This is a genomic window from Sphingopyxis sp. 113P3 (genome assembly GCF_001278035.1).
Taxonomy (GTDB): Bacteria; Pseudomonadota; Alphaproteobacteria; order Sphingomonadales; family Sphingomonadaceae; genus Sphingopyxis.
Map to the genome: position 1 here is coordinate 4,267,100 of NZ_CP009452.1, position 53,026 is coordinate 4,320,125.

At 64.5% G+C, this 53,026-nt stretch carries 68 protein-coding genes (2 of these 68 cut by a window edge); 54 read left to right on the top strand and 14 right to left on the bottom strand.

What is annotated here, in order from left to right; genetic code table 11:
• The 8 genes from dnaQ to LH20_RS20680 all read left to right on the top strand — a co-directional run.
• A protein-coding gene (gene dnaQ / locus LH20_RS20645) for a DNA polymerase III subunit epsilon (RefSeq protein ID WP_053555841.1) crosses the window boundary here: on the top strand, positions 1–491 show its 3' portion. The gene continues 211 nt to the left of window position 1, outside the view; the window shows 491 of its 702 coding nt (coding positions 212–702); the start codon falls outside the window, past its left edge; its stop codon occupies positions 489–491.
• Positions 492–538: 47 nt separating this feature from the next.
• Positions 539–1,111: a ribosome hibernation-promoting factor, HPF/YfiA family gene (hpf, locus tag LH20_RS20650; protein ID WP_053555842.1), complete on the top strand. Its 573-nt coding sequence runs from the start codon at positions 539–541 to the stop codon at positions 1,109–1,111.
• A gap of 152 nt (positions 1,112–1,263) precedes the next feature.
• The gene (locus LH20_RS20655; protein ID WP_053555843.1) at positions 1,264–1,728 is read left to right on the top strand and encodes a PTS sugar transporter subunit IIA; all 465 of its coding nucleotides are present in this window, start codon (positions 1,264–1,266) and stop codon (positions 1,726–1,728) included.
• A 21-nt stretch (positions 1,729–1,749) separates the two neighbouring features.
• Positions 1,750–2,088 carry a DUF1491 family protein gene (locus tag LH20_RS20660; RefSeq protein ID WP_053555844.1) on the top strand — a complete coding sequence of 113 codons (339 nt, stop codon included), beginning with the start codon at positions 1,750–1,752 and terminating at the stop codon, positions 2,086–2,088.
• 194 nt (positions 2,089–2,282) lie between these two features.
• Positions 2,283–2,957 (top strand): cell wall hydrolase, encoded by a 675-nt coding sequence (locus LH20_RS20665; protein WP_053555845.1) that lies wholly within the window; start codon positions 2,283–2,285, stop codon positions 2,955–2,957.
• 120 nt (positions 2,958–3,077) lie between these two features.
• On the top strand, positions 3,078–3,710 hold the full coding sequence (locus LH20_RS20670; protein WP_053556421.1) for a DUF4136 domain-containing protein: 633 nt from the start codon (positions 3,078–3,080) through the stop codon (positions 3,708–3,710).
• Entirely contained in the window at positions 3,707–4,816 is a 1,110-nt protein-coding gene (locus LH20_RS20675) for a M14 family metallopeptidase (protein WP_053555846.1), read from the top strand. Before LH20_RS20670 ends, LH20_RS20675 begins: the two co-directional genes overlap by 4 nt.
• Positions 4,813–5,280, top strand: a complete 468-nt coding sequence (locus tag LH20_RS20680) for a GNAT family N-acetyltransferase (protein WP_200905407.1) — start codon at positions 4,813–4,815, stop codon at positions 5,278–5,280. The genes LH20_RS20675 and LH20_RS20680 overlap by 4 nt, the downstream gene beginning before the upstream one ends.
• A 67-nt stretch (positions 5,281–5,347) precedes the next feature.
• On the opposite strand, the gene LH20_RS20685 is transcribed toward LH20_RS20680, so the two are convergent.
• Positions 5,348–5,803, bottom strand: a complete 456-nt coding sequence (locus LH20_RS20685) for an Hsp20 family protein (protein ID WP_053555847.1) — start codon at positions 5,801–5,803, stop codon at positions 5,348–5,350.
• A gap of 189 nt (positions 5,804–5,992) precedes the next feature.
• On the opposite strand from LH20_RS20685, the gene gpmA reads away from it, so the two are divergent.
• Both gpmA and LH20_RS20695 read left to right on the top strand, forming a co-directional pair.
• Entirely contained in the window at positions 5,993–6,679 is a 687-nt protein-coding gene (gene gpmA / locus LH20_RS20690) for a 2,3-diphosphoglycerate-dependent phosphoglycerate mutase (RefSeq protein WP_053555848.1), read from the top strand.
• Between the two features lie 220 nt (positions 6,680–6,899).
• Positions 6,900–8,804 (top strand): DUF3857 domain-containing protein, encoded by a 1,905-nt coding sequence (locus tag LH20_RS20695; RefSeq protein ID WP_235527051.1) that lies wholly within the window; start codon positions 6,900–6,902, stop codon positions 8,802–8,804.
• Here the strand turns inward: LH20_RS20695 and dapD are convergent.
• From dapD to LH20_RS20710, 3 genes are read right to left on the bottom strand one after another with little or no spacing between them, the layout of a single operon-like run.
• A complete protein-coding gene (gene dapD, locus LH20_RS20700; protein ID WP_053555849.1) occupies positions 8,782–9,624 on the bottom strand; it encodes a 2,3,4,5-tetrahydropyridine-2,6-dicarboxylate N-succinyltransferase in 843 nt (280 codons plus the stop codon). The genes LH20_RS20695 and dapD overlap by 23 nt on opposite strands.
• The gene (locus LH20_RS20705) at positions 9,621–10,298 is read right to left on the bottom strand and encodes a pyrimidine 5'-nucleotidase (protein WP_053555850.1); all 678 of its coding nucleotides are present in this window, start codon (positions 10,296–10,298) and stop codon (positions 9,621–9,623) included. The genes dapD and LH20_RS20705 overlap by 4 nt, the downstream gene beginning before the upstream one ends.
• A 39-nt stretch (positions 10,299–10,337) precedes the next feature.
• Positions 10,338–10,841, bottom strand: a complete 504-nt coding sequence (locus LH20_RS20710) for a DNA-deoxyinosine glycosylase (RefSeq protein ID WP_053555851.1) — start codon at positions 10,839–10,841, stop codon at positions 10,338–10,340.
• Between the two features lie 303 nt (positions 10,842–11,144).
• Here LH20_RS20710 and rpsL point away from each other — a divergent pair, with 303 nt between their 5' ends.
• From rpsL to LH20_RS20855, 29 genes are all read left to right on the top strand, one after another.
• Complete coding sequence (rpsL, locus tag LH20_RS20715; protein WP_053555852.1) at positions 11,145–11,516, top strand: 30S ribosomal protein S12; 372 nt, start codon at positions 11,145–11,147, stop codon at positions 11,514–11,516.
• A 71-nt stretch (positions 11,517–11,587) separates the two neighbouring features.
• On the top strand, positions 11,588–12,058 hold the full coding sequence (rpsG, locus tag LH20_RS20720) for a 30S ribosomal protein S7 (RefSeq protein WP_053555853.1): 471 nt from the start codon (positions 11,588–11,590) through the stop codon (positions 12,056–12,058).
• A gap of 95 nt (positions 12,059–12,153) precedes the next feature.
• Positions 12,154–14,247 carry an elongation factor G gene (fusA, locus tag LH20_RS20725; RefSeq protein WP_053555854.1) on the top strand — a complete coding sequence of 698 codons (2,094 nt, stop codon included), beginning with the start codon at positions 12,154–12,156 and terminating at the stop codon, positions 14,245–14,247.
• A 153-nt stretch (positions 14,248–14,400) separates the two neighbouring features.
• Positions 14,401–15,591, top strand: coding sequence for an elongation factor Tu (gene tuf / locus LH20_RS20730; protein ID WP_053555855.1), 1,191 nt, complete (start codon positions 14,401–14,403; stop codon positions 15,589–15,591).
• A gap of 147 nt (positions 15,592–15,738) precedes the next feature.
• Positions 15,739–16,050 (top strand): 30S ribosomal protein S10, encoded by a 312-nt coding sequence (gene rpsJ, locus LH20_RS20735; RefSeq protein WP_003042199.1) that lies wholly within the window; start codon positions 15,739–15,741, stop codon positions 16,048–16,050.
• 301 nt (positions 16,051–16,351) lie between these two features.
• Complete coding sequence (rplC, locus tag LH20_RS20740) at positions 16,352–17,125, top strand: 50S ribosomal protein L3 (protein WP_053555856.1); 774 nt, start codon at positions 16,352–16,354, stop codon at positions 17,123–17,125.
• Positions 17,126–17,127: 2 nt separating this feature from the next.
• Complete coding sequence (rplD, locus tag LH20_RS20745; RefSeq protein ID WP_053555857.1) at positions 17,128–17,754, top strand: 50S ribosomal protein L4; 627 nt, start codon at positions 17,128–17,130, stop codon at positions 17,752–17,754.
• The gene (locus LH20_RS20750; RefSeq protein WP_053555858.1) at positions 17,747–18,055 is read left to right on the top strand and encodes a 50S ribosomal protein L23; all 309 of its coding nucleotides are present in this window, start codon (positions 17,747–17,749) and stop codon (positions 18,053–18,055) included. Before rplD ends, LH20_RS20750 begins: the two co-directional genes overlap by 8 nt.
• Before the next feature lie 22 nt (positions 18,056–18,077).
• Positions 18,078–18,914, top strand: a complete 837-nt coding sequence (gene rplB, locus LH20_RS20755; protein ID WP_053555859.1) for a 50S ribosomal protein L2 — start codon at positions 18,078–18,080, stop codon at positions 18,912–18,914.
• A 3-nt stretch (positions 18,915–18,917) separates the two neighbouring features.
• Entirely contained in the window at positions 18,918–19,193 is a 276-nt protein-coding gene (gene rpsS / locus LH20_RS20760; RefSeq protein ID WP_037556370.1) for a 30S ribosomal protein S19, read from the top strand.
• Positions 19,193–19,573 carry a 50S ribosomal protein L22 gene (gene rplV / locus LH20_RS20765; RefSeq protein WP_053555860.1) on the top strand — a complete coding sequence of 127 codons (381 nt, stop codon included), beginning with the start codon at positions 19,193–19,195 and terminating at the stop codon, positions 19,571–19,573. The genes rpsS and rplV overlap by 1 nt, the downstream gene beginning before the upstream one ends.
• Position 19,574: 1 nt before the next feature.
• Positions 19,575–20,282 (top strand): 30S ribosomal protein S3, encoded by a 708-nt coding sequence (rpsC, locus tag LH20_RS20770; RefSeq protein ID WP_053555861.1) that lies wholly within the window; start codon positions 19,575–19,577, stop codon positions 20,280–20,282.
• A gap of 11 nt (positions 20,283–20,293) precedes the next feature.
• Complete coding sequence (gene rplP, locus LH20_RS20775) at positions 20,294–20,725, top strand: 50S ribosomal protein L16 (protein ID WP_053555862.1); 432 nt, start codon at positions 20,294–20,296, stop codon at positions 20,723–20,725.
• A 5-nt stretch (positions 20,726–20,730) separates the two neighbouring features.
• Complete coding sequence (rpmC, locus tag LH20_RS20780; RefSeq protein WP_053555863.1) at positions 20,731–20,934, top strand: 50S ribosomal protein L29; 204 nt, start codon at positions 20,731–20,733, stop codon at positions 20,932–20,934.
• Positions 20,935–20,945: 11 nt separating this feature from the next.
• Entirely contained in the window at positions 20,946–21,230 is a 285-nt protein-coding gene (gene rpsQ / locus LH20_RS20785) for a 30S ribosomal protein S17 (RefSeq protein WP_053555864.1), read from the top strand.
• 59 nt (positions 21,231–21,289) lie between these two features.
• The gene (rplN, locus tag LH20_RS20790; protein WP_053555865.1) at positions 21,290–21,658 is read left to right on the top strand and encodes a 50S ribosomal protein L14; all 369 of its coding nucleotides are present in this window, start codon (positions 21,290–21,292) and stop codon (positions 21,656–21,658) included.
• A gap of 2 nt (positions 21,659–21,660) precedes the next feature.
• Positions 21,661–21,978 carry a 50S ribosomal protein L24 gene (rplX, locus tag LH20_RS20795; protein WP_053555866.1) on the top strand — a complete coding sequence of 106 codons (318 nt, stop codon included), beginning with the start codon at positions 21,661–21,663 and terminating at the stop codon, positions 21,976–21,978.
• Positions 21,971–22,549, top strand: coding sequence for a 50S ribosomal protein L5 (rplE, locus tag LH20_RS20800; RefSeq protein ID WP_053555867.1), 579 nt, complete (start codon positions 21,971–21,973; stop codon positions 22,547–22,549). The genes rplX and rplE overlap by 8 nt, the downstream gene beginning before the upstream one ends.
• A 52-nt stretch (positions 22,550–22,601) precedes the next feature.
• On the top strand, positions 22,602–22,907 hold the full coding sequence (rpsN, locus tag LH20_RS20805; RefSeq protein WP_053555868.1) for a 30S ribosomal protein S14: 306 nt from the start codon (positions 22,602–22,604) through the stop codon (positions 22,905–22,907).
• A gap of 12 nt (positions 22,908–22,919) precedes the next feature.
• Positions 22,920–23,324 (top strand): 30S ribosomal protein S8, encoded by a 405-nt coding sequence (rpsH, locus tag LH20_RS20810; RefSeq protein WP_053555869.1) that lies wholly within the window; start codon positions 22,920–22,922, stop codon positions 23,322–23,324.
• Positions 23,324–23,857, top strand: coding sequence for a 50S ribosomal protein L6 (gene rplF, locus LH20_RS20815; protein ID WP_053555870.1), 534 nt, complete (start codon positions 23,324–23,326; stop codon positions 23,855–23,857). Before rpsH ends, rplF begins: the two co-directional genes overlap by 1 nt.
• Positions 23,858–23,860: 3 nt before the next feature.
• Positions 23,861–24,214 (top strand): 50S ribosomal protein L18, encoded by a 354-nt coding sequence (gene rplR / locus LH20_RS20820; protein ID WP_053555871.1) that lies wholly within the window; start codon positions 23,861–23,863, stop codon positions 24,212–24,214.
• 2 nt (positions 24,215–24,216) lie between these two features.
• Positions 24,217–24,909, top strand: coding sequence for a 30S ribosomal protein S5 (gene rpsE / locus LH20_RS20825; protein ID WP_083455527.1), 693 nt, complete (start codon positions 24,217–24,219; stop codon positions 24,907–24,909).
• A 4-nt stretch (positions 24,910–24,913) separates the two neighbouring features.
• Complete coding sequence (rpmD, locus tag LH20_RS20830) at positions 24,914–25,099, top strand: 50S ribosomal protein L30 (protein ID WP_053555872.1); 186 nt, start codon at positions 24,914–24,916, stop codon at positions 25,097–25,099.
• Positions 25,100–25,105: 6 nt separating this feature from the next.
• The gene (locus LH20_RS20835; protein ID WP_053555873.1) at positions 25,106–25,312 is read left to right on the top strand and encodes a DUF1737 domain-containing protein; all 207 of its coding nucleotides are present in this window, start codon (positions 25,106–25,108) and stop codon (positions 25,310–25,312) included.
• Positions 25,313–25,366: 54 nt separating this feature from the next.
• Complete coding sequence (rplO, locus tag LH20_RS20840) at positions 25,367–25,852, top strand: 50S ribosomal protein L15 (RefSeq protein ID WP_053556425.1); 486 nt, start codon at positions 25,367–25,369, stop codon at positions 25,850–25,852.
• Positions 25,853–26,126: 274 nt separating this feature from the next.
• Entirely contained in the window at positions 26,127–27,500 is a 1,374-nt protein-coding gene (secY, locus tag LH20_RS20845; protein WP_053555874.1) for a preprotein translocase subunit SecY, read from the top strand.
• A gap of 45 nt (positions 27,501–27,545) precedes the next feature.
• Positions 27,546–28,205, top strand: coding sequence for an adenylate kinase (locus LH20_RS20850; protein ID WP_200905408.1), 660 nt, complete (start codon positions 27,546–27,548; stop codon positions 28,203–28,205).
• A gap of 192 nt (positions 28,206–28,397) precedes the next feature.
• Positions 28,398–29,102 carry an SRPBCC family protein gene (locus tag LH20_RS20855; RefSeq protein WP_053555875.1) on the top strand — a complete coding sequence of 235 codons (705 nt, stop codon included), beginning with the start codon at positions 28,398–28,400 and terminating at the stop codon, positions 29,100–29,102.
• Here the strand turns inward: LH20_RS20855 and LH20_RS20860 are convergent.
• Both LH20_RS20860 and LH20_RS20865 read right to left on the bottom strand, forming a co-directional pair.
• Positions 29,099–29,623 carry a YceD family protein gene (locus tag LH20_RS20860; RefSeq protein ID WP_053555876.1) on the bottom strand — a complete coding sequence of 175 codons (525 nt, stop codon included), beginning with the start codon at positions 29,621–29,623 and terminating at the stop codon, positions 29,099–29,101. The genes LH20_RS20855 and LH20_RS20860 overlap by 4 nt on opposite strands.
• Complete coding sequence (locus LH20_RS20865; RefSeq protein WP_053556427.1) at positions 29,620–30,150, bottom strand: ubiquinol-cytochrome C chaperone family protein; 531 nt, start codon at positions 30,148–30,150, stop codon at positions 29,620–29,622. The genes LH20_RS20860 and LH20_RS20865 overlap by 4 nt, the downstream gene beginning before the upstream one ends.
• Positions 30,151–30,364: 214 nt before the next feature.
• Between LH20_RS20865 and LH20_RS20870 the strand changes: the two genes are divergently transcribed.
• Complete coding sequence (locus tag LH20_RS20870; protein ID WP_053555877.1) at positions 30,365–30,862, top strand: outer membrane protein assembly factor BamE; 498 nt, start codon at positions 30,365–30,367, stop codon at positions 30,860–30,862.
• A gap of 40 nt (positions 30,863–30,902) precedes the next feature.
• Here LH20_RS20870 and LH20_RS20875 read toward each other — a convergent pair whose 3' ends face one another.
• Entirely contained in the window at positions 30,903–33,167 is a 2,265-nt protein-coding gene (locus tag LH20_RS20875) for an NADP-dependent malic enzyme (protein ID WP_053555878.1), read from the bottom strand.
• A gap of 211 nt (positions 33,168–33,378) precedes the next feature.
• Between LH20_RS20875 and mutS the strand changes: the two genes are divergently transcribed.
• Both mutS and LH20_RS20885 read left to right on the top strand, forming a co-directional pair.
• A complete protein-coding gene (gene mutS / locus LH20_RS20880) occupies positions 33,379–36,042 on the top strand; it encodes a DNA mismatch repair protein MutS (RefSeq protein WP_053555879.1) in 2,664 nt (887 codons plus the stop codon).
• Positions 36,039–38,798, top strand: coding sequence for a [protein-PII] uridylyltransferase (locus LH20_RS20885; RefSeq protein WP_053555880.1), 2,760 nt, complete (start codon positions 36,039–36,041; stop codon positions 38,796–38,798). The genes mutS and LH20_RS20885 overlap by 4 nt, the downstream gene beginning before the upstream one ends.
• Positions 38,799–38,824: 26 nt before the next feature.
• Here LH20_RS20885 and LH20_RS20890 read toward each other — a convergent pair whose 3' ends face one another.
• On the bottom strand, positions 38,825–39,310 hold the full coding sequence (locus LH20_RS20890) for an Lrp/AsnC family transcriptional regulator (RefSeq protein WP_053555881.1): 486 nt from the start codon (positions 39,308–39,310) through the stop codon (positions 38,825–38,827).
• Between the two features lie 137 nt (positions 39,311–39,447).
• Here LH20_RS20890 and LH20_RS23635 point away from each other — a divergent pair, with 137 nt between their 5' ends.
• A complete protein-coding gene (locus LH20_RS23635; protein ID WP_158501180.1) occupies positions 39,448–39,594 on the top strand; it encodes a hypothetical protein in 147 nt (48 codons plus the stop codon).
• A gap of 9 nt (positions 39,595–39,603) precedes the next feature.
• On the opposite strand, the gene LH20_RS20895 is transcribed toward LH20_RS23635, so the two are convergent.
• Positions 39,604–40,566 carry a patatin-like phospholipase family protein gene (locus LH20_RS20895; RefSeq protein ID WP_053555882.1) on the bottom strand — a complete coding sequence of 321 codons (963 nt, stop codon included), beginning with the start codon at positions 40,564–40,566 and terminating at the stop codon, positions 39,604–39,606.
• Positions 40,567–40,687: 121 nt separating this feature from the next.
• Positions 40,688–41,050: a response regulator gene (locus LH20_RS20900; protein WP_053555883.1), complete on the bottom strand. Its 363-nt coding sequence runs from the start codon at positions 41,048–41,050 to the stop codon at positions 40,688–40,690.
• 89 nt (positions 41,051–41,139) lie between these two features.
• On the opposite strand from LH20_RS20900, the gene LH20_RS20905 reads away from it, so the two are divergent.
• From LH20_RS20905 to LH20_RS20920, 4 genes are read left to right on the top strand one after another with little or no spacing between them, the layout of a single operon-like run.
• Positions 41,140–41,412: a DUF3572 family protein gene (locus LH20_RS20905; protein ID WP_053555884.1), complete on the top strand. Its 273-nt coding sequence runs from the start codon at positions 41,140–41,142 to the stop codon at positions 41,410–41,412.
• Positions 41,409–42,050, top strand: a complete 642-nt coding sequence (locus tag LH20_RS20910; RefSeq protein WP_053555885.1) for a hypothetical protein — start codon at positions 41,409–41,411, stop codon at positions 42,048–42,050. Before LH20_RS20905 ends, LH20_RS20910 begins: the two co-directional genes overlap by 4 nt.
• 10 nt (positions 42,051–42,060) lie before the next feature.
• Complete coding sequence (locus LH20_RS20915) at positions 42,061–42,525, top strand: RidA family protein (protein ID WP_053555886.1); 465 nt, start codon at positions 42,061–42,063, stop codon at positions 42,523–42,525.
• Between the two features lie 8 nt (positions 42,526–42,533).
• On the top strand, positions 42,534–43,682 hold the full coding sequence (locus LH20_RS20920; protein ID WP_053555887.1) for a GNAT family N-acetyltransferase: 1,149 nt from the start codon (positions 42,534–42,536) through the stop codon (positions 43,680–43,682).
• On the opposite strand, the gene LH20_RS20925 is transcribed toward LH20_RS20920, so the two are convergent.
• Both LH20_RS20925 and panC read right to left on the bottom strand, forming a co-directional pair.
• A complete protein-coding gene (locus LH20_RS20925) occupies positions 43,679–43,993 on the bottom strand; it encodes a sel1 repeat family protein (RefSeq protein ID WP_053555888.1) in 315 nt (104 codons plus the stop codon). The two genes, LH20_RS20920 and LH20_RS20925, sit on opposite strands and share 4 nt — an antisense overlap.
• Before the next feature lie 243 nt (positions 43,994–44,236).
• On the bottom strand, positions 44,237–45,076 hold the full coding sequence (panC, locus tag LH20_RS20930) for a pantoate--beta-alanine ligase (RefSeq protein ID WP_053555889.1): 840 nt from the start codon (positions 45,074–45,076) through the stop codon (positions 44,237–44,239).
• An 84-nt stretch (positions 45,077–45,160) separates the two neighbouring features.
• Between panC and LH20_RS20935 the strand changes: the two genes are divergently transcribed.
• The 7 genes from LH20_RS20935 to LH20_RS20965 all read left to right on the top strand — a co-directional run bounded on the left by LH20_RS20935 (position 45,161) and on the right by LH20_RS20965 (position 51,943).
• On the top strand, positions 45,161–45,970 hold the full coding sequence (locus tag LH20_RS20935; RefSeq protein ID WP_053555890.1) for a division plane positioning ATPase MipZ: 810 nt from the start codon (positions 45,161–45,163) through the stop codon (positions 45,968–45,970).
• A 22-nt stretch (positions 45,971–45,992) separates the two neighbouring features.
• On the top strand, positions 45,993–47,375 hold the full coding sequence (pgmG, locus tag LH20_RS20940; protein ID WP_053555891.1) for a phosphoglucomutase/phosphomannomutase PgmG: 1,383 nt from the start codon (positions 45,993–45,995) through the stop codon (positions 47,373–47,375).
• A gap of 116 nt (positions 47,376–47,491) precedes the next feature.
• On the top strand, positions 47,492–48,304 hold the full coding sequence (gene lptB, locus LH20_RS20945) for an LPS export ABC transporter ATP-binding protein (RefSeq protein WP_053555892.1): 813 nt from the start codon (positions 47,492–47,494) through the stop codon (positions 48,302–48,304).
• Positions 48,305–48,318: 14 nt separating this feature from the next.
• A complete protein-coding gene (rpoN, locus tag LH20_RS20950) occupies positions 48,319–49,770 on the top strand; it encodes an RNA polymerase factor sigma-54 (protein ID WP_053555893.1) in 1,452 nt (483 codons plus the stop codon).
• A 195-nt stretch (positions 49,771–49,965) separates the two neighbouring features.
• Positions 49,966–50,994: a UDP-glucose 4-epimerase GalE gene (gene galE / locus LH20_RS20955; protein ID WP_053555894.1), complete on the top strand. Its 1,029-nt coding sequence runs from the start codon at positions 49,966–49,968 to the stop codon at positions 50,992–50,994.
• A 114-nt stretch (positions 50,995–51,108) separates the two neighbouring features.
• Positions 51,109–51,234: a type B 50S ribosomal protein L36 gene (ykgO, locus tag LH20_RS20960; RefSeq protein ID WP_003046794.1), complete on the top strand. Its 126-nt coding sequence runs from the start codon at positions 51,109–51,111 to the stop codon at positions 51,232–51,234.
• A 97-nt stretch (positions 51,235–51,331) separates the two neighbouring features.
• The gene (locus LH20_RS20965) at positions 51,332–51,943 is read left to right on the top strand and encodes an HAD family hydrolase (RefSeq protein WP_053555895.1); all 612 of its coding nucleotides are present in this window, start codon (positions 51,332–51,334) and stop codon (positions 51,941–51,943) included.
• On the opposite strand, the gene LH20_RS20970 is transcribed toward LH20_RS20965, so the two are convergent.
• Both LH20_RS20970 and LH20_RS20975 read right to left on the bottom strand, forming a co-directional pair.
• The gene (locus LH20_RS20970) at positions 51,928–52,899 is read right to left on the bottom strand and encodes a S41 family peptidase (RefSeq protein WP_053555896.1); all 972 of its coding nucleotides are present in this window, start codon (positions 52,897–52,899) and stop codon (positions 51,928–51,930) included. The two genes, LH20_RS20965 and LH20_RS20970, sit on opposite strands and share 16 nt — an antisense overlap.
• Positions 52,896–53,026 carry the 3' portion of a MarR family winged helix-turn-helix transcriptional regulator gene (locus LH20_RS20975; protein ID WP_053555897.1) on the bottom strand. Its footprint extends 331 nt past the window's final position, so 131 of the gene's 462 nt are visible here — the last part of the coding sequence; its start codon lies beyond the right edge, outside the window — the gene reads right to left on this strand; it ends in the stop codon at positions 52,896–52,898. Before LH20_RS20975 ends, LH20_RS20970 begins: the two co-directional genes overlap by 4 nt.

Genomic DNA, 53,026 nt, shown 5'->3' on the forward strand with positions numbered 1-53,026 from the left:
CGGAACGCGCCGACGAGCTGCTTGCGTTTTTGGGCGATGCGCCGATGGTCGCTCACAATGCCGCGTTCGACTTCGGATTTATCAACGCCGAGCTCGAACGCGCAGGCCGGCCCCTGCTCGATATGACGCGTATGTGCTGCACGGTGCAGATGGCGCGCAAGCTGCATCCCGGGGCAAAGCACAGCCTTGACGCACTCTGCACCCGCTACGGGATCGATCGCAGTCATCGCGTCAAGCATGGCGCGCTGCTCGACGCCGAGCTGCTTGCACATCTCTACATTGAAATGACCGGCGGCCGGCAGATCGGCCTGGGGCTTGCGGCGAGCACGGCTATAAGCGGCCGCACGACCGTGATGCTGCCCGGCAGCGCAGCCGCTCCGTCCCGTCCGTTCCGTGAGCCGCGGCCGCACGCCGCAACTCCCGCCGAGCTCGCGCGTCATGCAGAATTCGTGGCCACACTGCACCAGCCATTGTGGCACGATAGTCCGTGACGGCCGCCTCCGGCGGCGGCCGCTGAGACCCTCGAAGGAGAAGAGCAATGGAAATCCGCGTCTCTGGCCACCAGATCGAAACCGGCGAAGCGCTGCAGGCGCATGTGTCGGACCGGATGAACGCGATTGCCGACAAATATTTCTCGCGGGCGATTGGGGCGCACGCGATCTTTGGGAAAGGCCCGCATGACAGCTTCCAGTGCGACATTGTCGCGCACGTGATGCAGGGGCTTGTCCTCAAGGGGCACGGCCAGGCGCAGGACGCGCACGTCGCGTTCGAGGGTGCGGCCGAGCGCATCGAGAAACAGCTGCGCCGCTATATGCGACGGCTCAAGGACAAGAGCAGTCCCAGCCAGCCGTCCGCGACCCTCGACGAGATTCAGGATAATGCAAGCTATACCGTCTTCGACGTCGGCAGCGAGGATGAGGAACCGGGCGACGCGCCGGCGATTGTCGCAGAAACGCGCGTCGATATTCCCACGGCAAGCGTATCGGATGCGGTGATGATGCTCGACCTGCGCGATACCAATGCACTGCTGTTCGTCAACGGCCGGACCGGCGCTCATAATATGGTGTATCGGCGCCGCGACGGCACGATCGGCTGGGTCGAACCGCAATAGGGGGCTGGATTTTCTCCGCCATCCGTCCTAAGGGCCGCGCCCATTGACGCCCAATGCCTGGATGGCGGGCCTGCCACGACCGATCCGCGACCGATCGCCAACCGATGAATCGGGCGGCTCGTCCCGACGCTTTGACAGATTTGACCAGACCCATGAACCTATCCTCTCTCCTCTATCCTGCGACCGTGCGTGCGCATGTGCAGCTCGATTCGAAGAAGGCGCTTTTCCCGTTCGTCGGCGATCTCGCGAGCCGCTCGCTCGGCCTTGACGCTGGCGAAGTTGCCGAAGCGCTGCTCGAACGCGAGCGGCTCGGCTCGACGGGATTCGGGCGCGGCATCGCGCTGCCCCACGCAAAGCTCGCCGATCTCACGGGAGTACGCGGCCTGTTTCTGCAGCTTGCAAAGCCCATCGATTTCCAGGCTGTTGACGGGCTCCCTGTCGACCTCCTCTTCGTGATCCTGTCGCCGCTCGATGCGGGGGCCGATCATCTGAAGGCACTCGCGGGCGTGTCTCGGATGCTGCGTAACGAAGCCGTGGCCGAGCGGCTGCGCGGCGCGAAGAGCGACGAGGCGCTCTATGCGCTGCTTGCCGATTCCGAAACGCGTGACGCGGCCTGACGCCGCGCCTGCGATACACCCGTGAGCCGGCTGACGAGCCGTTTCCTCGTCGACTTGCTCCTCCGCCGGGCGGAGGCCGCGGGGGGATTCGCCGCCGTGCTCGCGGCGGGCGATGAGCGGGCCGGAAATATTCTTGTTCAGTGCCGAGACCGCAGCGCCGCGGGACCCCTTCTCGAGCGGCGCTTCACGCCAGGTGGCGACTATATCTGGGATGCGGTCGGGCCCGAAGATCCCGCGAATTCGCAAGCGCAGTCTGCCTATGTCGAGCGGCGCCGCAGGGCCGATCCCGACCTGTGGGTCATTGAACTGGATATCGCGGATGCGCCACGACTCGTCGCTGAATGGGGCGCACTTGCTTGACATTGCTGCGCCGCACAATAGCTGGCGCGCACCTCAGTAACGCGTAGGTCGTCCCGCGGATTTTCGGGCTTTGCCCTGAAATTCCGGCTCAACGGTTCGGACACGCAGTCGGATGATGACCGCAGGCGGCATACAGCATAGCTCCCGCCTGTCTTGAAAGTTCCGGTCCATCAGCCGCCCTTTTGACGGAAAATATGAGTCGCATTTTGAACGCCGCCAGCATGGCTGCCGTGGGCCTGACCGTGGTTCCCCTGCTGCTGCTGGCCGAACCCGGTTTCGCAACCGGCCTTGGCGCCGACGCCAACACCCCGACCATCATCCTTCCGGGCGCCGAGACGCGCCCATCGGCTGAAACCGCCGACCCGTCGACCCCGACCGAAATCCCGCTCGACGTGAATGCCAAGACCCCCGAGCAGCCCGCAGCACACAGCGATGCGGCGGACAAGCCGGTTACCGCCGCAACGCTTGCGGCGCTCGTCGATGCGACCCCGCCCCCCGCGACCATTGACCGCGAACTGCGCTGTCTTGCCGGAGCGGTCTATTTTGAATCGCGTGGCGAATCGCTCGCCGGCCAGCTCGCTGTCGCGCATGTGATCATCAATCGGGCCGAGTCGGGCCGCTTCCCTGCAAGCTATTGCGGCGTGGTCCATCAGCGCAGCCAATTCAGCTTCGTGCGGCAGGGCAAGATGCCGAAGATCCGCGAATCGAGCCTCCAGTGGCGCAATGCGCTAGCGATCGCACAGATCGCGCGCGACGACCGCTGGAAGACCAGGGCGCCCGGTGCGCTTTTCTTCCACGCGCGCTATGTCTCGCCGGGCTGGCGCAAGACGCGCGTCGCGCAGATCGACAACCATATCTTCTATCGCTGAGTTGCCGGGTTCACGGCTGTGGAACCGGCCTGCGTGCCGAGCTGGACCGGCCCGGCGCCGCCGCTGCGGCAGTGCGCACCGTTCATTGCCAAGCCAGCTTCTCTGGCGCATCATGAACTCATGATGCGCCATCTTTCCGCCGTTTTGCTCGGCCCCGCCACGCTCGCTCTCGGGGCCTGCGCCACCCCCGTTCCGCCTTTCGAGGTCACGCGCTTCCACACCGCTGCGCCAGCGGGCTGGGCGCCGGGGACGCGCTATGTCGTCGACAGCGCGCCGATCGCCGATCCGGCCGCCATGAGCCCCGGCGGCCAGCCGTCGCTTGAATGGAACAGTTATCGCATGGCGGTTGAGCGCCAATTGCAGCTGCAGGGCCTCGTCGCTGCCGAAGGCGCGGGTGAAAGCACCGCCCCAATCAAGGTCCGCATCGGATTTGAGCGCAGTGATCACGCGGCGGCGGGAAAGCGCTCGCCTGTTTCGGTCGGCGTCGGCGGTTCTACCGGCAGCTACGGCTCGGGCGTCGGGCTTGGTATCGGCTTCAATCTGGGCGGCGGGCCGCGCCAGATGCAGGATCTGCAGCTGACCGTGCGGCTCGACGATGCTGCAACGGGCCGCGCCTTGTGGGAAGGCCGTGCGATTTCCGCGGTGCCGGTAAAGGCCCCGGCCGCGCAACCGTCGCTCGCCGCCGCCAAATTGGCCGAAGCCTTATTCAAGGACTTCCCCGGCGAATCCGGACGCACTATCAGCGTACCATGACAATCAGCATCAACGCCGCCTTCGATAGCGGCAACATCGTCGTGGAGTCGCTCGACGGGACGGCCGCCCGCCTTTCGATCCGCAAGGATCGCGAATCCGACTTCTATCAATGGTTTCACTTTCGCGTGGCCTGCGCGGTCGGCGATGAACTTGAACTTGCCATCGCAGGCCTTGCGGGTTCGGCCTATCCCGATGGCTGGCCGGGCTATGCTGCCTGCGCAAGTACCGACCGCGAAAACTGGTTCCGTCTCGACACCGAATATGCTGACGGCACACTCACCATCCGGCACACCGCCGAAAGTCCGCTTTTGTGGATCGCCTATTTTGCGCCCTATTCGATGGAGCGGCATCATGATCTCGTCGCCTCGGTCGCCGAATGCGAAGGCGTTACCCATCGCTGTCTCGGCACCAGCCTTGAAGGCCAGCCGATCGACTGCCTCGAAATGGGTACGGGGCCGGTTCAGGTCTGGCTCTATGCGCGCCAGCACCCCGGCGAAAGCATGGCAGAATGGTGGATGGAAGGCGCGCTTGAGAAGCTGACCGATCCTGCCGATCCGCATGCTCGCTCGCTGCGGCAGAAGTGCCGGTTGCACATTGTCCCGAACATGAATCCCGATGGCTCGCGCCGCGGCCATCTGCGCACCAACTATGCGGGCGTGAACCTCAACCGCGAGTGGCACGATCCTTCGGCGGAGCGCAGTCCGGAGGTTCTGTGCGTGCGAGGCGCAATGGACGAGAGCGGGGTCGACTGGGCGATGGACGTCCACGGCGACGAAGCGATTCCCGCGGTCTTTCTTGCAGGGTTCGAGGGGATTCCATCGCTGAAAGGCGAGCAGATGGCAAAGTTTCTCGCCTTCCAGGCCGCACTCGCGAAGAACAGCCCCGATTTCCAGATTGAGCTCGGCTATGAACAGTCGGCGCCCGGCCAGGCGAATTTGACGATGTCGACCACTCAGCTCGCCGAACGCTTCGGCGCGGTGTCGATGACGCTCGAAATGCCGTTCAAGGACAATCGCGACTTGCCGGATCCTGTTGCGGGCTGGTCGCCCGAACGCTCCAAGCTGCTCGCGCACGCCTGCCTTCAGACGCTGGACCAGATGCTGTGAGCGCCGCCTGGCGGATCGTCGAGGACGATCTGTCGGGCGCTGCGATCCGTGCGCTCCTCGAGCGGCATTTCGCGGGGATGCTCGCGAATTCGCCAGCTGGAAGCTGTCATTTCCTCGATTTCGAGGGGTTGAAGACGCCGGGCGTCACCTTCTGGTCGATTCATCTGGACGAGAAGCTTGCAGGCTGCGGCGCGCTCAAGATGCTCGATGCGCGCCACGGCGAGGTCAAGTCGATGCGCACCGCCGATGCCTTCCTGCGCCGCGGCGTTGCAGCCCGCATGCTGGCCCACATCATGACGGAGGCCAAAGCGCGGGGACTCGAGCGGTTGAGTCTCGAGACAGGGTCAGGCGCCGCCTTCGAGCCCGCACATGCGCTTTACCGCCGTCACGGCTTCGTTGAATGCGAGCCTTTTGCCGACTACCGCCCCGACCCGTTCAGTCGCTTCATGACGCGGCCGCTCTAGAGGCACAAACGGGATCCGGCAGCTAACCGGACCCCGTTCATCATCAGACTGCTCGAAGGGAGGCGCGTCAGGCGGCCTTCTTCTTGTCCTCGAGCACAGGCTGCGTGCCGCCGATGGCAATCTTGTGCGGCTTCATCGCCTCGGGCACTTCGCGCACCAGGTCGATTGTGAGGAGCCCGTCGGCGAGGTCGGCGCCTTCGACGCGCACGAAATCGGCGAGCTGGAAGCGGCGCTCGAATGCGCGCGTCGCGATGCCGCTATAGAGCAGCTTGCGCTCTTCACCTTCCTTCGCTGCCGCCTTGCGTCCGCTGACGGTCAGCATGTTCTGCTGGGCGGTGATATCGATCTCGTCATTCTTGAAGCCCGCGACCGCGACCGTGATGCGGAAGTGGTCGTCGGCGATCTTCTCAATATCGAACGGGGGGTAATTGTCCGCCGAGCCCGTGTTTTCGAGAAAGTCGAACAACCGGTCGAAGCCGACAGTGGAGCGGCGATAGGGGGTCCAGTCAAAACTGTTACGCATGGTTCATTCCTTCCTTCAAAAAGCGAAGTCATGGGGCAGCGGCACCGTGCCGCAGCCTCCTCCGGCCCCGTAGCGGCGGCCGGATGACGCCAATCTGGTAACCACAGAAACCATTTCAAGAGGGGTGTTGGCCTTCGGGAGAAAGCCCGGCTAAAGGGCGGCGAATCCCCTCCTGCCAAAGGACCGCTCATGCCGCAGCTCATCCTCATTCGTCACGGCCAGTCGCAATGGAATCTCGAAAATCGCTTCACCGGCTGGTGGGACGTCGACGTTACCGAAAAGGGTGCCGCAGAGGCATGGACCGCGGGCGAGTTGATGAAGGCGAAGGGGATCGCCCCGGCGACCTGTTTCACTTCGGTTCAGACGCGCGCGATCAAGACGCTGAACCTCGCGCTTGAGGCGATGGGGCGGTTGTGGTTGCCCGTGACGAAGGACTGGCATCTCAACGAACGTCACTATGGCGGCCTCACCGGACTCGACAAGGCCGAGACCGCGGCGAAGCACGGCGACGAGCAGGTGAAGATCTGGCGCCGCAGCTTCGATACGCCGCCGCCGCCCCTCGACGCGGGTTCGCCCTATGACCTCGCTGGCGACCCGCGCTATGCGGGCATCGAGGTCCCCGCGACCGAAAGCCTGAAGGACACGATTGCCCGCGTCCTCCCTTATTATGAAAGGGCGATTGCGCCCGAACTGCGGGCGGGAAAGACAGTGCTGATCTCGGCGCACGGCAATAGCCTGCGCGCGCTGGTCAAGCATCTCTCGGGCATTTCGGACGCCGACATCACGGGTCTCGAAATCCCGACAGGTCAACCGATCGTTTATGAGCTCCATGACGATCTGAGCGCCCGCGAGCGCTATTATCTGAACGAGCGCTAGGACCCATTTTTAGCCTCCCCTTGCGCTCGGGCAAATTTTCGACATGATGTCAGGAAATTACGGGGGGACCGATTTGGGCAAGAGGGGTTGGATAGGGCTCGCGCTCGCGCTTGCGCTAGCAAATGGGGCAAAGGCTGAGGACGACCAGGTTAAACGGGGACCCGCGCCGGACTGGGTGGTCCCGTCGGAGCTGATGCCCGTCCCTGATGGGGTGAGCGGGATGCTTTTCGTTCGTCGCCAAGATATTCTGGCGCATCTCGACGATGAGGGGCAGGCGCACTATCTGGGATACCGGATGCGGATTCTGCATCCCAATGCGCTCCAACTGGGCAATATCTCGATCGCCTGGAACCCCGCCTCGGGCCCGCCCGTCGTACACATGATCAACGTGCACCGCGACGGCGAGACGATCGACGTGCTCAAGGACGCATCCTTTGAGATCCTGCGCCGCGAGGATCAGCTCGAGGCGGCCATGCTCGACGGCGAGTTGACCGCCGTATTGCGTGTGCCAGACCTGCGCGTCGGCGACGAGCTTGAAGTCGGCCTCACCACACGGACAAGCGATCCCACGCTCGCCAAGCAGGATTCAGGTCTCCTTGTCCTTCTTCCCAATCCACAGCCTGGCCGTATCCGGATGGGCGTGAGCTGGGACGAGGGCCAGAAGCCCGGTATCCGGATGACCCCCTACATGGCGGCGGCTGCGCGGAACGGTGACCGCAGCATTGATTTCCTTTTTGACAATCCGGAAACGCTGGTCCCGCCGAAGGACGCGCCTGCGCGCTACCAGTGGCAACGGGTGGTCGAGTATAGCGATTTCCCGGATTGGGCGACCGTATCGCGGCATTTCGCCCCGCTTTACGCCAAAGCCGCGCACATTCCCGAGGGCTCGCCGCTCAAGGCCGAGGCGCGCCGAATCGCCCACGCGCACGCGCGCCCGCTCGACCGGGCGGCCGCGGCGCTCAAGCTGGTTCAGCAGGATGTGCGTTATATCTACGTGGGGCTGGGAAACGGTAATCTGACCCCCGCCGCCGCGGACGAAACCTGGAAGCGCCGCTATGGCGATTGCAAAGGCAAGACCGCGCTCTTGCTGGGCCTGCTCGCGGAACTCGGGATCGAGGCAGAGGCGGTCGTCGTGAACAATCAGGGGAATGATGATGGTTTCGACGAACGGCTGCCGAACCCCAGTCTCTTCGATCATGTCCTCGTGCGCGCGCGAATCGAAGGTACGTCCTATTGGCTGGACGGAACGATGCCGCCGGTGGCGACTCCGTCGACCGAACCGGTCATTGATTATCGTTGGGTTCTGCCACTGAAGGCGCGCGGCGGTACGCTCGAGAAACGTGAATGGCGGCCCGCCGGCACACCGGATGAGCTCACGCTCTACGAAATCGACGCGCGAGCGGGCTTCGACAAGCCAGCGCGTGTGACGAACACCGTCATCAGCCGGGGCATCGCGGGTCTGCAGCAGCAAGTGCAGATGTCGAGCCTGACCGCAGACCAGTTGCTCGGGGTGTTACGCCGGGAAATGGTCGGCAGCACCTGGCAAACGGTCGACGAAGCCGAATGGCATTATGATCAAAAGGCCCGGGCGAGCGTGTTGAAGATCGTGGGTACCTGGGAGGTCGACTGGGAAAATGACGGCGGCGGGGCCCGGTCGCTTGCGCTGCCGGGCGGAGGCTTCAATCCGCCCGAGAAGCGTGTACGCCCGCCCGAACAGAATCAGGATCTTCCTTACTACAACGCCCCTGAATTTGATTGCCGAGTGACGACGGTCCGCTTTCCATCCACCACCAAGGCGGCCGATTGGACGTTCAAGTCCGGATTTGACACTCGAATCTTCGGGAAAAACTATTATCGCGCGTTCGATAATCGCGACGGGTCGATCCGCATGGTACGCGGCCTTCGCGTCGAGAAACGGGAAATCGATGCGGCTAGCGCGCGACGCGATAACGGACGGATTGCCGACTTTGACAACAGCAAGGGCTGGATCTTTTACGATCCGCTGGGTGGGGCTGCTCCCAGCCCCGCGCGCCAGCTTGTACCTGCCACCTACGACATTGACTGGACCGCCGACATCGTTCCCTGCCTGTCGCCGGCTACGATCAATCGCGCAGAAGCTCGTTGATCCCCGTCTTGGCGCGGGTCTGCGCGTCCACGCGTTTCACGATCACCGCGCAATAGAGCGACGGCCCGGGCGTTCCGTCGGGGAGCGGCTTGCCAGGTAGCGAGCCGGGGACGACGACGGCATAGGGCGGGACTTCGCCGATGACGACCTCGCCGGTCGCGCGGTCGACGATCTTGGTCGAGGCGCCGAGATAGACACCCATCGACAGCACCGCGCCCTCGCGCACGATCACGCCCTCGGCGACTTCGGCGCGCGCGCCGATGAAGGCGCCGTCCTCGATCACGACCGGGCCAGCCTGCAAGGGTTCGAGAACGCCGCCGATCCCGGCGCCGCCCGACAGATGGACGTTCGCGCCGATCTGCGCGCAGCTTCCTACCGTCGCCCATGTGTCGATCATCGTTCCCTCGCCGACGCGGGCGCCGATATTGACGAAGCTCGGCATCAGCACCGCCCCCCTGCCGATATGCGCGCCGTGGCGCACGATCGCGCCGGGCACCGCTCGGAAGCCCGCATCGCGAAAGCGGTTCTCGCGCCAGCCCGCGAATTTGGATGGAACCTTGTCCCACCAGGTCGCGCCGTCGGGCCCGCCCTCGATGATCGCCAGGTCGTTGAGGCGGAACGAGAGCAGCACCGCCTTTTTCAGCCACTGGTTCACCTGCCATGCGCCGGCGACGTCACGCTCTGCCACGCGAAGGCTGCCGTCGTCGAGTCCCGCGAGCGCCGCCGCGACCGCCTCGCGCACTGGCCCCTGCGTCGCCACCCCCAGCGTGTCGCGGACATCCCAAGCGGCTTCGATCGTCGTCTGCAGGTCACTCGTCATGAAAATCCCCAGGGTAAAGGCAAGCTGTCGAGCCAGGCGCCGATGTCGTTGACGTGAAAGTCGACATGCTCCGGCCGGTGGTCGCGATGGCCGCTTTCGCTGCCATTGTCCAGCCACACGGTGGTCATTCCCAGCGCCTTGGCCGGGGAGAGATTGCGCGCCATATCTTCGACGAACAGGCTCTTCGCCGGGTCAATGCCGAGATGCCCGACCATCGCCGCATAGGCCGCGGCCTCGGGCTTGGGGGTATAGGCTGTGATGCGGATGTCGCAGATCCCGTCAAACAGGTCGGCGATCCCGCGCGCATCGAGCACCCGCGCGGCATAGTCGGCGTCGGCGTTGGTGAAGACAAACCGCCGCCCCGGCAAGCGCTCGAGCCCTGCGCGTAGCCGCGCATCGGGTGCGATGCGGTCGAGCGCGATCGCGTGGACGTCGGTGAGGAAATGCTCGGGATCGACGCCGTGGTGACGCATCAGCCCCGCCATCGTTGTACCATGATCGTGGAAATAACCCTTCTGCACCCGCCGAGCCTCCTCGGCATCGCAGCCGAGCAGCCGCATGATGAAGGCGCCCATGCGATCGTCGATCAGGTCGAACAGCTTCGCCGACGGCGGATAGAGCGTATTGTCGAGATCAAAGATCCAGCTGTCGATATGGTCGATGCGGGGAAACATGGCGCACCGATTAAAAGCTCGGGTCCGCTGCGGCAAGCATCAGCCGCCTAGTGCCTCGCGCAGCCGCATCCATCGGGCCAGTTTTGCGTCGAAGCCGATCGTGTGTGCGGCGCTGCTCGAGGGGAGGTCAATCAGCATGATGGATCGGGCGGTGGTAGACAATTGACGCCGTCCGATCGCTGCGGCCTTGCCGCCGTTAAAGGCGATCATGCACAGATCCGGCAGCATTTGGACCAACTCCGGAAGATCGTGCACCTCGGCATCGCGGATGTCGCCGTCGCTGCTGGTTCGGCGCGCGGCTGTGCGGATCACGTCCCAGAGGCCGATCCGCGCCGCGGCGAGTTGGGCGAGGCGGTCCTCGTAGGAGAGCGACGCGAGGGGGAGCCTGGTGACGGCGCCGAGCAGCCGCCAGAACTGGTTCGTTGGATGGGCATAATATTGCCGCGCAGCGAGCGAGCGGGCGCCGGGCAGGCTGCCGAGAATCAGCAGCCGGGCGTCGGATGCGACATGCGGGGCGAAGCTGGCGTGGCGGACAGCGGGCATCGCCCTTCGCTATCGGGCGGATTCGTGCGCTGCAAGCTGCTTCGGCCTTGACCGGCAGGGGAATCGCCGCTAGGGGCGCCCCGTTCGAAAGCGGCGGACTTCCATCGGTTTCGAGTCACAACAGCGCTTGAACATTGCTGGCGCGGATGAAGCCTCCGGGGGGTCATGCTGATCCGCCGGGGTCTTTTGCTGTTATCAGGTCGGCCGTTTTCTGCCATTTCGGGCGGACTGGGCCGGAGCTTCATCCACCGCGGTAGAGTAACCGTTCGCTCCGATGGGCGGACACATAAAGGTGAAGCATTCATGCCCACGATCAACCAGCTGGTCCGCAAGGGCCGGACTCCGCAGAAGGTGAAGTCCAAGGTCCCGGCGATGGAAGCGAACCCGCAAAAGCGCGGCGTTTGCACCCGTGTCTACACGACGACCCCGAAAAAGCCGAACTCGGCGCTCCGCAAGGTTGCAAAGGTCCGCCTGACCAACAGCCGCGAAGTCATCACCTACATCCCCGGCGAAGGCCACAACCTCCAGGAACACAGCGTCGTGCTGATCCGCGGCGGCCGTGTGCGCGACCTTCCCGGTGTGCGTTACCACGTCCTGCGCGGCGTGCTCGATACGCAGGGTGTGAAGGACCGCAAGCAGAGCCGTTCGAAGTACGGCGCGAAGCGTCCGAAGTAAGGACCGCTTTTTCGGCTATTTGATCATCCCGTTGCGCGCTGCGCCGGGATGCTGTTGCAAAGGAATATCCCATGGCTCGTCGTCGTCGTCCTGAACGCCGCGAAATCCTGCCCGATCCCCGTTTCGGGGATGTCGTGCTGTCGAAATTCATGAACAGCGTCATGCTGGACGGGAAGAAGTCCGTCGCCGAACGCATCGTCTATGGTGCGCTCGAGTCGGTGGAAGCCCGTGCCAAGAAGGAACCGCTGAGCGTGTTCCACGAAGCGCTGGCGAACATCCGCCCGAACATCGAAGTGCGCAGCCGCCGCGTCGGTGGTGCGACCTATCAGGTCCCCGTCGAAGTTCGGCCCGACCGCGCGCAGGCGCTCGCGATCCGCTGGCTGATCGCCGCGGCGCGCAACCGCAGCGAAACCACGATGGCCGCGCGTCTGTCGGGCGAACTGCTCGACGCGTCGAACAACCGCGGCAACGCGGTGAAGAAGCGCGAAGACACGCACCGCATGGCCGAAGCGAACCGCGCTTTCAGCCACTATCGCTGGTAAGCGCCTGCGAGACGCCTCTCGCGTCTCGTAATCGCAAGGAAACTTCCTATATCGGGGGCGGCCAAAAGCCTCCCCCAAAACCCAAGGAAAAGATCATGGCACGCAGCCATCCGCTCGAACGCTATCGCAATTTCGGTATCATGGCGCACATCGACGCCGGCAAGACCACCACGACCGAGCGCATTCTCTATTACACCGGCAAGTCCTACAAGATCGGCGAAGTTCACGACGGCGCCGCGACGATGGACTGGATGGAACAGGAACAGGAACGCGGCATCACCATCACGTCCGCGGCGACGACCTGTTTCTGGAAGGCTGACGAAGGCAATGGCCCCGAGCATCGCCTGAACATCATCGACACTCCGGGTCACGTCGACTTTACCATCGAGGTCGAGCGCTCGCTTCGCGTCCTCGACGGCGCGGTCGCCGCGTTCGACGGCGTTGCCGGCGTTGAGCCCCAGTCGGAAACCGTGTGGCGTCAGGCCGAAAAATACGGCGTTCCGCGCATGTGCTACATCAACAAGCTCGACCGCACCGGCGCCAACTTCTATTACTGCGTGCAGACGATCATCGATCGCCTGGGCGCAACCCCGGCCGTCCTCTACCTGCCGATCGGTGCCGAGAGCGACTTCGTCGGTCTCGTCGACCTCGTCAACGAGCGCGCGATCATCTGGAAGGACGAGAGCCTGGGCGCGGAATTCTTCTATGAAGAAATCCCGGCCGACCTGAAGGACAAGGCCGCCGAATATCGCGAAAAGCTGGTCGAACTTGCCGTCGAGCAGGACGACGAGGCGATGGAAGCCTATCTGGAAGGCAACCTTCCCGACGTGGCGACGCTGAAGGCGCTGATCCGCAAGGGCACGCTGGCGCAAGCATTCGTGCCGGTGCTGTGCGGCTCGTCGTTCAAGAACAAGGGCGTGCAGGCGCTGCTCGACGCGGTTGTCGACTATCTGCCGAGCCCGCTCGACATCCCCGACGTGCAGGGCATCAACCCGGCGAACGATGAGCCCGACACGCGCGCGACGTCGGACTCGGCGCCGCTGTCGCTGCTGGCGTTCAAGATCATGAACGATCCGTTCGTCGGCTCGCTGACCTTCGCACGCATCTATTCGGGCACCCTCACCAAGGGCAGCTACCTGAACTCGGTGAAGGACAAGCGCGAGAAGATCGGCCGCATGCTCCTGATGCACGCGAACAGCCGCGAGGACATCGAGGAAGCCTATGCGGGTGACATCGTCGCGCTTGCTGGCCTCAAGGAAACCACGACCGGGGACACGCTCTGCGCGACCAACGCGCCGATCATCCTTGAGCGTATGGAATTCCCTGAGCCGGTGATCGAGCTGTCGGTCGAACCCAAGACCAAGGCCGACCAGGAAAAGATGGGCATTGCGCTCAACCGCCTCGCGGCCGAGGATCCCTCGTTCCGCGTTTCGACCGACCATGAATCGGGCCAGACGATCATCAAGGGCATGGGGGAGCTTCACCTCGACATCCTCGTCGATCGCATGAAGCGCGAGTTCAAGGTCGAGGCGAATGTCGGTGCGCCGCAGGTTGCCTACCGCGAGTCGCTCGCGAAGCCTGTCGATGTCGATTACACCCACAAGAAGCAGTCGGGCGGTTCGGGCCAGTTCGGCCGCGTCAAGGTCAGCGTCTCGCCCGGCGAGCGCGGTTCGGGCATCACCTTCATCGACGAGATCAAGGGCGGTAACATTCCGCGCGAATATATCCCGTCGGTCGAAAAGGGCATGCGCGAAGCGGCCGAGAATGGTCACATGATCGGCTTCCCGATCATCGACTTCGAGATCCGCCTGACCGACGGTGCGTACCACGACGTTGACTCGTCTGCGCTGGCGTTCGAAATCGCTGGCCGTGCGGCGATGCGTGAAGTCGCGGCGAAGGCCGGCATCAAGCTGCTCGAGCCGGTGATGAAGGTCGAGGTCGTCACCCCTGAGGAATTCATGGGCGACGTGATCGGCGACCTCAACAGCCGCCGCGGGCAGATCCAGGGCACCGACAGCCGTGGGAACGCCCAGGTGGTTGAAGCGATGGTCCCGCTTGCCAATATGTTCGGTTACGTCAATCAGCTGCGCTCGTTCACCCAGGGCCGCGCGCAGTACACGATGCAGTTCTCGCACTATGAAGAAGTGCCGAACAACGTCGCCGAGGAAGTGAAGGCCAAGATGGCCTGATGGGTCAAAGCCGCGCGGTCTCGTGCCGCGCGGCAAGGCCAGCACGAGCGCGGACTTGCACCGCGCGCCAAGAGTGATTAAGGGCGGCGCCTGATTCAGCAGGGCTCGTCCACGACTGATCAACCCAAACATCGAACAAGAAGGTTCAAGAACATGGCTAAGGCTAAATTTGAGCGGACGAAGCCGCACTGCAACATTGGTACCATCGGTCACGTCGACCACGGCAAGACCTCGCTGACTGCGGCGATCTCGAAGGTCCTGTCGGAAATCCAGGGCGGCACCGCCGTCGATTTCGCGAACATCGACAAGGCCCCCGAGGAGCGCGAGCGCGGCATCACCATCTCGACCGCGCACATCGAATATGAAACCGATGCGCGCCACTATGCCCACGTCGACTGCCCGGGCCACGCCGACTATGTGAAGAACATGATCACCGGCGCCGCCCAGATGGACGGTGCGATCCTCGTCGTGTCGGCCGCTGACGGCCCGATGCCGCAGACCAAGGAACACATCCTGCTCGCGAAGCAGGTTGGCGTTCCGACCATGGTCGTGTTCCTCAACAAGGTTGACCAGCTCGACGACCCCGAGCTGCTCGAGCTCGTCGAACTCGAAATCCGCGAGGAGCTTTCGAAGCGCGACTTCGACGGCGACAATATTCCGATCATCGCGGGTTCGGCTCTTGCCGCCCTCGAAGGCCGCGACGACAACATCGGCAAGGAAGCCATTCTGAAGCTGATGGAAGCCGTCGACAGCTGGATCCCGCAGCCCGAGCGTCCGCTTGACAAGCCCTTCCTGATGCCGATCGAGGACGTGTTCTCGATCTCGGGTCGCGGCACCGTCGTCACCGGCCGCGTCGAAACCGGCGTGATCAAGGTTGGTGAAGAAGTCGAGATCGTCGGCATCAAGGACACCAAGAAGACCGTCGTCACCGGCGTCGAAATGTTCCGCAAGCTGCTCGACCAGGGCGAAGCCGGCGACAACATCGGTGCGCTGATCCGCGGCGTCGGCCGTGAGGAAGTGGAGCGTGGTCAGGTTCTGGCCAAGCCCGGCTCGATCACGCCGCACACCGAGTTCACCTCGGAAGTCTACGTCCTGTCGAAGGACGAGGGCGGCCGTCACACGCCGTTCTTTGCGAACTATCGTCCGCAGTTCTACTTCCGCACCACGGACGTCACGGGCGAGGTCATCCTCCCCGAGGGCACCGAAATGGTCATGCCGGGCGACAACGTCCAGCTGTCGGTCAAGCTGATCGCTCCGATCGCCATGGACCAGGGTCTGCGCTTCGCGATTCGCGAAGGTGGCCGCACGGTCGGCGCAGGGGTTGTCGCCTCGATCACAAAGTAATATAGGGCCGCGAGCCGCGCGATTCGGTTGAGTCGCGCGGCTCGTAGCTTTTAGGAATTTTGATGGCCTCACCGGCCTCCCTGCGGGGGTCGGGACAGGCCATTTCGGCTCTTTCGCATCGTCAGACGGGATTCGACTGGAACAGTCATGGAAACGCAGAATATTCGCATTCGCCTGAAGGCCTTTGATCACCGCGTGCTCGATCAGGCCACGACCGACATCGCCGACACGGCGCGTCGCACGGGCGCTCTCATTCGCGGTCCGATCCCGCTGCCGACGCGCATCGAGAAATTCACCGTGAACCGCGGTCCGCATGTCGACAAGAAGTCGCGCGAGCAGTTCGAGGTGCGAACCCACAAGCGGCTGCTCGACATCGTGCAGCCCACCCCGCAGACGGTCGATGCGCTGATGAAGCTCGACCTCGCAGCGGGCGTGAATGTCGAGATCAAGTTGGCCTGAGCCAACACAGCCCCGGATCTGATCCGGGGTCTCTATCGGCCAGACGCTTCGGCGATGGCATCAGTCCGGAACGATCCGGACCGACGATAGGGTGGATACCGCCGGACCGCCTCATCGAAGGCATCAAGGTCCGGGCTGCGTCCCCCGTCTCGCCGTCAACCCATCGGGAAGGCGGCATCTCAGCCCGGACGGGGCGATGCATCGAAATTATGGGCTGGGAGGGTTCCGGCGGGGCATGCCCCGATGGGTCCCGCAAGCCGTGCGGAATGGTCCGCCCGGCCTCTGTTGAGGAGTGAAGATCATGCGCACTGGCGTGATCGCGAAGAAAATGGGGATGACCCGCCTGTTTCAGGACGACGGCCGCCACGTGCCCGTCACCGTTCTGAGCCTCGAAGGCTGCCAGGTCGTCTCCGTGCGCGATAAGGAACGCGACGGCTATGTGGCCGTCCAGCTCGGGGCCGGCACGGCCAAGGCCAAGAATGTGGCAAAGCCGCAGCGTGGCGCCTATGGCAAGGCCGAAGTCGAACCCAAGGCCAAGCTTGTGGAATTTCGCGTCGCCGACGATGCGACGCTCGATGTGGGCGCTGAACTGTCGGCCGACCATTTCGTCGCTGGTCAGATCGTCGACATCCAGGGCGTGACGCAGGGCAAGGGCTTTGCCGGCGCGATGAAGCGCTGGGGCTTCGGCGGTATGCGTGCGTCCCACGGCGTCTCGATCAGCCACCGTGCACACGGTTCGACGGGTAACCGCCAGGATCCGGGTCGCGTCTTCAAGAACAAGAAGATGGCTGGCCATATGGGCGCTCGCAACCGCACCCAGCAGAATCTCGAAATCGTCCGCACCGACGCCGAGCGCGGTCTTCTCTTCGTCAAGGGCTCGGTCCCGGGTTCGAAGGGTGGCTGGCTGCTCGTTCGCGATGCGGTGAAACTCCCGCGCCACCCCGAAGCCCCCTATCCGGCGGGCATCAAGAGCGCGGCCAACACCAACACCGCCCCGGCTGACGCGCCGGTCGAAACGCCGGCCGAAGAGGCTGTCGTCGACACCGCGACCACCGACAGCGCACAGGAGTCCTGATCATGAAGGTCAAGGTTCAGACCCTCGATGGCAAGGCTGGCGCCGACATCGATTTGAGCGACGACGTCTTTGGCGTCGATCCGCGTGCCGACATCCTGCACCGCGTTGTGGCGTGGCAGCTTGAAAAGCGCCGCGGTCCGGCCCGCGCCGCGCGCGAGCGCAGCGACGTCGCCCGCACCGGCAAGAAGTTCGGTCGCCAGAAGGGCGGCGGTACGGCTCGCCACGGCGACCGCAAGGCACCGATCTTCATCGGCGGCGGCAAGGCGCATGGCCCCCGGGCCCGCACTTTCGGCCACGCGCTGAACAAGAAGATTCGCACTCTCGGCCTCAAGATGGCGCTGAGCGACAAGGCGAAGGGCGGCAAGCTCGTCGTCCTCGACACGCTCGAGCTCAAGGATGCCAAGACCAAGGCGCTCGCCGGCAAGCTCGGCAAGCTGGAGCTTGGCGGCCGCGCGCTGTTCATCGACGGCGACGCGGTTCATGCCAGCTTCGCTCAGGCGTCGGCCAACATCGTCGGCGTCGACGCGCTGCCCGCGATCGGTGCCAACGTCTACGACATTATCCGTGCCGACACGCTGGTCCTGACCCGCGCGGCGGTCGAAAAGCTGGAGGCACGCTGCAATGGCTAAGGCAAAGACGGTCGACGCGCGTCACTATGACGTGATCCTCGCTCCGGTGATCACCGAAAAGTCGACGATGCTCAGCGAAAACAACGCGGTGGTGTTCCAGGTCGCGAACGACGCGACCAAGCCCGCCATCAAGGCCGCCGTCGAGGCGCTGTTCGATGTCAAGGTGATTGGCGTGAACACCCTCGTCACCAAGGGCAAGACCAAGCGCTGGAAGGGCAAGCCCTACACTCGCAGCGACGTGAAGAAGGCGATCGTTCGCCTGGCCGAAGGCCAGTCGATCGACGTCACCACGGGCGTCTGAGCGTCAGGGGAAGGCAGAGAAAATGGCACTCAAACATTATAACCCGACCAGCCCCGCGCAGCGCGGCCTGATCCTCGTCGACAAGTCGTCGCTGTGGAAGGGCAAGCCCGTCAAGGCGCTGACCGAAGGCAAGCGCAAGACCGGTGGCCGCAATAACAAGGGTCATGTGACCTCGCGCGGGATCGCCGGCGGCCACAAGCAGAAGTACCGCTTCATCGACTTCAAGCGTCGCAAGTGGGACGTGCCGGCCACCGTTGAGCGTCTGGAATATGACCCCAACCGCACAGCGTTCATCGCGCTGGTGAAATATGAAGACGGCGAACTCGCCTATATTCTGGCGCCGCAGCGCCTGGCTGTCGGCGACACGATCGTCGCGGGCAAGAAGACCGACGTGAAGCCGGGGAATGCGATGGAGTTGTCGCAGATGCCCGTCGGCACGATCGTTCACAATATCGAGATGAAGCCGGGCAAGGGTGGCCAGATCGCCCGTTCGGCCGGCACCTATGCGCAGGTCGTCGGTCGTGACCGGGGTCTCGTGATCGTGCGCCTCGGTTCGGGCGAACAGCGTTACATTCGCGGCGAGTGCATGGGCACGGTCGGCGCGGTGTCGAACCCCGACAACCAGAACACCAATCTGGGCAAGGCGGGCCGCAACCGCTGGCTCGGCAAGCGGCCGCTGACCCGCGGCGTCGCCAAGAACCCGGTCGACCACCCGCACGGCGGTGGTGAAGGCCGCACCTCGGGCGGCCGTCATCCGGTCACTCCGTGGGGCAAGCCGACCAAGGGCGCCCGGACCCGTCACAACAAGTCGACCGACAAGATGATCATCCGGTCGCGTCACGCGAAGAAGAAGAGGTAAGCCATGGCTCGCTCGGTCTGGAAGGGTCCGTTCGTGGACCTTCATCTCCTCAAGAAAGCCGAAACGGCCCAGGACGGCGGCAGCTCTGCCCCGATCAAGACCTGGTCGCGCCGGTCCACCATCCTGCCGCAGTTCGTCGGGCTCACCTTCAACGTCTACAACGGTCGCAAGTTCGTGCCGGTGTCGGTCAATGAAGACATGGTCGGCATGAAGCTGGGTGAATTTGCGCCGACGCGCTTCTTCCCCGGCCACGCGGCTGACAAGAAGGGCAAACGCTAATGGGCAAGGAAAAGTCCCCCCGCCGCGTTGCGGACAATGAGGCGCTCTCGGTCGGCACGCAGATTCGCGGTTCGGCTCAGAAGCTGAACCTCGTCGCCGCACTGATCCGCGGCCGCAAGGTCGAAGACGCGATGAACGTCCTCGCCTTCTCGAAGAAGGCCATGGCCGTTGACGTGCGCAAGGTTCTTGCGAGCGCGATCGCGAATGCCGAGAACAACCACAACCTCGACGTTGACGCACTGGTCGTCAAGGAAGCGAGCGTGGGCAAGTCGATCTCGATGAAGCGTTGGCACGCGCGTGGTCGCGGCAAGTCGACCCGGATCGTCAAGCCGTTCAGCCGCATCCGCATCGTCGTGCGCGAACAGGAAGAAGAGGCGTAAGATGGGCCAGAAGAGCAATCCGATCGGCCTGCGCCTGCAGGTCAACCGCACCTGGGACAGCCGCTGGTTCGCCGAGGGCCAGGACTATGGGCGCATGTTGGTCGAGGATCTGAAGATCCGCAAATATGTGTTCAAGACCCTGCCGCAGGCCGCGATCTCGAAGGTCGTGATCGAGCGTCCCGCGAAGCTGTGCCGCGTGTCGATCTATGCCGCTCGTCCGGGCGTCATCATCGGCAAGAAGGGCGCCGACATCGAAAAGCTGCGCAAGACGCTGGGCGAGATGACGGGCAGCGACGTGTCGCTGAACATCGTCGAGATCCGCAAGCCCGAGGTTGACGCGAAGCTCGTCGGCCAGGGTATTGCTGACCAGCTCGAACGCCGCGTTGCGTTCCGTCGCGCGATGAAGCGTGCGGTCCAGTCGGCGATGCGTCTCGGCGCCGAAGGCATCCGCATCAACTGCGCTGGCCGTCTCGGCGGCGCGGAGATCGCGCGCACCGAATGGTACCGCGAAGGCCGTGTGCCGCTCCACACTCTGCGCGCCAATGTCGACTATGCCGAGGCCGAAGCCCACACCGCCTATGGCGTGTGCGGGATCAAGGTCTGGATCTTCAAGGGCGAAATCCTGGGTCACGACCCGATGGCGACCGACCGGCTGATGCTCGACGCGCAGACGTCGGGTGTGCGCCCGGCGCGCGATGATCGCCGCTAAGGACTGCTGACATGCTGCAACCGAAAAAAACCAAGTTCCGCAAGGCCTTCAAGGGCCGCATCCACGGCAACGCCAAGGGCGGTACGGCGCTGAACTTCGGCTCCTACGGGCTGAAGGCGCTCGAACCCGAGCGCATCACCGCGCGTCAGATCGAGGCGGCACGCCGCGCGATCAGCCGCGCGATCAAGCGCCAGGGCCGTTTGTGGATCCGCGTATTTCCCGACGTCCCCGTGTCGTCGAAGCCTGCCGAAGTCCGCATGGGTAAGGGTAAGGGTTCGCCGGAATTCTGGGCCGCTCGCGTGAAGCCGGGCCGCATCCTGTTCGAACTCGACGGCGTTCCCGGACCCGTGGCCGCGCTGGCCTTCGAGCGTGCGGCCATGAAGCTGCCGATCAAGACGAAGGTCGTCGCCCGCCTCGGCGACACCTCGCACCTGGAGGGTTGAGGGCCATGGCCAAGACCGAAGATTTCAAGGCGAAGACGGACGACCAGCTGGCCGTCGAACTTGGCGAACTGAAGCGCGAAGCGTTCAACCTTCGCTTCCAGGCCGCAACTGGCCAGCTCGAAAAGCCGTCGCGGGTCAAGGAAGTGCGGCGTTCGATCGCCCGCATCAAGACCGTGCAGACCGAGCGTGCGCGCTCGGCCGCGAAGTAAGGAGACACGTCATGCCGAAGCGCATTCTGACCGGCACGGTGGTGTCCGACAAGGGCGACAAGACCGTTGTGGTGAAGGTCGAACGGAAGGTGAAGCACCCTCTGTACGGCAAGATCATCCGCCGCTCGAAGAAGTATCACGCCCATGATGAGGACAACAGCTTCAAGGCTGGCGAAACTGTCCGCATCGAAGAAACGCGTCCGATTTCGAAGCTGAAGACCTGGAAGGTGCTCGACAAAGTCGACACTCACAGCAAGCCGAAGGGCGCCGCTGCTCCCGCCGCGGCCGAAGGCTGACAGACGTTCACGGAACCGCCGGGGCATCCCGGTAGGCCAAACAAGAAGGAAATGCATCGATGATCCAGATGCAGTCACAATTGGAAGTCGCCGACAACAGCGGCGCGAAGCGCGTCCAGTGCATCAAGGTGCTGGGTGGGTCGAAGCGCCGCACCGCCGGCGTCGGCGACGTCATCGTCGTTTCGATCAAGGAAGCGCAGCCGCGCGGCAAGGTGAAGAAGGGCGACGTGCATCGCGCCGTGATCGTCCGCACCGCGAAGGATGTGCGCCGCGCCGATGGCTCGGTCATCCGTTTCGACAGCAATGCCGCCGTGCTCGTCAACAAGAACGAGGAGCCGATCGGCACCCGTATCTTCGGGCCCGTCGTCCGCGAGCTGCGCGGCAAGGGCTATATGAAGATCATCAGCCTGGCTCCGGAGGTGCTCTGACCATGGCGAACAAGATCAAGAAGGGCGATACGGTCGTCGTCCTGTCCGGCAAGGACAAGGGCAAGACCGGCGAAGTGACGCAGAGCCTGCCGAAGGAAGGCAAGCTTGTCGTCGCGGGCGTCAACATCATCACGCGCCACCGCAAGCCGACCCAGCAGAATCCGCAGGGCGGACTCGAGCGCAAGGAAGCGCCGTTGTTCGCGAGCAAGGTTGCTCTGGCCGATCCGAAGACCGGCAAGCCCACGCGCGTCCGCTTTGAAACCAAGGACGGCAAGAAGGTCCGCGTGGCCGTGAAGTCCGGGGAGACGATCAATGGCTGACAAATATACCCCGCGCATGCGCAAGCTTTATGACGACAAGATCGTCAAGGCGATGACCGAGAAGTTCGGTTACAAGAATGCGATGGAAGTGCCGAAGCTTGAGAAGATCACGCTCAACATGGGCGTGGGCGACGCGGTGCAGGACAAGAAGAAGGTCGAGATCGCGGCTGCCGAAATGGAGCTGATCGCGGGACAGAAGCCCGTCGTGACCAAGGCGAAGAAGTCGATCGCCCAGTTCAAGCTGCGCGAAGGCATGCCAATCGGTTGCAAGGTCACGCTGCGCCGCGAACGCATGTACGAGTTTCTCGACCGGCTGATCACCATTGCGATGCCGCGCATCCGCGACTTCCGCGGCGTGTCGGCGACGAGCTTTGACGGTCGTGGCAACTATGCCATGGGCCTGAAAGAGCAGATCATCTTCCCCGAGATCAACTATGACCGCATCGACACGGTGCGCGGCATGGACGTGATCGTCACCACCACCGCTCGCACCGACGAAGAGGCCCGCGAACTGCTCCGGCTGTTCGGCTTCCCCTTCCCGATCGAAGCGCAGGAAAAGGAAGCCGCCTGATCCCCGCGCGGGACCAGGCAGGCTCTTTCAAGAAGGAAAGAGAACTTAAGTCATGGCGAAACTGAGTTCGGTGAACAAGAACGAGCGTCGCAAGAAGCTGGTGAAGAAATATGCCGGCCGTTATGCGAAGCTGAAGGCGATTGCGGCGGATACGTCGCTCGACGATAGCGAGCGTCTCATCGCGCGCCTCAAGATGGCGGAAATTCCGCGCAACGGTAACCCGACCCGCATCCGCAACCGGTGCGAGCTGACGGGCCGTCCGCGCGCCTATTATCGCAAATTCCGGCTGTGCCGTATCCAGCTCCGCGATCTGGCCAACAAGGGCCTGATCCCCGGTGTTGTGAAGTCGAGCTGGTAAGGGACTTAACAGATGGCAATGACCGATCCCCTGGGTGATATGCTCACCCGCATCCGCAACGGCCAGCAGGCGAAGAAGGACAGCGTCCTGACGCCGGCTTCGACGCTGCGCGTCCGCGTTCTCGATGTTCTTCAGCGCGAAGGCTATATCCGCGGCTACAGCGAAGAAGCGCTGGGCTCGAAGGGTCAGCACAAGGGCATCCGCATCGAGCTCAAATATTTCGAGGGTCAGCCGGCGATCCGCCACGTGGCCCGCGTCTCGAAGCCGGGCCGCCGCGTCTATTCGGGGTCGAAGGACCTGCCGATCGTGCGCAACGGCCTCGGCATCACCATCGTGTCGACTCCGCGCGGCGTTCTCTCGGACGCCGAAGCCCGCGAGCATAATGTCGGCGGCGAAGTGCTGGCGGAGGTGTTCTGATGTCGCGCATTGGTAAAAAGGCAGTGGAGATCCCGAGCGGCGTCAGCGCCGCGATCGACGGCGGCCAGCTGTCGGTCAAGGGCCCCAAGGGCACGCTCTCCATGCCGCTTTCCGACAACATCAAATATGATGTCGCCGAGGGCAGCATCTCGGTCCAGCCCGCAAATGACAGCCGTGAAGCGCGAGCCTTCTGGGGCATGCAGCGTACGCTGGTTCAGAACCTGATCACGGGCGTGACCGAGGGTTTCACCAAGGTGCTCGAGATCACCGGCGTCGGCTATCGCGCCAACGCGCAGGGCAAGAATCTCAAGCTGCAGCTCGGCTACAGCCACGATGTCGATTTCGCGGTGCCCGAGGGCATCGAGATCAAGACGCCGGATAACACGACGATCGAGATCAGCGGCATCGACAAGCAGAAGGTCGGCCAGGTCGCGGCGGAAATCCGCCGCTGGCGCAAGCCTGAACCCTATAAGGGCAAGGGCATCAAATATCGCGGCGAGTACATCTTCCGCAAAGAAGGCAAGAAGAAGTAAGCCATGGCACATCTTACCCCTTTCCAGAAGCGGCGCCAGCGCGTCCGCACCGCGCTCCGCCAGCGTGCCGCAGGGCGTCCGCGCCTGTCGGTGCACCGTTCGGGTCGTCACATCTATGCGCAGCTCATCGATGACGCCGCCGGCGCGACGCTGGTCGCAGCCTCGACGCTCGACAAGGATGTGCGCGGCAAGTCCGGCGCGACCACCGCGGCGGCTGCCGACGTCGGCAAGCGCATCGCCGCTGCCGCCAAGAAGGCGGGCGTGACGCAGGTCGTGTTCGACCGCGGCGGCTTCCTGTTCCACGGGCGCATCAAGGCGCTGGCCGACGCGGCGCGCGAAGGCGGATTGGAGTTCTAATGATGGCAGACGAAGTTCAGAACGCCGAAGGCGCCCCCGAGGCGACCGAAAACACCGGCGCTCCCCGCCGTGGCCGGGGCGGCCGAGACGGCGGTCGCGGGGGTCGTGACGGGGGCCGTGGCCGCCGCGACGACCGTCGCCCGCGCGATGAGGATGGTGGCGAGGAGCTGATCGAAAAGCTCGTGCACATCAACCGGGTCTCGAAGACGGTGAAGGGCGGCAAGCGCTTTGGTTTCGCCGCGCTCGTCGTCGTCGGTGACGGCAAGGGCCGCGCGGGTTTCGGCCATGGCAAGGCGCGCGAAGTGCCCGAGGCGATCTCGAAGGCTACCGCTGCGGCGAAGAAGGCGATGATTCGCGTTCCGCTTCGCGACGGCCGCACGCTGCACCATGACGGTCGCGGTCACTTCGGTGCCGGGAACGTCACCGTCCGTTCGGCGCCTGCAGGGACCGGCATCATCGCCGGCGGCCCGATGCGCGCCGTGTTCGAATCGCTGGGCGTTGCCGACGTGGTGACCAAGTCGGTCGGCACCTCGAACCCCTACAACATGATCCGCGCGACCTTCGAGGCGCTGGGCGAACAGACCAGCCCGAAGTCGGTTGCACAGCGTCGCGGCAAGAAGGTTTCGGACCTGATCAAGCGCGGCGGTGCGTCGGATCGTGTTGCCGAGGCCGAAGCCGCGGCGGTGACGGAGTAAGACAATGGCTGACAAGAAGATCAAGATCCGCCAGATCGGCTCGCCGATCCGTCGTCCCAAGGACCAGCGCAAGATCCTGACCGGCCTCGGCCTGGGCAAGATGCACCGCGAGGTCGAACTGGTCGACACCCCGGAAGTGCGCGGCATGATCCGCAAGGTTCCGCACATGGTGGAAGTGATCGAGGGCTAGAGGCGGATGAAGCTATACCGCCTGCTGACCGGTCCCGACGACGCCGCCTTTTGTGCGCGCGTCGAGGGACTGCTCAACCGGGGGTGGCAGCTTCACGGCAGCCCGTCGATTACCAATGTCGATGGTCGCGGCTATGTCGCCCAGGCCATCGTGATGGAAAAGGCCGGGCCCTATCCCGGCTTTCAGCCGTCGAGTGAAATTGAACCGGACTGATTTTTCAAGAATCGGTCCCCGCGCGAACACAGCGAAAGCGAGTGCAATATGACTATCAAGCTCAACGATCTTCGTGACAATAATGGCGCCCGCAAGGGCCGGATGCGCGTCGGACGCGGCATCGGCTCGGGCAAGGGCAAGACCGGCGGCCGCGGCCAGAAGGGCCAGAAGAGCCGCTCGGGCGTCTCGATCAATGGCTTCGAAGGCGGCCAGATGCCGCTTCACATGCGCATCCCGAAGCGCGGCTTCAACAACATCTTCGCCAAGGATTTTGCGATCGTGAACCTCGGTCAGGTCCAGAAGCTGGTTGATGCGAAGAAGCTCGACCCGAAGGCGACCGTCGACCATGCGGCACTCAAGGCGGCTGGCGTGGCGCGCGGCGGCAAGGACGGCGTCCGCCTCCTCGCCAAGGGCGAACTGACCGCAAAGCTGAGCTTTGCCGTCGCCGGCGCTTCGAAGGGCGCAATTGCGGCGGTCGAGAAGGCCGGCGGCAAGGTCGAGCTTCCCGCAGCTGCCGCGGAAGAGGCGAAGGCCGAGTAATCGAGGACAAGGGCGGATCCCGCGGGGGTTCGCCCTTTGTCATTGAACGGCACCTATTTTCCCGCTTGTGTCGAGCGCAATCGAGACACGCCTCGGGACAACGAAAGCCTGACAGGCCTCTCGACTTCCGGACGCGAACGGGCAATGAAAGCGGGTGTTCGGTATCGGTCTACCGCTTATGTAGGGCCTTTCCCCTTGCGCTTCGTGACCGCCGAACGCACATAGGCGCCGGGTCGCGGGGGGCGCGGTCCGGACATTCCTGAGGAAACTACCCATGGCCTCTCGCGCCGACCAGTTTGCATCCAGCCTGAACTTTTCCAAGTTCGGCCAGGCGACCGAGCTCAAGAACCGCATCTGGTTCACCATCGGCGCTCTGATCGTCTTCCGCTTCCTCTCCTATGTGCCGCTGCCTGGCGTCGACCCCGTTGCACTCTCGCAGCTCTACAACCAGGCGGCCTCGGGCGGCGTGCTCGACATCTTCAACACTTTCTCGGGCGGGAGCCTCGAGCGCATGAGTATCATCGCGCTCGGGGTCATGCCCTACATCACTGCGTCGATCGTCGTTCAGCTGGCGGCGGCGCTGTCGCCGAGCCTTGCTGCCCTCAAGAAGGAGGGCGAGAGCGGCCGCAAGAAACTGAACCAATATACACGCTACGGCACGGTCGCGCTGACCGCGATCCAGGGCTATTTCATCGCCGCCGGGCTCGAAACGCTGGGAGCGAGCCAGGGCGTCGCCGCGGTCGTCGACCCCGGCATGCTGTTCCGCATCGGCGCGGTCATCAGCATCGTCGGCGGCACGCTTTTCCTGATGTGGCTCGGCGAGCAGATCACCAGCCGCGGCATCGGCAACGGTGTCTCGCTGATCATCATGGCGGGCATTCTGGCCCAGCTGCCGCGCAGCTTTGCCCAGATGTTCACCCAGGTCCGCGAAGGCTCGATGGGAGGCGGCACCATCATTGCCGTGGTCGGGGGCGCTGTCGCCATCATCGCCTTTATCGCCTTCATGGAACTCGCGCAGCGCCGCGTTCTTGTTCAATATCCGAAGCGCGCGACCCAGCGCGGCGGGATGCAGGCTGACCGCAGCCATCTGCCGCTGAAGGTCAACACCTCGGGTGTGATTCCGCCTATCTTCGCCTCGTCGCTGCTTCTGATGCCGCTCACGGTCACCCAGATGATGGGGCAGAATGTTCAGGGCGATTCGGCGTGGGGCGATTTTCTGATCACCCTCAATCAGTATCTCGCGCACGGCCAACCGCTTTACATGGCGCTCTATGCGCTGGGGATCATCTTCTTCTGCTTCTTCTACGTCGCCGTCGTCTTCAATCCCGAGGAGACCGCCGACAATCTGAAGCGTCAGAACGGCTTCATTCCCGGCATTCGCCCCGGCAAGAACACCGCCGCCTATCTCGACTTCGTGCTGACCCGCATCACCGTGATCGGGGCCGCCTATCTGGCGTTGATCTGCCTGGTGCCCGAATATTTTATCGCGCAGTCGGGCCTGCCCTTCCAGCTCGGCGGCACCAGCTTGCTGATCATCGTCAATGTGACGATCGACACGATCACGCAGATCCAGAGCCACATGCTCGCACACCAATATGGCGACCTGATCAAGAAAGCCAAATTGAAGGGCGGCGTTGCGCGGCGCTGACCGGTCGGTTAGGTCCGCCTGGACGGAACGGAAACAGGGGCTTTCATGACGCTGAACATCATTTTGCTGGGCCCGCCGGGGGCGGGCAAGGGAACGCAGGCGTCGCGCCTTGAGGACGAGCATGGCATGGTCCAGCTTTCGACCGGCGACATGCTGCGCGCTGCTGTCAAGGCGGGAACCCCGATCGGCATGCAGGCCAAGGCGGTGATGGACGCGGGCGAGCTCGTATCGGACGAGATTGTGTCGGGCCTGATCGGTGAACGGCTCGATCAGCTGGGCGGCGACGTGTCAGTGATCTTCGACGGCTATCCACGGACTGCCGCACAAGCAGAGACGCTTGACGGCATCCTGTCCGCTCGCGGGCGTAAGCTGGACCATGTGATCGAACTGGTCGTCGATGAGGATGCGCTCGTCGACCGCATCACGGGCCGCTTCTCCTGTGCCAAGTGCGGGGAAGGCTATCACGATCGCTACAAGCTGCCCAAGATGAGCGACACCTGCGATGTCTGCGGCGGCCAGGAGTTCAAGCGCCGCCCTGACGACAATGCAGAAACGGTGCGCACGCGCATGGCCGAGTATCGCGCCAAGACCGCGCCGATCCTGCCGATCTATGACGCGCGCGGCATTGTCACCCGGGTCGACGGCATGGCGCCAATCGACGAGGTCAACGACGCCATTGAAACGGTTCTTGCGACCGCTGGCTGACCGGCGGAGCCGTCCGCTTGTCGGCTGGGCCGCATTCTGGTCATTTCCGCGTTGGCAGGCACAGAAATGCGGGGCTTCCGGCGCTGCGCCGTGATTTGGCCGCCGTGAGGGCTTGCGCCGCTTGAAATGCTCTTATGCCAGTGCAAGGCTTGCAGGCATCGAGGGGGGCCTGCGATGGCAAGGGGGACGAACATGAAACGCTGGGCTTCTGTAGCCGGGTTGACGCTGGCGGCCGCGCTGCTCGCTTTGCCCGCGCAGGCGAAGGTGATCGATCAGAACGAGATCGGCTTTACCGTCGCGCACACGGCACAGGTCGCTGCAACGCCCGAGGATGTGTGGAAAATGCTCCGTACTCCCGAAAAATGGTGGTCGAAAGATCATAGCTGGTCAGGCGACTCGGCCAATTTCTGGCTCGATTCGCAAGCCGGCGGCTGCTTTTGCGAGAAGCTGCCCGGCGAGGGCGGCGCCGTGGGCAGCGTTCAGCATGCGCGGATCATCTTTGCCAGGCCGAACGAATTGATGCGCCTGTCGGGCGCCTTCGGCCCGCTGCAGGGCGAAGCAGTGACGGGAACGCTGACCATCCAGATCAAGAAGACCGACGCAGGCGCCGCGATCCGCTTCGATTATGTCGTGGGCGGCTATATGCGCTTCAAGACCGCCGAACTTGCGCCCGCTGTCGACGAGGTGATCGCCGAACAGCTTCGCGGTCTCGCAGCGGCGCTTGGCGGCAATCTGCCCGCCACGCGGGGCGAGAAGGCCGCCGAGGAATCCCCGGCGCGTGCAGCCGACGAAAACGCGGAGGCTGCAAAGCCCGAACCGGGTCTCGACGACGCGATGGCCGATCTGCTGAGCGACGCTGCCGCGGCGGGCGGCGAGCGTGCCGAACGGCCCCGCTAGGCGTCCTTGCCTCGCAGCGCTGCGAGCGCCGCGAACGGACCCGCCTGCTCCTCGCTGAGCACGCCCTTTTCGGCGAGGATGCGGTCGGCCTCAGGGTGGCGCGGAAAGGGATCGAGCGCGAGCGACAGCGTCTGCACTGCCGCTTCGCCGAGGTCGATCCGGTCCCCGTCGAGCGGCAATATGTCGCAATCGGCGCTGTTGATCTCGACCTCTTCCTCGCCGCTCACCTCAGGCGCAGCGTCGCGCAGGAAACGCAGGTCGAACTCCTCGGCAATCGCCGCGGGCACGGGGAGGTCCGTCGCAGCGCAGCGCTGAACTGCGTCGGCAGCGACCGCTCCCGTCGCTGCGATACCGCCTGCGACCGCGCGTACCTCGGCGGTCAGCGCGAAGCGAACAAGCTGGACGAGGCCCAGCCGCGTCGCAATACGCGCGCGCGCCTCGGCGTCCGCTTCGATCGCAATCCGCCGGCCCTGCGCGGCGTCGGCGAGGGTCACGACATAGGGGAATTCGGACGGTGTCATGCGCTGGCTCCCGGCAGACTGTCGGCGGCGATCAACGCCTCGACGGGCAGGGCGGCGAGGGCGGCGCGCAGCGCCGCCACCTCGTTGGCGACATGGTCGAGCGCGGCGTCTGCCGGCGCCTTGCCGCGCCAAAGATTGCGCACCAACGCCGCGCGAAGTTCGTCCGACCCGTCGGGTGCGCGATAGGCGCCGAGCCGGCCGCCGAGCGCACCGACCATCCGTCCGACCTGTTTTCCGACCACCATGTCGCCAAAGCCGATCTGGCGCATCTGTCCGTCCATGTCCGATACGAAAAGTTCGGTCAGCTGGACCCCCGCGAGCGTCTGGCCCGGATCTTCGTCGATGCGGTGGAGGACGAGCGCGAGGACGAGGCTGACCATGTCGAACCGTCCGTCGAGCGTGTCGGGGACCCCGCCTTCCTCGTACCAGTGCGGCGCGCGGGCGGCGGCGACCACCGCACTCCAGAGCGGGCGGCGCACCTCGCGCGGGTCGGGGCCGGGGCGAAAGAGCTTGCGGAGCGAAATCATGACGCGTCGCTTAGGCGCAATCGCGCGCGGCGGAAAGGGGGAGCTGGCCTCGGTTCCGGTCAGCTTCCAGCAAGCTTCGTCTGCCCACAAGCGGCTTGTGCGCCCTGCCCGCTTGCGGTTAAGAGGCGCGTGACATGCGCAGCGACTGCTGCCGACCGCCGGGGCGGGCGGCCAGGGCGAGGTGAGGCAGGGCCTGCGCAACGGAGAAGATCGAATGCCCAATGCCACGTCTGTTTTTGCCCCCCAGCGCCTGCGTCTGGTTACCGCCGGGCTGATCGTGGCGCTCGTCGCCAGCGGCTGCTCGCAGCTTCGCGGGCGCCAGGGCTATGTCGTCGATCCGGTCCTCACCGCCGCGATCGCGCCGGGCGTGGACAACCGCGAATCGGTGGAAAAGACGCTGGGTCGCCCGACCTTCGTCGGCCAGTTCAGCGACAATGAATATTATTATGTCTCGCGCGAGACGCGCCAGCTCGCTTTCGCCAATCCGCGCCCGGTTTCGCAGCAGGTGCTGCGCGTCCGCTTCGATCCCGCCGGCAACGTTGTCGCCGTGGACAAGACCGGCCTTGAACTGGTGAGCAAGATCAGCCCGGAAGGCGACAAGACACCAACCCTTGGCCGTCATCGCAGCTTCTTTGACGATATCTTCGGCAATATTGGCGCGGTAGGGGCTGGCGGCATGGGCGGCAACACCGGCGGCAACACGGGGCCGTAGTAGCTCGCAGCCCCCGCGCAAGCGGAGGCTGCGCCTTGTCCTATCCCGCAATACCGCCCGCCGCGAGCACGGCAAGGGTGACGAGGTCCGATGCCGGCGATGCCATCGTTGCGACCTGCACCGGCTTTTCCATGCCGACGAGCACGGGTCCGATCATCGCGCCGCTCCCGAGCTCGCGCAGCAATTTCGCCGAAAGGTTCGCCGACTGCAGCCCGGGCATCACCAGTACATTGGCCGGACCCGACAGACGACAGAAGGGGTAGTTCCTCATCAGCCGCTCGTTGAGCGCGACGTCGGGTGCCATTTCGCCTTCATATTCGAACTCGGGCTGGCGCTCGTCGAGGATGTGGACAGCGTCGCGAATATTGTCGAGCCATGAGCCCGGCGGATTGCCGAAGGTCGAATAGGACAGGAATGCGACGCGCGGTTCGTGTCCCATGCGGCGTGCGACCTGCGCGGTGCGTTCGGCGATGTCGGCGAGCATCTCGGCGGTCGGGCGCTCGTTGACCGTCGAATCGGCAATGAAGATGGTCTGCTGTTGTCCGACCCAGACGTGCATGCCGAACGGCGTCTTGCCCTCGGCATGATCGATTACGCGGCGGACCTCGCGCATCGTCTGCGCATAGGTGCGCGTGACGCCGGTGATCATTGCGTCGCCGAGCCCGAGCTTCAGGAGTAGCGAGCCAAAGATGTTCCGATCGCGGTTGACCATGCGTTCGACGTCGCGCCGAAGATAGCCGCGGCGCTGCAGCCGCTCGTAGAGCATGTCGACCATCTGCGGCACATGCGGCGAATTGACGCTGTTATGGACTTCGAAGCTTTCGGCGTCGGCGACGCCCATCGCGCGCAGCTTGTCGTGCAGCCCCTCGCGACCCACGAGCACCGGTATGCCATAGCCGCCGTCACGGAACTGGATCGCGGCGCGCAGCACCACTTCCTCTTCGCCCTCGGCGAACACCACGCGCTTCGGGTTGGCACGCGCCGCCTCATAGGCGAGCGTCAACACCGACGTTGTCGGGTTGAGCCGCCCACGCAAGCGGGTGCGATATTCGTCCATGTCGGCGATCGGATGCTGGGCCACGCCGGTGTCCATCGCCGCCTTGGCGACCGCCGCGGGCACAATCTCCATCAGTCGCGGATCGAAGGGCGAGGGGATAATATATTCGGGGCCAAAGCTTGACGCGCGCCCGCCATAGGCGGCCGCAACCTCTTCGGGCACCTGCTGGCGCGCGAGGTCGGCGATCGCATAGGCAGCGGCGATCTTCATCTCTTCGTTGATCGCGGTCGCGCGCACATCAAGGGCGCCGCGGAAGATGAAGGGGAAACACAGCACATTGTTGACCTGGTTCGGATAGTCCGAACGCCCGGTTGCGATGATCGCATCGGGCCGCGCGGCGCGCGCATCGGGCGGCGAAATTTCCGGATCGGGATTCGCCATCGCAAAGATGATCGGCGCCGGGGCCATGTCCTTGACCATCTCGGGCTTGAGCGCGCCTGCGGCTGACAGGCCGAGGAACACGTCGGCGCCCTTGAGCGCTTCGCTCAGATTTCGCGCTTCGGTCGGCACCGCATGCGCTGATTTCCATTGATCCATCCCTTCGGTGCGGCCCTGGTAGATCGTGCCCTTGCGGTCGCACATGATGACGTTTTCGTGCCGCACGCCCATTGCCTTGATGAGCGCCGTGCAGGCGATCGCCGCCGCGCCCGCACCGTTCACGACCACCTTGACCGTCGACAGGTCGCGCCCCGTCAGATGGCAGGCGTTGATCAACCCGGCGGCGGTGATGATGGCTGTTCCATGCTGGTCGTCATGGAATACAGGGATGTTCATCTTCTCTTTCAGCGCCTGCTCGATGATGAAGCAGTTCGGCGCGGCGATATCCTCGAGATTAATGCCACCAAAACTTGGCTCGAGCAGTTCGACCGCGTCGATGAATGCCTGCGGATCCTCGGTCTTCACCTCAAGGTCGATCGAATCGACGTCGGCAAAGCGTTTGAAGAGGACCGCCTTGCCTTCCATCACGGGCTTTGAAGCGAGCGCGCCGAGATTGCCGAGCCCAAGGATCGCGGTGCCGTTCGAGATGACGGCGACCAGATTTCCCTTGGCGGTATAGTCATAAGCGGTGGCGGGGTCCTCGGCGATCGCCTTCACCGGCACCGCGACGCCGGGTGAATAGGCGAGCGACAGGTCGCGTTGCGTCGCCATCGGCTTCGACGCCACGATCTCGATTTTTCCGGGGCGTCCGTAACTGTGATAAAGCAGGGCCTCGCGGTCCGAAAACTGCACCTTGCTGCCGCTGTCCATTCGCTGTCCTCTCAAAATCCAAACAAGATGCGCGCCCGAATATGTCCCCTAGCGCCGCCCGGCGAAAATGTAACCGGCAATATTTGGCAGCAGAGACGGGCGGGAATGGGGCGGTCCGTGGCCCTGGCAAGAAGCTTGCTCACCCCTTGTCAGGGCGGATCATTCACTCACCCGCCTTGCCATGCGGCTGCCAATCACTAAGCAGGGGCGGATGCCGGCCACCGCCCCCAAACCCGCCAACAGCAACGCCGCGCCTGCGCCCAGGACGCCCATGATGGCGCAATATTGGTCGCTGAAGGAGCGTGCGGGCGACTGCCTTCTCTTCTATCGCATGGGCGACTTTTTCGAACTGTTCTTTGACGATGCGAAGGCGGCCGCGGCCACGCTCGACATCGCACTGACGTCGCGCGGCGAGCATGGCGGAGAGCCCGTGCCGATGTGCGGGGTGCCTGTCCATGCGGCTGAATCCTACCTCGCGCGGCTGATCCGGGCGGGACACCGCGTCGCGATCGCCGAGCAGGTCGAGACCCCCGCGGAGGCCAAGGCGCGTGGCGGGTCGAAGGCGCTCGTCGCCCGTGATATCGTTCGCTATGTGACCGCGGGAACGCTGACCGAGGAGGCATTGCTCGAAGGACGCAGCGCCAATCGGCTCGCAGCGCTCGCGACCGTAAGTAGCGAGAATGAGGTTGCGATCGCTGCCGCTGATATCTCGACCGGCCGTTTCGAGGTCGTCGCGGTCCGCCCCGAACAGCTCGATGCCGAACTGGCGCGCCTCGCTCCCTCCGAACTCCTGGTCAGCGAGTCGGCGGATGACCTTCCCGCATGGGGCGCTCGGCAGATCGTGCGACGTCCTCAAGGCGATTTCTCGAGCAACGCTGGGCAGAAAAGGCTCGAAGCGCTATTTGGTGTCCGCACACTCGACGGCTTCGGTGCGTTCACGCGCGGCGAGGTCGCGGCAATGGGGGCGATTGCCGCCTATCTCGATCATGTCGGCACGGGCAGCGCAGTGTTCCTTCAGCCACCGCTGCGCGTCTCGGCTTCGGGGCGGATGGCGATCGACGCTGCGACGCGCGAAAGCCTCGAGCTTGTGCGCACGATGGCGGGAGCGCGTGACGGCAGCCTGCTTGGCACGATTGACCGCACGGTGACCGCGGCGGGTGCGAGACTACTCGCCGACGATCTCGCGAGCCCGCTCACTGAGAAAGCGGCGATCCTCGACCGGCTCGATCTCGTCGACGCGCTTGCGCGCGACGCGCTGTGGCGCGGCGAGCTCAGGAGTGAGCTGCGCGCGCTTCCCGATGCAGGGCGTGCCCTCGGCCGCCTCGTTGCCGGGCGGGGAGGGCCGCGCGACCTCGCGCAGCTGCGCGATGCTCTCGCAGGGGCGCAGCTGCTGCGCGACCGACTCGCGCGTCGCCCCGACCTTCCACCGCTCCTTGCGCGATTGCTCCCCGGCCTCGACGGCCATGGGGCGCTCGTGGACGAACTGACGCGCGCGCTCATCGAAACCCCGCCGGTCGACGCCGCACAAGGCGGCTATATCGCTGAAGGCTATGACCCCGAGCTCGACGCGCTGCGCGAGACCGCGCGCGACGGCCGCAAGGCAATTGCGGCGCTCGAGGCGCAATATCGCGACCGTACAGGCATTGCCTCCTTGAAGATCCGCCACAATGGCGTGCTCGGCTATCATGTTGAGGTGCCCGCGAAACACGCCGACGCACTCATGGCACCCGAATCGGGCTTTACCCACCGCCAGACGCTCGCGGGTGTTGTCCGGTTCAACTCGCCCGACCTCCACGACGCCGCGGGCCGAGTGACGCAGGCGGGTGTTCACGCTCTTGCCGCCGAGGCTGCGCATCTCGAAACTCTGACAGCAGCGGCGGTTGCGCGGCGCGAGGCGATAGCTGCATCGTGCGACGTCCTCGCGCGCATCGATGTCGCTGCGGCTCTTGCCGACCATGCGATGAGCCACAATTGGTGCCGCCCCGACCTTGCCGACGAACCGTGCCTCGATGTGACGGGCGGCCGGCACCCTGTCGTCGAGGCGGCACTTGCGAGGGACGGCGAGCGCTTTGTGCCCAACGACGTGTCGCTGTCGAGCGACGACCGGCTCTGGCTCGTGACGGGCCCGAACATGGGCGGCAAGTCGACCTTCCTGCGCCAGAATGCGCTGATCGTCGTTCTTGCGCAGGCGGGTGCATTCGTGCCCGCGGCGACTGCGAGGCTCGGACTCGTCGACCGGCTGTTCAGCCGCGTCGGGGCAAGCGACAACCTCGCGCGCGGCCGGTCGACCTTCATGGTCGAGATGGTCGAGACAGCCGCTATCCTTGCGCAGGCGACACCGCAAAGCTTCGTCATTCTCGACGAGGTTGGACGCGGCACTTCGACCTACGACGGGCTTGCGCTTGCCTGGTCGGTGGTCGAGGCGGTGCATGAGGTGAACCGGTGCCGCTGCCTGTTCGCAACGCATTACCACGAACTGACCCGGCTCGCCGAGACGTTGAACGCGCTCTCGCTCCACCATGTCCGCGCGCGCGAATGGCAGGGCGATCTGGTGCTGCTTCACGAAGTCGCCGCGGGGCCGGCAGACCGCAGCTACGGTCTCGCGGTCGCGCGGCTTGCGGGTGTGCCGACGGGGGTCGTGAAACGCGCCGAGGCAGTTCTGGCAAAGCTTGAAGCCGGGCGCGAGGCGACCGGGGGGCTTGCCGCTGGGCTCGACGACTTGCCGCTCTTTGCGGCCACGCTCGCGGCCCCGCACGAGGCGGTGAAAGACCCGCTGCGCGATGCGCTCGCCGGAATCGATCCCGACGCGCTTGCGCCCCGAGAAGCGCTCGATGTGCTCTACCGGCTCAAGCAGATTATGGCGGACGAGAGATGAGCGACATCTTTGGCCATCTCGACCGGCGCCGCGCGATCATCGACCGCCGGGCGCTCTCGGGGCGACTCGACGAGATCGCCGCTGAAACGAGCGATACCGGCCAGCGCCGCCGCGCAATGGTGACGCTGCTCAAGGAGGCGCTCGAGGCCGGGCGGGCCGAGATCGAACGCCGCCTGCTCGACCAGCCGTCGGCAGGGCGGGTCGCAGCCAATGCAACCGCCTTCCTCATCGATCAGATCGTCCGCCTCAGCCATGATTTTACCACCGAGCATCTCTATCCCGCGGGCAATCGCTCGGCGGGCGAGCGGATCACGGTCATCGCCGTGGGCGGCTATGGCCGCGGCGAGATGGCGCCGCACAGCGACGTCGACATCGGCTTCCTCACGCCGTTCAAGCAGACGAGCTGGACCGAACAGGTGATCGAAGCGCAGCTTTATACCCTGTGGGACCTGGGGCTGAAGGTGGGCCATTCGTCTCGCTCGGTCGACGAGATGATCCGCGCGGCCAAGGATGACCTGACCGTTCGGACCGCGCTGGTCGAGGCGCGCTTCATCTGGGGCGACCGCAACCTTTATGATCAGGCCGCTGCACGGTTCGATGCCGAGGTCGTCGCGGGAAATGCCCGGTCCTTCGTCGCCGAAAAGCTCGCCGAGCGCGACGAGCGGCACAAGAGGATGGGTGATTCGCGCTATGTCGTTGAGCCCAATGTGAAGGAGGGCAAGGGCGGGCTGCGCGATCTTCACACGCTATTCTGGATCGGCAAGTTCATCCACCGCGTCCGCACCGTCCCGGAACTGGTCGACGCGGGACTGCTCACGGCGCGTGAACTTCGTCAGTTTTCGCGCGCGGAAAATTTCCTCCTGGCGGTCCGCTGTCACCTCCATATCCTCGCAGGACGCGCCGAGGATCGACTGACGTTCGACTTCCAGCGCGAGATCGCGCAGCGAATGCAGTTCGCCGAACGGCCAGGCAAGAGCGCGGTCGAGCGCTTCATGCAGCTATATTTCCTCCACGCCAAAAGCGTGGGTGACGTGACCGGGACCTTCCTTGCCCATCTCGACGACCAGCTCGCGGCGCGCGGGCGGCGCTTCCTGCCCACGATCCGTCGGCGCCCCGGGAAGCTTGGGGGGTTCGTTCTCGACCGCGGACGGCTTGCTCTCCCGTCGGACGATTTTTTCCAGGCGGACCCCGTCCGTCTACTCGAAATCTTTGCGCTCGCCGACCGCTACGCCCTTGAAATTCATCCGCAGGCCATGCGTCAGGCGCGGCACGATGCCAAACTGATCGACGCGCGCGGGGTGCGTCGTATCGCGCGCGCGAACGAATTGTTCCTCGACGTCCTCACCAGCCCGCGCGACCCCGAAACGGTGCTGCGCTGGATGAACGAGGCCGGTGTGTTCGGCCGCTTCGTGCCTGACTTCGGCCGCGTCGTCGCACAGATGCAATTCGACATGTATCACCATTATACTGTCGACGAACACACGATCCGCGCCATAGGACTGCTCTCCGACATCGAGCAGGATCGGCTGAAAGACGACCATCCGTTGTCGACCGCGATCATGCGGCAATTGCAGTCCCGCCGTGTCATCTATGTCGCGGTCCTGCTCCACGACATCGCCAAGGGGCGCGGCGGTGATCACAGCGTGCTCGGCGCCGAGCTCGCGCTGCGCGTATGCCCCCGCCTCGGCCTTTCGGAGGCGGAAACCGAAACGGTGTCATGGCTGGTACGTCATCACCTCATGATGTCGGCAACCGCGTTCAAGCGGGACCTCGCCGATTTCAAGACAATCCTCGATTTCGCGCAGGTCGTGCAGAGCCCCGAGCGACTGCGGCTGCTGCTTGTTCTCACCGTGGTCGATATTCGCGCCGTCGGCCCTGGGGTATGGAACAGCTGGAAGCGGCAGCTGCTGACCGAGTTGTTCGATGCCGCCGAGGAAGTGCTGCGCCTCGGCCACAAGCAGCGGGGGCGCGAAGTGCGGATCGCCAGCAAGAAGGAAGAGGCGCAGACGCTGCTCCAGATCGGCGACAAGGACTTTGGAAAGCTCGCCAAGCGGCTGCCTGAAAGCTACTGGATCGCCGAGCCGGTAGAAGTGATCGCGGCGAACCTTATTCATATCCAGAAGGCTGGCGACGCACCGCTCCATATCGCCGCCGTGCCCGACGACGATCGCGGCGCGACGCTTGTGATGGTGCTCGCGGCCGACCATCCAGGACTTTTTTATCGCATCGCGGGCGGCATTCACCTTGCGGGCGGCAATATCATCGATGCGCGCATCCACACCACGCGGGACGGGCTCGCGCTCGACAATTTCCTCGTCCAGGACCCACTGGGTCGACCCTTTGCCGAGGCGGGCCAGATCGATCGCCTGACCCGCGCGATCGAGGATGCGCTCGCAAACCGGCAGAAACTGCTGCCCAAGCTCGAAGCGCGCGCCCTCCCCCGTGCCCGCGCCGAAGCATTTCGCGTCGCGCCCAATGTCTTCATCGACAACAGGGCGTCGAACCGCTTTACCGTGATCGAAGTCAATGCGCAGGACCGCCCGGCGCTGCTCAACCAGCTCGCCTATGCTTTATTTCAGTCGAAGGTGACGGTCCACTCGGCGCACGTCGCCACCTATGGAGAGCGCGCGGTCGACACCTTCTATGTCACCGACCTGATCGGGGACAAGATCGACAGCGCGGCACGCGTGAAGGGGCTCGAAAAGCGACTGCTCGAAGCGGCAGCGAACCGCAGCGAGGATGCGATCGCGGCCTAGCGCTATCCCCAGGGCCAGCTTTCCCGCTAGCGATCGAGCAGCGGGCGGCGGGCGACGTCGTTCTCTATAATGTTGCGGATCGTGATCAGGGTCGTGAAGGAATGGACGCCTTTGTCCTCTCCCAGCGCCCGGCGGGTGAATGCATCATATTCCTCCATTGTCGCAACCTGGACACGCAGCAGGAAATCGACGTCGCCCGTGACATCCCACGCGCCGGTCACTTCGGGATGATGAACAATGGCCCGCGCAAAGCTGTCCATCGCCTGCGGTCCCGCCTGTTGCATCTGGACAAGGACGTGCATCGTCAACGCCGAGCCGGTGAGCCTGGGGTTCACCACCGCGATGTCCGCGATGATCACTTTCTCGTCGCGCATCCGGCGAAGCCGGCGCAGCACCGCCGATAGCGACAGCCCGACCTTCTCGGCGAGCACGCGCGCGGGCTGAAGATTATCCTCGCGCACCTGTTCGAGCAGGCGCCGATCGAATCGATCAAGGTCGATCATTTTTCGCATGACATGCCCTATAGCGCAAAAATTGATCGCCCGATCGATTAATTTGGGCGCCAATCGTCATGGCTGGCGGCGTACAAGCTGAATGTCCGGGCTGCCCCTCCTCCCTTCCCGCGGCCTGGGACAGCAGGAGACTGGAAATGACTTATCGTTTTGCAGAACTGGTTCGTCGTCTCTGGACAGCGTTCAGGGACAGTTCGGCCGCGGCGGTTGCCATTCACTACGACGCGCCGTGGAATTTGCCCCCCGCTTCGACCCACCGCGACCGCAGCCCTTGCGCCGCCTGATCGCGGGGTTCAGCTGAGCAGCGGTTCGAGCGCGTCCCATTCATGCTCGACCGCGCGGCGACCCGCGTCGATGGCCGCGCGGATCTTTGCGGGGTCGAATTCCAGCGTTTCCGAATATTCCTCTTCGGGCTCGATGATCCGGATCGGCGCAAAGCGATAGCGCGCGATCTGGACATCGAGCGGGCGGAGGATCCGCGCTGCCTGCGCACCGCCGACGCCTTCGGCCTGGAGCGCACGCAACTGCGCCTCGCGTGCCGCGATGAGATCGTTGATCAGAGCCGCGCCGGCGAGGTCGTTTGCCGACACTTCCGACTGCAGGATATCGACCGCGCGCAGCCCGATCTTGATGAGATTGCCGAAGGTGCGCACACGGCCCGGCTGCGGCGCGGGCGAGGCACGTACCGCTATCACGCCGCGTGGGTTCCTCTCGAGCGCGGCGCTGAGCGGGGTCACGTCGCGAACGCCGCCGTCGACCCATTGTTCCTCGGTTCCGTCGCGCGCGCGGGTTTTCAGCGGATCAAAGAAGAGCGGCATCGCGCAGCTTGCATAGACCCAATTGTGAATCCCGGGCACGCTCTCGTCTATGCTGCGATAGATACCAGTGCCGAGATTGACGACGCCGAGCAACAGTTTACGGCCGCTCGCTGCCAGCTTTTCCTCGTCCGCAAAAGCTTTGAGCAGGCGCTTCAGCGGTGCGGCGTCGTAGATCGCATTTTCCCCGAGAAGGCCGCCAACGACGCCGAGGGGGCGCTCCTTGTAGATCGACGAATTTCCCTTGATTCCGAGCCAGGCGTCGAGCAGGCCGGGCACATCGTCCTGCGCAACGCCCAAGGCCTGGATCGCGCCCGTCGAGACGCCCGCGACAATGTCTATGCTGACGCCGCGGTTGACGACGAGCTCGTGGACGACCCCGACCTGGAAGGCGCCTTTGGCACCGCCGCCGCTCAGCACGATCGCGAGCCCGCCTGCCATCCCTATTCTCCTTCAGGATAAGGGTTTATAGCATGGGGCGCGTGGGAAAGGGCGTCCTTTTGCCGTGCGGCGCGGTCGGTTCCCCGTGCCGTGGGCGGGCCGTCGTTTCTCGGGCTGCCCCTCAGGCGAACGCGCCGACGCTCTCGATGAACTTGATGACCGAAATCGGCTTCGAGACATAGGCTTCGGCACCCGCGGCCCGAATCTGCTCTTCGTCGCCTTTTCCGGCATAGGCGGTGACGGCCATGATCGGCACCGGCTTGAGCGCCGGATCGGCTTTCATCTGGCGGATGAGGTCGAGTCCGCTCACATGCGGGAGCTGGATGTCCATGATGATGAGGTCGGGCGAAACCTCGCGTGCCTTCGCCAGTGCGTCGCGGCCGTCGCGAACCGGGTGCGCGCTGTAGCCATGAGCGTTCAAAAGGTCGCAAAAGAGGCGGAGGTTGAGCTCATTATCCTCGACGACCAATATCGTCCTGCCCATGATTTTGGCTTTCCCCGCTTGCGTCCCGCGCCCGTTTAGGCGAATCGGCCCGAGGACACAATTGCCTCGCGGCGAAGGGATTTTTCCGGGTGAATGACGGCGACGAAGCACTGGCGCTGCATGCGCTCGGCTGGATATTGGACGACGAGCGCCGTGCCGAACGCCTGCTTCGAATGACCGGTCTCGACCCTTCGATGCTCCGCGCCTTTCTGGATGACCGGGCAACGCTGGCGGCTATCCTTGGTTTTCTGACCGCGCACGAGCCTGATCTTGTCGCCTGCGCCGCGGCGCTCGATATCAAGCCCGAAGCGCTTGCAAGCGCTGCGCGCCGGCTCGAAGATTTGAAAGGAGAGGAGCCATGACCCGCCCGCTCGTCATCACCGATTGCGACGAGGTGCTGATGCATATGGTCGTACCCTTCGCGCAGTGGGTCGACGAAGCACATGGCGTGCTGTTCCGGATGGAAGATGCAAGCTTTGCCGGTGCTCTTAAACGCAAGGAATGCGGCACGCCGCTCGAGGCGGCCGAGGTGTGGCCGCTGCTCGACGGCTTCTTCCGCACGGAGATGACGCGGCAATATCCGATTCGCGGCGCCATGGCGGCGATGGCAGCAATTGGCGCCGCGGCCGATATCGTCGTGCTCACCAATGTCGGCCCCACCCACCAGACGGCGCGCGGAGCGCAGCTTTCCGCACTCGGCCTTTCCGCGCCGGTGATCGGAAGCCGCGGCGGCAAGGGCGAACCGGTGCGGCGCCTGCTCGACGAGCGCAAGCCCAGCGTTGCTGTTTTCATCGACGATCTTGCCGGCCATCATGCGTCGGTCGCGGCCGTCGCGCCCGAGGTGTGGCGGCTCCACATGGTCGGTGAACCCGCAATCGCTGGCAAGATCGCCCCCGCCCCGCACGCGCACGCGCGGATTGACGACTGGGCCGCGGCGCAAGACTGGATCCTCGCGCGGCTATCGGAAAACATTCCGGCCGCAGGCCCCGAACTGGTATAAAGGACATCGCATGGATATTTCTGCCAAACTCGCTGGTCTCGGTCTTGAACTCCCCAAGCCGGCCGCGCCCGTCGCCGCCTATGTGCCCGTCGTCGAGCATGGCGGGCTCCTTCACATCAGCGGGCAGCTACCGTTTCGTGACGGGCAGGTCGTCATGGGCCGGCTCGGTGCGGACATGGACGAAACGTCCGGCTATGACGCCGCGCGGCGTTGCGCGCTGATGCTCGTCGCGCAAATCGGCCAGGCGGTCGGCGGCGACTGGTCGCGAGTCGAGAGAATCGTCAAACTGGGCGTGTTCGTGAACAGCGATCCCGGTTTTACGGCGCAGCCCAAGGTAGCGAACGGTGCCTCGGAGCTCATGGAGCAGTTGTTCGGCGACGCGGGCCGCCATGCGCGCAGCGCGGTGGGCGTGTCGGTGCTACCGCTTGGCGCCGCGGTCGAGGTTGACGCCATCGTCGCGGTGAAACCCGTATAAGGAACCGAATGGCCGAAGCCGACCCGCCTGCCCGTACCCTATCGATCGGCACCGGCGTTGCCGCTGTCGAGCGAGAGGCGTGGGACGCCTTGGCCGGGGCGGACAACCCGTTCGTCAGCCACGATTTCCTTTCGCTCCTCGAAGACTCCGCCAGCGTAGGGAAGGAAACCGGCTGGCAGGCGGCACCGCTGATGGTCGAGGATGCGGACGGTACGCTCGTTGCCGCGGCGCCCGCTTATCTGAAGGCTCATAGCCAGGGCGAGTATGTATTCGATCACGCCTGGGCCGACGCTTGGGAGCGTGCGGGCGGCGCCTATTATCCCAAGCTACAGATTGCGGTGCCCTTTACTCCCGTGCCGGGACCGCGATTGCTCGCGCGAAAGGACGACGACGCCCGGCTGCTGATCCGCGCTGCCGAAGCGGTGGTGCGCCAGAATAGTCTCTCTTCGGCGCACGCGACCTTCGTGGCACCGGAGCAGATGCGATTGTTCGAGGATGCAGGCTGGCTGGTGCGCCGGGACATCCAGTTCCATTTCGCAAATCCGGGCTATGCCAGCTTCGACGATTTCCTTGCCACGCTGACATCGGCAAAGCGAAAGCAGCTTCGCAAGGAACGCGCGCGAGCGGTCGAAGGGCTGCGTATCGTGGAAGCGACGGCCGACACGATCGAGCCTGCGCATTGGGACGCGATGTGGGCCTTTTATCAGGACACTGGCGCGCGCAAATGGGGACATCCCTATCTGACGCGCGCTGCCTTCGATCTTTTGGGCGCGCGGATGGCGGACCGCATCATTCTGGTCTTGGCCTATGCGGGCGAACAAGCGGTCGCAGGAGCGATGCATTTTCTCGGGGGCGATACGCTCTACGGCCGCTATTGGGGCTGTCTCGCCGATATCCCTTATCTGCATTTCGAGCTTTGCTATTATCGTGCGATCGACATCGCGATAGCGCGCGGCTTGAGACGCGTCGAGGCGGGTGCGCAGGGCGGGCACAAGCTTGCGCGGGGCTATGGCCCGGTTGCAACCTGGTCGGCGCATTTCATCGCCGATCCGGGATTCCGCCGCGCCGTGGCGGAGTTTCTGGAGCGCGAGCGCGCGGCCGAGGAACAGGAGCTGGAATGGCTGGAAGGGCACATGCCCTTCCGGCGAAAGGATTAAGCGGCGAAGCGCCGGGCCGCCGGGCGCCGGGCGGTTTCGTCGAGCCACGCACGCGCTTGCCGCTGCGCTTCGGCGATTTCGTCGCGGCTCATTTCGGACGCCAGCTCGGCGCGGCATTGCTGGCCTTCGCGGCTACCGCCGAGCGCGGCGAGGTTAAACCATTTGTGCGCCTGGATCAGATCGACATCGACCCCGCCGGTGCCCGTCGAAAAGGCGATGCCGAGGTCGAAATAGGCTCCAGCATCGCCGCGGGCCGCGTCGAGCAGGCGGCTTTCGATCAGATACTGGGCAGACTTCAGACTGTTTGCCATGATACCCCCTTTACCTCCCCCACAGAGAGGCCACGCCCCAACCTTGCGGGACATGGTCAACAAAGCGTTAACGATGATGTTTTTTTTGAGGATAAGAGCAGAAAAGCTCGAAAATGTGGGGATCAGGACCGCGCCGTCCAGCGCGATTGTGTCTTGAAGCGAGGCTTCAGGCCGCATCGCTCTGATCGAAAGGGGCGAAAAGGGAGCGCGACCGGCGCGCCCTGGACGGGCCGGCGTCGAGGTTCAGCCTACCGGCCAATTGTCGATCAGCCGCGTCCTCCCGATCCGCGCCGCCGCGAGGAGGCGCGCGGGCTGGCGGAGCTGCGTCAAGCGCTCGAGACTGTTTGCATCGGCAAGCGCCACATAGTCGACGCTATCGAATCCTCCGGCCAGAATCGCGGCTTCGGCCTCGGAGAGCGCCCCGCCGACGTCGGAGCCGCCGGCAATCGCCTCGGCGGCGGCCTCCAGCGCGCGCGGGAATGCGGCGGCGGCGATGCGCTGCTCATCGGTCAGATAGGCGTTGCGCGATGACAGGGCGAGACCGTCGGTATCGCGCGCGATCGGGGCTCCCAATATGTCGAGACTGAAATCGAGGTCGCGCGCCATGCGGCGGATGATGGCGAGCTGTTGCCAGTCCTTCTCGCCGAAGATCGCCATGTCGGGGCGGACCTGATTGAACAGCTTGGCGACCACCGTCGCGACGCCGTCGAAATGGCCGGGGCGCGCGGCGCCGCAATAGTCGGCGCCGAGCTCGGCGACTTCGATATGTGTGCCGTGACCCTCGGGATACATGACAGCAACGTCGGGCGCCCAGAGCAGCGCGGTCTGTTCCTCGACCAGCAGCGCGGCGTCGCGCGCCTCGTCGCGCGGATAGGCGGCAAAATCCTCGTTCGGGCCGAACTGGGTCGGATTGACGAAGATCGACACGACGACATGGTCCGCAACGCGGCGCGCCATGCGCACCAGCGACAGATGCCCCTCGTGCAGCGCCCCCATCGTCGGCACCAGCGCTACGCTTTTTCCGCCCTGCTTCAGTGCCGAAACGGCACGGTGAAGCGTGGCAATATCACGGATGATTTGCACCCTTGCCCGCCCTCCGATATTGGCGGCGCCTATACGCCACCGATGCGGCTCCCATGCGCCGCCAACAGGAAAATCGCAACGGTCATGACGACGCCCGCACCGCACCGCATCATCTTTGCCAATGAAAAGGGGGGGACGGGCAAATCGACCTGCGCCGTGCATTTCGCGGTAGCGCTCGCAAGCCTTGGCTGGCGTGTCGCAGGAATCGACCTTGACCCGCGCCAGCGCACTTTCCACCGTTACCTTGAAAACCGCGAGAATACGGCGAGGCGGCGCGGCATCGAGCTGCCGACACCGCGCTTCGAGGTGTTCGAGGGGTCGACGATCGAGGAGCTCGATGCGCAGGTCGCGCGGTTGGTGGAGGGGGCAGACTATTTCGTGGCCGACACGCCGGGCCGCGACGATATGTTCGCGCGTCACCTTGCGACGAGCGCGGATACGCTGGTCACCCCGATCAACGACAGCTTCATCGACTTCGACCTCATTGGCCAGGTCGATCCCGAGACATTCCAGGTCACCCGCCCGAGTTTCTATTCCGAGCTGATCTGGGACACGCGCAAGGCGCGGGCGAAGACCGATGGGCGGACGATTGACTGGATTGTGCTACGCAACCGGCTCCAGCATGTCGACGCGCACAATATGCGCCGTGTCGGCGAGGCGCTGACCCAGCTGTCGCGCCGTGTCGGCTTCCGCGTCATCCCTGGTCTGGGCGAGCGCGTCATTTATCGCGAACTTTTCCCGGCTGGCCTGACGCTGCTCGACAAGGCGCATCTTGGGGGCATGGGAATTGGTCATGTTGTCGCGCGGCAGGAATTGCGCGAGGCGATGGGCGGATTGAACCTTCCGGCCCGCGAACGGTTGCATCCGGACGGCGACCTGTTCGCTGCTGCCTGACCCGTTTTCGCTGGAGTATCCTATGACGCATGTTTTCGACCCGACACTGCTGCGTGAATATGACATTCGCGGCGTGGTGGGTGACACGCTTTTGGCTGACGATGCCCGAGCGATCGGGCGCAGCTTCGGTACGCTCGTCGCCCGTGCGGGAGGCAAGCGGGTTGCGGTCGGCTATGACGGACGCCTCTCCTCGCCGATGCTCGAGGCGGCGGTGGTCGAAGGGCTGAACGCTGTGGGCGTCGACGCCCTGCGCGTCGGACTGGGGCCGACTCCGATGCTCTATTATGCCTCGGCGACCGAGGAGGTGGCGGGGGGCATCCAGATTACGGGAAGCCACAATCCCCCCGACTACAACGGCTTCAAGATGGTGTTCGGGGGACGGCCCTTCTTCGGGGCGGACATTCAGCGGATCGGTGCCATGGCCGCGGCCGGAGACTGGGACGTCGGTGAGGGCAGTTCGGAGCAGGTCGATATTGTCGATGCATATGTTGCACGGCTTCTCGAGGGGTTCGGCGGCGGCGCGTTTCGAATTGGCTGGGATGCGGGCAATGGCGCGGCAGGTACCGTGATCGAGAAGCTCACCGCCAAGTTGCCCGGTGAGCATCATTTGCTGTTTACCAATATCGACGGTCATTTTCCGAACCACCATCCCGACCCGACGGTCGAGGCGAATCTCGCCGACCTTCGCAAGCTCGTGGCCGAAAAGTCTCTCGATTTCGGGGTCGCTTTCGATGGCGACGGCGACCGTATTGGCGCAATTGACGGCGAGGGGCGGGTAATCTGGGGCGATCAGCTGTTGCAGATTTTTGCTGCTGCGGTGCTCAAGGATCAGCCGGGCGCCACGATCATCGCCGATGTGAAGGCGAGCCAGGCCCTGTTCGACCGCGTTTCCGAGCTCGGCGGTAGGCCGCTGATGTGGAAGACCGGCCATAGCCTCATCAAGGCAAAGATGAAGGAAACGGGCAGCCCGCTCGCTGGCGAGATGAGCGGGCATATTTTCTTCGCCGACCGCTATTACGGCTATGACGACGCACCCTATGCGGCGGTGCGGCTGATCGAGGCGGCGACGAAGCTCGGGAAGAGCGTCACCGAATTGCGCGGTGCGATGGCGCCGATGGTCAACACGCCCGAGCTTCGTTTCCAGGTCGATGAGTCGCGCAAGTTCACGATTATCGACGAGGTTCTGGATCGCCTCACCGCGTCGGGGGAGACAGTCGATCGCACCGACGGCGCGCGCGTGCGTACCGAGGACGGCTGGTGGCTGCTGCGCGCCTCGAACACGCAGGACGTTCTCGTCGCGCGCGCTGAGGCAAAGAATGAGGCCGCCCTCGCCCGCCTTATCGCCGCGATCGACGACCAGCTCGCGCGGTCGGGCGTCGCCCGCGGAGAATCGGTGGGACATTGAGCTCTTCCTGATCCTCCCCTGCCGGGGAAGGGGCGATGCAAAAATCTTGCCAGATTGACCTTCGGTCCGCGCCTGGGGTAACGCCCCAACGGGGCTAGAACGGATCCAAGCTGAGCATGACCGACGATTCCACTCTGGTGAAGCTTTCCGAAGGCGACCACGGCGTTGCCGAGCACACCGCGCATGTCCAGCAGGACGCCGCGGCGGGCAATGGGCTCGCGGTGGTGTCGATCGCCAAGAGCTATGACAAGCGCGTCGTGCTGTCCGATGTGTCGCTCTCGGTCGGCAAGGGCGAGGTCGTCGGATTGCTTGGTCCCAACGGCGCGGGCAAGACGACCTGCTTCTATTCGATCATGGGGCTGGTGCGACCCGACGCTGGACGCATCATGCTCGACGGGGCCGACATCACCGCGCTTCCCATGTATCGGCGCGCGATTTTGGGTCTTGGCTATCTACCGCAGGAAACCTCGATCTTTCGCGGCATGACGGTTGAGCAGAATATTTCGGCGGTGCTCGAGCTTGCCGAACCTGACAAGATCGCGCGCGAGCGACGCCTCGACGAGCTGCTGGAAGAATTTGGCCTGACCCGTCTGCGCAGCGCCGCGGCGATGGCGCTGTCGGGCGGTGAACGCCGCCGCGCCGAGATTGCGCGCGCGCTCGCCGCCAACCCGTCGATCATGCTGCTCGACGAACCCTTTGCGGGGATCGATCCCATTTCGATCAGCGACATTCGCGACCTCGTGGCCGATCTCAAGACGCGCGGCATCGGAGTTCTCATCACCGATCATAATGTTCGCGAGACGCTCGACCTCGTCGACCGCGCCTGCATCATCTACGACGGCAAGGTCCTGCTCGCCGGATCGCCCGCCGAACTCGTCGCCGACCCCGAGGTGCGCCGGCTCTACCTCGGCGAGGGTTTTTCGCTTTGACCGATTGAGGCGCGATGGCACTGGGTCCCCGCCTCGACTTACGCCAGTCGCAATCGCTGGTGATGACGCCGCAGCTTCAGCAGGCGATCAAGCTGCTCGCCCTGTCGAATCTCGAGCTTGAAGCCTATCTGGCCGAAGCTCTCGAAGGCAATCCGCTGCTCGACACGGCAGCTGGCGACGAAGGGAGCGGTCCCGACGAAGCGGGCGAGCTCCCTGCGCCCGCTGTCGAAGCGCCCGATATCGATCAGGCACTTGCATCCGATACCGGGGTTGCGGACGATCTTGACGTTGATTTCGCCGAGGAGCGCTTTCACCACGACAGCGCGAGCGACAGCGTCGGCTTGTCGGGGACGGGCGAGGAGATTGACTTCGACAGCTTCGCCGAGGCCGAAGGCACGCTCTACGACCATCTGCTCGCGCAGGTGGGCGAGCGCTTCTCGGGGCTAGAGGCGATGGTGGCCGAGCAGATCGTCGCACTGATCGACGAGACGGGGTATCTGCGCGCCGATCTCGCGGACCTGGCGGACCGGCTGGGCGTGCCGCTTGCGCTGGTCGAGAAGATATTGGTCAGCATCCAGAGCTTCGACCCCTCGGGCGTTGGGGCGCGGGACCTGGCCGAATGTATCGCGATCCAGGCGCGGGAGGCCGACCGTTACGATCCCGCGATGGCCACCATGATCGCGCATCTCGACCTCGTCGCCAAGGGCGCCTTTGCGCAGTTGAAACGCATCTGCGGAGTGGACGACGAGGATCTGGCCGACATGATCCGCGAGCTTCGGGGCTACGACCCGAAGCCCGGCCTCAAATTCGGCGGCGAGCGGGCGCAGGCGGTCGTGCCCGACCTTTATGTTCGTCAGACTGCGAAAGGCTGGGCGGTCGAGGTCAATGGCTCCACCCTGCCCCGCCTGCTCGTCAACCGGCGCTATTATGCCGAACTCGCAAAGGGAAGCGCCGGGAAGAACAGGGCGTGGCTGTCCGAACAGCTCGCCGGTGCCAACTGGCTCGTCCGCGCGCTCGACCAGCGTCAACGCACGATCGTCAAGGTCGCGAGCGAGATCGTCAAGCAGCAGGAGGGATTCTTCCTCCACGGCGTGGCGCATATGCGTCCCTTGACGCTCCGTCATGTCGCCGAGGCGATCGGGATGCACGAATCGACCGTCAGCCGCGTGACCAGCAACAAATATCTCTCGTGCGCGCGGGGATTGTTCGAGCTCAAATATTTTTTCTCCTCGGGCATTGCCGCGGTCGAAGGTGACGGTGCAGTGTCGGCCGAGGCGGTGAAGAGCCGCATCCGGGCGCTGATCGAGGCAGAGGATCCCAAGGCAATTCTTTCCGATGAAACCATCGCGCAGAAACTCGCCCAGGAAGGCCATGACATCGCGCGGCGCACCGTGGTCAAATATCGCGAAGCGATGGGTTATGGCTCATCGGTGCAGCGCCGACGACAAAAGGCGCTGGCCGGCTAGGCGTCAGCGAGGGTTTCGGCTCGTGCGCGTTCTTCGCTGCCATTCATGGGCCGTGCCGCGTCAGCCTGTGCAGTCCGCCGGACGCTCTCGGGGCCGCGCGAACCGGCGTTCCTCAGGAGCGATGCCCTCCCCTCCCCGCTAACCAATCCCTAACCACTCTCGGGCTAGCTTTTCGGCCAAAGGAGCCGAAAGCCCGTGACCCTTTCCCGCCGTTCGTCCGCGCATCCCTTCCCCGTGCTTGTCACCGGCGGTGCCGGGTATATTGGCAGCCATGCCGTTCTTGCGCTGCTCGACGCCGGGTGGCGCGTGGCAGTGCTCGACAATCTGGTCACCGGCTTTCGCTGGGCGGTCCCCGCCGGCGCGAGCTTCTATGAAGGCGATGTCGCCGATGCGGCGCTGGTCAGCCGAATCATCGCGAAGCACGACATCGGCGCGATCCTCCATTTCGCAGGGTCCGTGGTGGTGCCCGAATCGGTCGTCAATCCGCTCAAATATTATGACAACAACAGCGCGCGCAGCCGAGCGCTGATCGACACTGCGGTGCATAGCGGGGTACGGCATTTCATCTTTTCCTCGACTGCGGCGACCTATGGCATTCCCGACGTGGTGCCGGTGCGCGAGGATGCGCCGCAGCGGCCGATCAACCCCTATGGCATGTCGAAGCTGATGACCGAGGCGATGCTGGCCGACGTCGCGGCGGCGCATGATTTCAACTATTGCGCGCTTCGCTATTTCAATGTTGCGGGGGCCGATCCCGACGCGCGCAGCGGCCAGTCGACCGCCGGGGCAACGCATCTGATCAAGGTTGCGGTCGAGGCGGCACTCGGCAAGCGCAGCCACGTCGATGTGTTCGGCACCGACTTTGCGACGCCGGACGGGACCGGGGTGCGCGACTATATCCACGTCAGTGATCTTGCTGACGCGCATCTGCTTGCGCTCGAAGCGCTCATCGCCGAGCCCGCCGCGAGCCATTGCCTCAACTGCGGCTATGGTCGCGGCTTCTCGGTCCTCGAAGTGCTCGACGCGGTCGACCGCGTGGGTGCGGCCAAGGTCGAGCGGCGCCTTTCCGATCGGCGTGCGGGCGACCCTGACGCACTGGTCGCGGACAATGCGGCGATTCGGGCCCGCTTCGGCTGGACCCCGCGATACGGCGACCTCGACATGATCGTGGCGCACGCGCTGGCGTGGGAGCGGCAGCTCGAAGGACGGCGGCTTGCGGCCTGACGGCTGCCCCTTTGCGGGGGCAACGATTTGCCCTTCCTCCCGGTTGACTTTTCGCCCGCTTCCCCATAGGTGCGCCGCTTCGCGTGTAACGCTGAAAATTTACGGACAAGAGCAATGAAGATTCGCAACAGCCTGAAGTCGCTGAAGGACCGCCACCGGGATAACCGCGTGATCCGCCGCCGTGGCCGGACCTATGTGATCAACAAGACCAACCGCCGTTTCAAGGCGCGCCAGGGCTGATGCTCCGGCGCGGGACGCGTGCGTCCCGTCAGCTTTTGATAAAGAGCGTTACGCCGTCGGATGCTTCCGGCGGCGCTTTCGCGTGTCTGGGGGGCGCATGATTCGCCGCAGCGTGATTTTCGATGTGGGGCGCGTCCTCTTCGACTGGGATCTGCGGCACCTCTTCGCCAAGTTGATCGATGACAAGGATGAGCTCGAATGGTTCGTCACGCATGTCGTCACGCCGGAATGGCATTTCCAGCATGACGCCGGCCGAGCGCTTGCCGACATGGTCCCCGAGCGCAAAGCCCAGTTTCCCGGACATGATGCGCTGATCGACGCCTATGCAGCGCGCTTCAACGAGACGATTCCCGGCCCTGTGCCCGGCAGCCTCGAACTGGTGGAGAGGCTGGGCGCGGCGGGGGTGCCATTGTTCGCCATTACCAATTTCGGGCATGAGTTCTGGGAAGGTTTTCGTCCGACCCAGCCAATCTTTGACTGCTTTATCGACATCATAGTCTCCGGCACCGAAAAACTGATGAAGCCCGATCCTGCTATCTTCGCGCTCGCTATCGAGCGGTTCGGAATCGATCCCGCGGGCGCGCTGTTCATCGACGACAGCGTCGACAATGTCGCCGCGGCCGAAGCCGCGGGAATCGCTGGGCACCGGTTCGAGCATGCGGTGGCGCTCGAAGCCGACCTGGTTGCGCGGTCCTATTTGCCCCGCTGAGCCGCCAGAGCGACCCGGGCAAGCGCGAGCGCCTTCTCGAGAGCCTGTTCGGGCGGGACGGCAACATCGGGGATCACCCCAACCCCTTGCCAATTGGTTCCGGTAATCGGGTTGATCGAGCGCTTTTCGGGTAGGCTGAGCGCGAAATGCCGGTGAACGCGCCGATATTCGAAGGGGTTTGCGCCGCCGCCGCTCACCGCGCCGACGATCGTCGCGCGCTTGAGCGCCTGCAGGTCATAGGCGAGCGCTTCGGCGGCGGAGAAGCTGCGTGGGCCGATGAGCACATAAATGGGCTTGGTCTCGCCGAAGCGCCTTCCTGGAACCCACATGGGCGAGACGCGCGGCGTCAGCGTGTCGGTAGGGCGATCGTAGATGCCGCTAAGCGGTGAGCCGGGAGGCAGCACATGTCCGAGAATGATCTCGATGGTCTCCATCCCGCCGCCATTGTGCCGCAGGTCGATGATCAGCGCATCGCCCTGCGCTGCGACTGTCATCATCGCGGTGATCACCTCGCCCGCCAGCGCGGGCGGCGGAAAGACGCGAAGGTCAATGAGCATGATGTTGCCATCAAGCCGCTCGATCTTTTCGACGCCATGGTTGAGATGCGCGCCGTAGAAGCGTTCGATCTCCTCGGCGGTGAACGCCTGCTCGCCGCCATCGGCGGGGATGGTCTCGGCGCTGTACGTGACCGCCAGATGGCCGTCGCCCGATTCTTGTCGTAGCCAGGCGGTGAGCGCGTCCGCAAAAGCGGGGCCGTCGGTGATTCCCCTCCACTTTTGTTTCGCCTTGCGCAAAGAGCGCGCAAGCTGCGAGCCTGTATCGGGGTCGACGTAGCGCGACTCCAGCAGAGTGGCGACCGCGTCGAGGGTCTCCGTTCGATCGGTCGCGCTGATCGGCTGGCCCGAGGCGGGGGCAGCGAGAAGCAAGAGGAAAAGCGTCGCGAGCAGGCGTTTCACGGAGTGAGTTCCCTCATAATCAGCGCATGGAAGGATTCGCGATCAAGGCTCTCCAGCGCGGCGTCGATCGTGGCGGCGAGCGGCGCCGGCAGCGCTGCGTCAAGCGCCTCGGCGGCGCGGGCAATCG

What these genes read in the sequence shown, in the direction of transcription:
- LH20_RS20705 (WP_053555850.1), bottom strand. Translation starts at nt 10,298, where the DNA reads ATGTTTCCCCGCATCGACCATATCGACAGCTGGATCTTTGATCTCGAC.
- hpf (WP_053555842.1), top strand. Translation starts at nt 539, where the DNA reads ATGGAAATCCGCGTCTCTGGCCACCAGATCGAAACCGGCGAAGCGCTG.
- LH20_RS20855 (WP_053555875.1), top strand. Translation starts at nt 28,398, where the DNA reads ATGAAACGCTGGGCTTCTGTAGCCGGGTTGACGCTGGCGGCCGCGCTG.
- ykgO (WP_003046794.1), top strand. Translation starts at nt 51,109, where the DNA reads ATGAAGATTCGCAACAGCCTGAAGTCGCTGAAGGACCGCCACCGGGAT.
- LH20_RS20850 (WP_200905408.1), top strand. Translation starts at nt 27,546, where the DNA reads ATGACGCTGAACATCATTTTGCTGGGCCCGCCGGGGGCGGGCAAGGGA.
- rplV (WP_053555860.1), top strand. Translation starts at nt 19,193, where the DNA reads ATGGGCAAGGAAAAGTCCCCCCGCCGCGTTGCGGACAATGAGGCGCTC.
- rplB (WP_053555859.1), top strand. Translation starts at nt 18,078, where the DNA reads ATGGCACTCAAACATTATAACCCGACCAGCCCCGCGCAGCGCGGCCTG.
- rpoN (WP_053555893.1), top strand. Translation starts at nt 48,319, where the DNA reads ATGGCACTGGGTCCCCGCCTCGACTTACGCCAGTCGCAATCGCTGGTG.
- LH20_RS20665 (WP_053555845.1), top strand. Translation starts at nt 2,283, where the DNA reads ATGAGTCGCATTTTGAACGCCGCCAGCATGGCTGCCGTGGGCCTGACC.
- rpsL (WP_053555852.1), top strand. Translation starts at nt 11,145, where the DNA reads ATGCCCACGATCAACCAGCTGGTCCGCAAGGGCCGGACTCCGCAGAAG.
- LH20_RS20865 (WP_053556427.1), bottom strand. Translation starts at nt 30,150, where the DNA reads ATGATTTCGCTCCGCAAGCTCTTTCGCCCCGGCCCCGACCCGCGCGAG.
- rpmD (WP_053555872.1), top strand. Translation starts at nt 24,914, where the DNA reads ATGGCTGACAAGAAGATCAAGATCCGCCAGATCGGCTCGCCGATCCGT.
- rpsQ (WP_053555864.1), top strand. Translation starts at nt 20,946, where the DNA reads ATGCCGAAGCGCATTCTGACCGGCACGGTGGTGTCCGACAAGGGCGAC.
- LH20_RS20835 (WP_053555873.1), top strand. Translation starts at nt 25,106, where the DNA reads ATGAAGCTATACCGCCTGCTGACCGGTCCCGACGACGCCGCCTTTTGT.
- pgmG (WP_053555891.1), top strand. Translation starts at nt 45,993, where the DNA reads ATGACGCATGTTTTCGACCCGACACTGCTGCGTGAATATGACATTCGC.
- rplP (WP_053555862.1), top strand. Translation starts at nt 20,294, where the DNA reads ATGCTGCAACCGAAAAAAACCAAGTTCCGCAAGGCCTTCAAGGGCCGC.
- LH20_RS20965 (WP_053555895.1), top strand. Translation starts at nt 51,332, where the DNA reads ATGATTCGCCGCAGCGTGATTTTCGATGTGGGGCGCGTCCTCTTCGAC.
- rplE (WP_053555867.1), top strand. Translation starts at nt 21,971, where the DNA reads ATGGCTGACAAATATACCCCGCGCATGCGCAAGCTTTATGACGACAAG.
- rplN (WP_053555865.1), top strand. Translation starts at nt 21,290, where the DNA reads ATGATCCAGATGCAGTCACAATTGGAAGTCGCCGACAACAGCGGCGCG.
- LH20_RS20895 (WP_053555882.1), bottom strand. Translation starts at nt 40,566, where the DNA reads ATGGCAGGCGGGCTCGCGATCGTGCTGAGCGGCGGCGGTGCCAAAGGC.
- LH20_RS20685 (WP_053555847.1), bottom strand. Translation starts at nt 5,803, where the DNA reads ATGCGTAACAGTTTTGACTGGACCCCCTATCGCCGCTCCACTGTCGGC.
- LH20_RS20710 (WP_053555851.1), bottom strand. Translation starts at nt 10,841, where the DNA reads ATGCCCGCTGTCCGCCACGCCAGCTTCGCCCCGCATGTCGCATCCGAC.
- LH20_RS20910 (WP_053555885.1), top strand. Translation starts at nt 41,409, where the DNA reads ATGACCCGCCCGCTCGTCATCACCGATTGCGACGAGGTGCTGATGCAT.
- LH20_RS20655 (WP_053555843.1), top strand. Translation starts at nt 1,264, where the DNA reads ATGAACCTATCCTCTCTCCTCTATCCTGCGACCGTGCGTGCGCATGTG.
- LH20_RS20875 (WP_053555878.1), bottom strand. Translation starts at nt 33,167, where the DNA reads ATGGACAGCGGCAGCAAGGTGCAGTTTTCGGACCGCGAGGCCCTGCTT.
- rpsS (WP_037556370.1), top strand. Translation starts at nt 18,918, where the DNA reads ATGGCTCGCTCGGTCTGGAAGGGTCCGTTCGTGGACCTTCATCTCCTC.
- LH20_RS20925 (WP_053555888.1), bottom strand. Translation starts at nt 43,993, where the DNA reads ATGGCAAACAGTCTGAAGTCTGCCCAGTATCTGATCGAAAGCCGCCTG.
- LH20_RS20885 (WP_053555880.1), top strand. Translation starts at nt 36,039, where the DNA reads ATGAGCGACATCTTTGGCCATCTCGACCGGCGCCGCGCGATCATCGAC.
- rpsH (WP_053555869.1), top strand. Translation starts at nt 22,920, where the DNA reads ATGGCAATGACCGATCCCCTGGGTGATATGCTCACCCGCATCCGCAAC.
- LH20_RS20915 (WP_053555886.1), top strand. Translation starts at nt 42,061, where the DNA reads ATGGATATTTCTGCCAAACTCGCTGGTCTCGGTCTTGAACTCCCCAAG.
- LH20_RS20695 (WP_235527051.1), top strand. Translation starts at nt 6,900, where the DNA reads ATGCTTTTCGTTCGTCGCCAAGATATTCTGGCGCATCTCGACGATGAG.
- LH20_RS20920 (WP_053555887.1), top strand. Translation starts at nt 42,534, where the DNA reads ATGGCCGAAGCCGACCCGCCTGCCCGTACCCTATCGATCGGCACCGGC.
- rpsN (WP_053555868.1), top strand. Translation starts at nt 22,602, where the DNA reads ATGGCGAAACTGAGTTCGGTGAACAAGAACGAGCGTCGCAAGAAGCTG.
- LH20_RS20890 (WP_053555881.1), bottom strand. Translation starts at nt 39,310, where the DNA reads ATGCGAAAAATGATCGACCTTGATCGATTCGATCGGCGCCTGCTCGAA.
- rpmC (WP_053555863.1), top strand. Translation starts at nt 20,731, where the DNA reads ATGGCCAAGACCGAAGATTTCAAGGCGAAGACGGACGACCAGCTGGCC.
- rpsE (WP_083455527.1), top strand. Translation starts at nt 24,217, where the DNA reads ATGGCAGACGAAGTTCAGAACGCCGAAGGCGCCCCCGAGGCGACCGAA.
- rplF (WP_053555870.1), top strand. Translation starts at nt 23,324, where the DNA reads ATGTCGCGCATTGGTAAAAAGGCAGTGGAGATCCCGAGCGGCGTCAGC.
- LH20_RS23635 (WP_158501180.1), top strand. Translation starts at nt 39,448, where the DNA reads ATGACTTATCGTTTTGCAGAACTGGTTCGTCGTCTCTGGACAGCGTTC.
- LH20_RS20900 (WP_053555883.1), bottom strand. Translation starts at nt 41,050, where the DNA reads ATGGGCAGGACGATATTGGTCGTCGAGGATAATGAGCTCAACCTCCGC.
- dapD (WP_053555849.1), bottom strand. Translation starts at nt 9,624, where the DNA reads ATGACGAGTGACCTGCAGACGACGATCGAAGCCGCTTGGGATGTCCGC.
- rpsC (WP_053555861.1), top strand. Translation starts at nt 19,575, where the DNA reads ATGGGCCAGAAGAGCAATCCGATCGGCCTGCGCCTGCAGGTCAACCGC.
- LH20_RS20670 (WP_053556421.1), top strand. Translation starts at nt 3,078, where the DNA reads ATGATGCGCCATCTTTCCGCCGTTTTGCTCGGCCCCGCCACGCTCGCT.
- LH20_RS20935 (WP_053555890.1), top strand. Translation starts at nt 45,161, where the DNA reads ATGACGACGCCCGCACCGCACCGCATCATCTTTGCCAATGAAAAGGGG.
- LH20_RS20870 (WP_053555877.1), top strand. Translation starts at nt 30,365, where the DNA reads ATGCCCAATGCCACGTCTGTTTTTGCCCCCCAGCGCCTGCGTCTGGTT.
- gpmA (WP_053555848.1), top strand. Translation starts at nt 5,993, where the DNA reads ATGCCGCAGCTCATCCTCATTCGTCACGGCCAGTCGCAATGGAATCTC.
- mutS (WP_053555879.1), top strand. Translation starts at nt 33,379, where the DNA reads ATGCCGGCCACCGCCCCCAAACCCGCCAACAGCAACGCCGCGCCTGCG.
- tuf (WP_053555855.1), top strand. Translation starts at nt 14,401, where the DNA reads ATGGCTAAGGCTAAATTTGAGCGGACGAAGCCGCACTGCAACATTGGT.
- LH20_RS20675 (WP_053555846.1), top strand. Translation starts at nt 3,707, where the DNA reads ATGACAATCAGCATCAACGCCGCCTTCGATAGCGGCAACATCGTCGTG.
- secY (WP_053555874.1), top strand. Translation starts at nt 26,127, where the DNA reads ATGGCCTCTCGCGCCGACCAGTTTGCATCCAGCCTGAACTTTTCCAAG.
- lptB (WP_053555892.1), top strand. Translation starts at nt 47,492, where the DNA reads ATGACCGACGATTCCACTCTGGTGAAGCTTTCCGAAGGCGACCACGGC.
- LH20_RS20750 (WP_053555858.1), top strand. Translation starts at nt 17,747, where the DNA reads ATGGCTAAGGCAAAGACGGTCGACGCGCGTCACTATGACGTGATCCTC.
- rplD (WP_053555857.1), top strand. Translation starts at nt 17,128, where the DNA reads ATGAAGGTCAAGGTTCAGACCCTCGATGGCAAGGCTGGCGCCGACATC.
- rplX (WP_053555866.1), top strand. Translation starts at nt 21,661, where the DNA reads ATGGCGAACAAGATCAAGAAGGGCGATACGGTCGTCGTCCTGTCCGGC.
- rpsG (WP_053555853.1), top strand. Translation starts at nt 11,588, where the DNA reads ATGGCTCGTCGTCGTCGTCCTGAACGCCGCGAAATCCTGCCCGATCCC.
- rplC (WP_053555856.1), top strand. Translation starts at nt 16,352, where the DNA reads ATGCGCACTGGCGTGATCGCGAAGAAAATGGGGATGACCCGCCTGTTT.
- rplR (WP_053555871.1), top strand. Translation starts at nt 23,861, where the DNA reads ATGGCACATCTTACCCCTTTCCAGAAGCGGCGCCAGCGCGTCCGCACC.
- LH20_RS20860 (WP_053555876.1), bottom strand. Translation starts at nt 29,623, where the DNA reads ATGACACCGTCCGAATTCCCCTATGTCGTGACCCTCGCCGACGCCGCG.
- fusA (WP_053555854.1), top strand. Translation starts at nt 12,154, where the DNA reads ATGGCACGCAGCCATCCGCTCGAACGCTATCGCAATTTCGGTATCATG.
- rpsJ (WP_003042199.1), top strand. Translation starts at nt 15,739, where the DNA reads ATGGAAACGCAGAATATTCGCATTCGCCTGAAGGCCTTTGATCACCGC.